At 48.0% G+C, this 48834-nt stretch carries 41 protein-coding genes, 1 tRNA gene and 1 pseudogene; 22 read left to right on the forward strand and 21 right to left on the reverse strand.

What is annotated here, in order from left to right:
- Positions 1-129: 129 nt before the first annotated feature.
- Positions 130-270 (forward strand): annotated as a pseudogene (locus ACIQZ3_RS06575) (cation:dicarboxylate symporter family transporter); the annotation flags it as partial.
- A gap of 10 nt (positions 271-280) precedes the next feature.
- Here the strand turns inward: ACIQZ3_RS06575 and dut are convergent.
- From dut to ACIQZ3_RS06600, 5 genes are read right to left on the reverse strand one after another with little or no spacing between them, the layout of a single operon-like run.
- Positions 281-730, reverse strand: coding sequence for a dUTP diphosphatase (gene dut / locus ACIQZ3_RS06580; RefSeq protein ID WP_397391481.1), 450 nt, complete (start codon positions 728-730; stop codon positions 281-283).
- 50 nt (positions 731-780) lie between these two features.
- Positions 781-1992 (reverse strand): bifunctional phosphopantothenoylcysteine decarboxylase/phosphopantothenate--cysteine ligase CoaBC, encoded by a 1212-nt coding sequence (coaBC, locus tag ACIQZ3_RS06585; protein ID WP_397391483.1) that lies wholly within the window; start codon positions 1990-1992, stop codon positions 781-783.
- Positions 1993-2001: 9 nt separating this feature from the next.
- On the reverse strand, positions 2002-2496 hold the full coding sequence (lspA, locus tag ACIQZ3_RS06590) for a signal peptidase II (RefSeq protein WP_397391485.1): 495 nt from the start codon (positions 2494-2496) through the stop codon (positions 2002-2004).
- Positions 2497-2505: 9 nt separating this feature from the next.
- Positions 2506-5385, reverse strand: coding sequence for an isoleucine--tRNA ligase (ileS, locus tag ACIQZ3_RS06595; RefSeq protein WP_397391550.1), 2880 nt, complete (start codon positions 5383-5385; stop codon positions 2506-2508).
- Positions 5360-6310 carry a bifunctional riboflavin kinase/FAD synthetase gene (locus ACIQZ3_RS06600; RefSeq protein WP_397391487.1) on the reverse strand — a complete coding sequence of 317 codons (951 nt, stop codon included), beginning with the start codon at positions 6308-6310 and terminating at the stop codon, positions 5360-5362. The genes ileS and ACIQZ3_RS06600 overlap by 26 nt, the downstream gene beginning before the upstream one ends.
- Positions 6311-6361: 51 nt before the next feature.
- On the opposite strand from ACIQZ3_RS06600, the gene purN reads away from it, so the two are divergent.
- From purN to ACIQZ3_RS06615, 3 genes are read left to right on the forward strand one after another with little or no spacing between them, the layout of a single operon-like run.
- Positions 6362-6991: a phosphoribosylglycinamide formyltransferase gene (gene purN, locus ACIQZ3_RS06605; protein ID WP_397391489.1), complete on the forward strand. Its 630-nt coding sequence runs from the start codon at positions 6362-6364 to the stop codon at positions 6989-6991.
- On the forward strand, positions 6988-8577 hold the full coding sequence (locus ACIQZ3_RS06610) for an RsmB/NOP family class I SAM-dependent RNA methyltransferase (RefSeq protein WP_397391491.1): 1590 nt from the start codon (positions 6988-6990) through the stop codon (positions 8575-8577). Before purN ends, ACIQZ3_RS06610 begins: the two co-directional genes overlap by 4 nt.
- Positions 8578-8605: 28 nt before the next feature.
- A complete protein-coding gene (locus ACIQZ3_RS06615) occupies positions 8606-9799 on the forward strand; it encodes a fatty acid desaturase (protein WP_397391493.1) in 1194 nt (397 codons plus the stop codon).
- 78 nt (positions 9800-9877) lie between these two features.
- Here ACIQZ3_RS06615 and rpmG read toward each other — a convergent pair whose 3' ends face one another.
- From rpmG to radC, 3 genes are all read right to left on the reverse strand, one after another.
- Positions 9878-10045, reverse strand: coding sequence for a 50S ribosomal protein L33 (gene rpmG, locus ACIQZ3_RS06620; RefSeq protein WP_015421876.1), 168 nt, complete (start codon positions 10043-10045; stop codon positions 9878-9880).
- Positions 10046-10056: 11 nt separating this feature from the next.
- Entirely contained in the window at positions 10057-10290 is a 234-nt protein-coding gene (rpmB, locus tag ACIQZ3_RS06625; protein WP_011903570.1) for a 50S ribosomal protein L28, read from the reverse strand.
- A 144-nt stretch (positions 10291-10434) separates the two neighbouring features.
- On the reverse strand, positions 10435-11130 hold the full coding sequence (gene radC / locus ACIQZ3_RS06630; protein ID WP_397391495.1) for a DNA repair protein RadC: 696 nt from the start codon (positions 11128-11130) through the stop codon (positions 10435-10437).
- Between the two features lie 30 nt (positions 11131-11160).
- Between radC and ACIQZ3_RS06635 the strand changes: the two genes are divergently transcribed.
- Both ACIQZ3_RS06635 and ispH read left to right on the forward strand, forming a co-directional pair.
- Positions 11161-11607: a peptidylprolyl isomerase gene (locus tag ACIQZ3_RS06635; RefSeq protein ID WP_397391497.1), complete on the forward strand. Its 447-nt coding sequence runs from the start codon at positions 11161-11163 to the stop codon at positions 11605-11607.
- Positions 11608-11610: 3 nt separating this feature from the next.
- Positions 11611-12552, forward strand: a complete 942-nt coding sequence (gene ispH / locus ACIQZ3_RS06640) for a 4-hydroxy-3-methylbut-2-enyl diphosphate reductase (protein WP_397391499.1) — start codon at positions 11611-11613, stop codon at positions 12550-12552.
- A gap of 54 nt (positions 12553-12606) precedes the next feature.
- On the opposite strand, the gene ACIQZ3_RS06645 is transcribed toward ispH, so the two are convergent.
- Both ACIQZ3_RS06645 and ACIQZ3_RS06650 read right to left on the reverse strand, forming a co-directional pair.
- Positions 12607-13800 (reverse strand): acetylornithine transaminase, encoded by a 1194-nt coding sequence (locus tag ACIQZ3_RS06645; protein ID WP_397391501.1) that lies wholly within the window; start codon positions 13798-13800, stop codon positions 12607-12609.
- A gap of 51 nt (positions 13801-13851) precedes the next feature.
- Positions 13852-14892: a CDP-6-deoxy-delta-3,4-glucoseen reductase gene (locus ACIQZ3_RS06650; RefSeq protein WP_397391552.1), complete on the reverse strand. Its 1041-nt coding sequence runs from the start codon at positions 14890-14892 to the stop codon at positions 13852-13854.
- 36 nt (positions 14893-14928) lie between these two features.
- Here ACIQZ3_RS06650 and ACIQZ3_RS06655 point away from each other — a divergent pair, with 36 nt between their 5' ends.
- Complete coding sequence (locus ACIQZ3_RS06655) at positions 14929-15816, forward strand: SDR family oxidoreductase (RefSeq protein WP_397391503.1); 888 nt, start codon at positions 14929-14931, stop codon at positions 15814-15816.
- On the opposite strand, the gene ACIQZ3_RS06660 is transcribed toward ACIQZ3_RS06655, so the two are convergent.
- The 3 genes from ACIQZ3_RS06660 to ACIQZ3_RS06670 all read right to left on the reverse strand — a co-directional run bounded on the left by ACIQZ3_RS06660 (position 15797) and on the right by ACIQZ3_RS06670 (position 19636).
- Positions 15797-17569 (reverse strand): glutamine--tRNA ligase/YqeY domain fusion protein, encoded by a 1773-nt coding sequence (locus tag ACIQZ3_RS06660; RefSeq protein ID WP_397391505.1) that lies wholly within the window; start codon positions 17567-17569, stop codon positions 15797-15799. The genes ACIQZ3_RS06655 and ACIQZ3_RS06660 overlap by 20 nt on opposite strands.
- 83 nt (positions 17570-17652) lie before the next feature.
- Positions 17653-19155 carry a tripartite tricarboxylate transporter permease gene (locus tag ACIQZ3_RS06665; protein WP_397391508.1) on the reverse strand — a complete coding sequence of 501 codons (1503 nt, stop codon included), beginning with the start codon at positions 19153-19155 and terminating at the stop codon, positions 17653-17655.
- Positions 19156-19174: 19 nt separating this feature from the next.
- The gene (locus ACIQZ3_RS06670) at positions 19175-19636 is read right to left on the reverse strand and encodes a tripartite tricarboxylate transporter TctB family protein (RefSeq protein ID WP_397391510.1); all 462 of its coding nucleotides are present in this window, start codon (positions 19634-19636) and stop codon (positions 19175-19177) included.
- A gap of 113 nt (positions 19637-19749) precedes the next feature.
- On the opposite strand from ACIQZ3_RS06670, the gene alaS reads away from it, so the two are divergent.
- Positions 19750-22374 carry an alanine--tRNA ligase gene (alaS, locus tag ACIQZ3_RS06675; protein ID WP_397391512.1) on the forward strand — a complete coding sequence of 875 codons (2625 nt, stop codon included), beginning with the start codon at positions 19750-19752 and terminating at the stop codon, positions 22372-22374.
- Positions 22375-22382: 8 nt separating this feature from the next.
- The gene (locus ACIQZ3_RS06680) at positions 22383-22610 is read left to right on the forward strand and encodes a sulfurtransferase TusA family protein (protein WP_041485182.1); all 228 of its coding nucleotides are present in this window, start codon (positions 22383-22385) and stop codon (positions 22608-22610) included.
- A gap of 90 nt (positions 22611-22700) precedes the next feature.
- Here the strand turns inward: ACIQZ3_RS06680 and galU are convergent, their stop codons facing one another.
- On the reverse strand, positions 22701-23591 hold the full coding sequence (gene galU, locus ACIQZ3_RS06685; protein ID WP_397391514.1) for a UTP--glucose-1-phosphate uridylyltransferase GalU: 891 nt from the start codon (positions 23589-23591) through the stop codon (positions 22701-22703).
- A 13-nt stretch (positions 23592-23604) separates the two neighbouring features.
- A complete protein-coding gene (locus tag ACIQZ3_RS06690) occupies positions 23605-26496 on the reverse strand; it encodes a valine--tRNA ligase (RefSeq protein WP_397391516.1) in 2892 nt (963 codons plus the stop codon).
- 24 nt (positions 26497-26520) lie between these two features.
- On the opposite strand from ACIQZ3_RS06690, the gene ACIQZ3_RS06695 reads away from it, so the two are divergent.
- Positions 26521-28908 carry a UvrD-helicase domain-containing protein gene (locus tag ACIQZ3_RS06695; RefSeq protein WP_397391554.1) on the forward strand — a complete coding sequence of 796 codons (2388 nt, stop codon included), beginning with the start codon at positions 26521-26523 and terminating at the stop codon, positions 28906-28908.
- 8 nt (positions 28909-28916) lie between these two features.
- Here the strand turns inward: ACIQZ3_RS06695 and ACIQZ3_RS06700 are convergent, their stop codons facing one another.
- Genes ACIQZ3_RS06700 through ACIQZ3_RS06710 form a run of 3 tightly spaced genes read right to left on the reverse strand, consistent with a single transcriptional unit; the run spans position 28917 to position 31090 of the window.
- Entirely contained in the window at positions 28917-29699 is a 783-nt protein-coding gene (locus ACIQZ3_RS06700; RefSeq protein WP_397391518.1) for a BPSS1780 family membrane protein, read from the reverse strand.
- Positions 29696-30673, reverse strand: a complete 978-nt coding sequence (locus ACIQZ3_RS06705; protein WP_397391520.1) for a homoserine kinase — start codon at positions 30671-30673, stop codon at positions 29696-29698. Before ACIQZ3_RS06705 ends, ACIQZ3_RS06700 begins: the two co-directional genes overlap by 4 nt.
- Positions 30674-30682: 9 nt before the next feature.
- The gene (locus ACIQZ3_RS06710) at positions 30683-31090 is read right to left on the reverse strand and encodes a hypothetical protein (protein ID WP_397391522.1); all 408 of its coding nucleotides are present in this window, start codon (positions 31088-31090) and stop codon (positions 30683-30685) included.
- Positions 31091-31172: 82 nt separating this feature from the next.
- Between ACIQZ3_RS06710 and polA the strand changes: the two genes are divergently transcribed.
- Genes polA through ACIQZ3_RS06725 form a run of 3 tightly spaced genes read left to right on the forward strand, consistent with a single transcriptional unit; the run spans position 31173 to position 35691 of the window.
- Positions 31173-34001 carry a DNA polymerase I gene (gene polA, locus ACIQZ3_RS06715; protein WP_397391524.1) on the forward strand — a complete coding sequence of 943 codons (2829 nt, stop codon included), beginning with the start codon at positions 31173-31175 and terminating at the stop codon, positions 33999-34001.
- Positions 34002-34015: 14 nt separating this feature from the next.
- The gene (locus tag ACIQZ3_RS06720; protein WP_397391526.1) at positions 34016-34912 is read left to right on the forward strand and encodes a dienelactone hydrolase family protein; all 897 of its coding nucleotides are present in this window, start codon (positions 34016-34018) and stop codon (positions 34910-34912) included.
- Positions 34913-34917: 5 nt separating this feature from the next.
- Positions 34918-35691, forward strand: coding sequence for a ZIP family metal transporter (locus ACIQZ3_RS06725; RefSeq protein WP_397391528.1), 774 nt, complete (start codon positions 34918-34920; stop codon positions 35689-35691).
- On the opposite strand, the gene ACIQZ3_RS06730 is transcribed toward ACIQZ3_RS06725, so the two are convergent.
- Both ACIQZ3_RS06730 and ACIQZ3_RS06735 read right to left on the reverse strand, forming a co-directional pair.
- The gene (locus ACIQZ3_RS06730) at positions 35688-36518 is read right to left on the reverse strand and encodes a sulfurtransferase (protein WP_397391530.1); all 831 of its coding nucleotides are present in this window, start codon (positions 36516-36518) and stop codon (positions 35688-35690) included. The two genes, ACIQZ3_RS06725 and ACIQZ3_RS06730, sit on opposite strands and share 4 nt — an antisense overlap.
- Positions 36519-36554: 36 nt before the next feature.
- Complete coding sequence (locus ACIQZ3_RS06735) at positions 36555-37661, reverse strand: aromatic ring-hydroxylating dioxygenase subunit alpha (RefSeq protein WP_397391532.1); 1107 nt, start codon at positions 37659-37661, stop codon at positions 36555-36557.
- 162 nt (positions 37662-37823) lie between these two features.
- Between ACIQZ3_RS06735 and xseB the strand changes: the two genes are divergently transcribed.
- From xseB to folE2, 4 genes are read left to right on the forward strand one after another with little or no spacing between them, the layout of a single operon-like run.
- Positions 37824-38057: an exodeoxyribonuclease VII small subunit gene (gene xseB, locus ACIQZ3_RS06740; RefSeq protein ID WP_397391534.1), complete on the forward strand. Its 234-nt coding sequence runs from the start codon at positions 37824-37826 to the stop codon at positions 38055-38057.
- A 22-nt stretch (positions 38058-38079) separates the two neighbouring features.
- Entirely contained in the window at positions 38080-38973 is an 894-nt protein-coding gene (locus ACIQZ3_RS06745; protein ID WP_397391536.1) for a polyprenyl synthetase family protein, read from the forward strand.
- Positions 38974-38989: 16 nt separating this feature from the next.
- The gene (gene dxs / locus ACIQZ3_RS06750) at positions 38990-40894 is read left to right on the forward strand and encodes a 1-deoxy-D-xylulose-5-phosphate synthase (protein ID WP_397391538.1); all 1905 of its coding nucleotides are present in this window, start codon (positions 38990-38992) and stop codon (positions 40892-40894) included.
- A gap of 25 nt (positions 40895-40919) precedes the next feature.
- The gene (gene folE2, locus ACIQZ3_RS06755; protein WP_397391540.1) at positions 40920-41747 is read left to right on the forward strand and encodes a GTP cyclohydrolase FolE2; all 828 of its coding nucleotides are present in this window, start codon (positions 40920-40922) and stop codon (positions 41745-41747) included.
- Between the two features lie 22 nt (positions 41748-41769).
- On the opposite strand, the gene tsaD is transcribed toward folE2, so the two are convergent.
- Positions 41770-42843: a tRNA (adenosine(37)-N6)-threonylcarbamoyltransferase complex transferase subunit TsaD gene (gene tsaD / locus ACIQZ3_RS06760; RefSeq protein WP_397391542.1), complete on the reverse strand. Its 1074-nt coding sequence runs from the start codon at positions 42841-42843 to the stop codon at positions 41770-41772.
- 77 nt (positions 42844-42920) lie between these two features.
- Between tsaD and rpsU the strand changes: the two genes are divergently transcribed.
- The 5 genes from rpsU (at position 42921) to ACIQZ3_RS06785 (ending at position 48537) form a co-directional block, all read left to right on the forward strand.
- Complete coding sequence (gene rpsU / locus ACIQZ3_RS06765) at positions 42921-43133, forward strand: 30S ribosomal protein S21 (protein ID WP_011903537.1); 213 nt, start codon at positions 42921-42923, stop codon at positions 43131-43133.
- A 119-nt stretch (positions 43134-43252) separates the two neighbouring features.
- A complete protein-coding gene (locus tag ACIQZ3_RS06770) occupies positions 43253-43699 on the forward strand; it encodes a GatB/YqeY domain-containing protein (protein WP_397391544.1) in 447 nt (148 codons plus the stop codon).
- A gap of 39 nt (positions 43700-43738) precedes the next feature.
- Positions 43739-45688, forward strand: a complete 1950-nt coding sequence (dnaG, locus tag ACIQZ3_RS06775; RefSeq protein ID WP_397391546.1) for a DNA primase — start codon at positions 43739-43741, stop codon at positions 45686-45688.
- 224 nt (positions 45689-45912) lie between these two features.
- Positions 45913-48447 carry an RNA polymerase sigma factor RpoD gene (gene rpoD / locus ACIQZ3_RS06780; RefSeq protein WP_397391548.1) on the forward strand — a complete coding sequence of 845 codons (2535 nt, stop codon included), beginning with the start codon at positions 45913-45915 and terminating at the stop codon, positions 48445-48447.
- A gap of 13 nt (positions 48448-48460) precedes the next feature.
- Positions 48461-48537, forward strand: a tRNA-Ile gene (locus tag ACIQZ3_RS06785).
- The last annotated feature ends 297 nt before the right edge of the window (positions 48538-48834 follow it).

The following is a 48834-nucleotide window of genomic DNA, read 5'->3' on the forward strand; positions in this document are numbered from 1 at the left end:
ACTTACCCGCTTAAGACCGCCAAATTTTAAAAACTCTTTAACTACCTTTAGCTTGAACTGCTTGCTGTACTTGCTCATAAAAACCCCCTTGGTTGGACATAACGTCCAACTTTTGGGGGTCAGTTCAAGGCGGGAGTTTTATTAATACTGGGGGTTGATCACTTCTTGGACATGGCACGCTCTGCAACCAATGTGTTGGGCAATGGATTGGCTACTGCGGTAATCTCTAAGTGGGAGGGCGAATTAGACCCTCACCAATCCAAGCAATAAAGTAAGGAATTTAACTTCTTCCGGTGCTTCCAAAGCCGCCTGCACCACGACTACTTTCTGTGAACTCCTCAACCACTTTGAGTTCTACTTGTTGGACAGGCATGACTACCAATTGAGCTAATCGCTCCATTGGTTCGAGTTTGAATGCTGTAGATCCGCGATTCCAGGTGCTGACCATCAGTTGGCCTTGGTAGTCAGAGTCAATTAATCCCACTAGATTTCCGAGAACGATTCCGTGTTTATGGCCTAGGCCAGAGCGCGGGAGGATGAATGCCGCATAGCGTGGGTCTTCTACATAAATTGCTAAACCTGTTGGCACGAGTACGGTTTGGCCAGGAGCAATTTCAATAGCCTCATCAATGCAGGCGCGCAGATCTAATCCAGCGCTACCAGGCGTTCCATATGAAGGTAATTGATCGCGCATGCGCTCATCGAGAATTTTTACTTGAAGTTCTTGCATAGAATTTCCTAAAGCGGGATAAAAATAATTGAAATGAGTTTTAGATGAGACTAGATTTTTTTAGCGACTATCTGAATTAGCTGACGTGCGAGTTGTAGCTTTTCAGCTTTAGCAATTTTCTTGCTACCACCCTCATCAATGATGAGGAGTTGGTTGAGATCGCTACCAAAAGTATCTGGGCCAATATTGCCCACTACCATCGGAATGCGCTTGCGCTTACGCTTCTCTTCAGCATGTTTTTGGAGGTCGGTGGATTCAGCTGCAAAGCCCACGCAATATGGATGCGCCTTACCATCTTTGGATTTGACCGTTTTAGCCATAGCGGCAAGTATGTCTGGGTTGGCCACAAACTCTAAGTTTGGAGCTTGCTTGCTATGGCGTTTAATCTTTTCTTTCGCTGGCTTGGAAATGCCCCAGTCAGCAACCGCAGCAACTGCAAAGAAAATATCGCAGTCGGAAGATTGCATTGTGGCTGCGTGCATTTCATTAGCGCTGACTACATCAGTGCGGGTAATTTTTCCAGTTGCAACTAGTGGGGTATCCAAATCGCAAGGCCCAGCGACGAGATGAACTTCTGCGCCAGCTTCAACAGCTGCACGTGCGATTGCAAAGCCCATCTTGCCTGAGCTACGGTTAGTGATGCCGCGTACGGGATCAATAGCTTCAAAGGTGGGGCCGGCAGTAATGAGTACGCGTTTACCTACTAATGGTTTTTTTTGAAAGAAGGCAATCAGTTGCTCTGTAATTTCAGCGGGCTCGAGCATACGTCCATAGCCCACTTCGCCACATGCCTGAAAGCCACTTGCTGGGCCGAGTAATGTAACTTTGTCCGCAATCAGTCGCTCTACACTTCTTTGTGTAGCCGCATGTTCCCACATTTGTTTATTCATGGCAGGAGCCAGTAACAGTGGGCAATCTCTTGCTAGGCAAAGGGTTGTCAGTAAATCATCTGCTAAGCCAAGAGAGAGCTTAGCCATGAGATCCGCGCTGGCCGGTGCAATCAAAATCGCATCTGCCGCTCTAGAAAGTTCAATATGAGCCATGTTGTTAGCAATGCTGCTATCCCATTGGCTGGTGTAAACAGGATTACCTGTGAGCGCCTGCATAGTGACTGGAGTCACGAATTGCTGTGCAGCTTCTGTCATCACCACTTGCACGCTCGCCCCTTCTTGCATCAACTGACGCGCTAGCTCGGCAGACTTATAGGCTGCAATGCCACCGGAGATACCAAGAAGAATTTTCTTATTTAAAAGTGATTGCATGGCGCCGGCTTAAAGGGGTTGGGAAGTTTTGCCAAATGACTTACTTAGCTCGCCCCAAATAATGAGGACTGCACCGATGCAAATAGCGCTATCAGCAATATTGAAGGCTGGCCAATGCCAGTTAGCGTAATGCAGGTCGATAAAGTCCACTACAGCGCCATACATGATGCGATCGAGGACATTGCCTAGTGCGCCACCCAGAATGAGGCTGAGGGCCCAACAGAGCATTTTGTCGGCTAGGCTCTTACGTAGTAACCAGAGAATATACGCGGAAGCTACTAAGCCAAGGCCGGTAAAGAACCAGCGCTGCCAACCAGAACCCTGCGCTAAAAATGAGAATGCTGCCCCTGGATTAAATAGTAAGAGCCAGTTCATAAATGGCAAAACAGGTTCAGGTACGCCTAACTGCAAATTACTTAAGGCGGACCATTTGCTCAACTGGTCTAGCAACAGCGTAACAATTGCAATCGCTAGATAACGGAGAAATGATAGGTTTGCGTTCATATATCTTTTTTACGCAAATAAGCGTGCTTCGCCATTACCAAAGAGATTGCCAATGCAGCGGCCACACAGCTCTGGATGTTCAGCATTCGCACCAATATCTTGAGTGTGGTGCCAGCAACGACCACATTTCTTATATTGGCTGCCGCGAACGAGCACTTCAAGGCCTGCATGACTGAGCTCTATAGTGGCGCTCGAGGTGATGGTTACAAAGCGCAAGTCATCTTTCAGGGAATGCAGAATTGCGAAATCAACGTCACCAACTTTGATGGTAAGTTCGGCTTGCAAGGATGAGCCTACATTACCCGCTTCCCGTTCAATCTCAATTGCTTTAGTTACTTCGGAACGAATTTCACGTACACGGTTCCATTTGGCAAGAAGTTCAGTGGCTTGAGCGATTTCTGGGAAAGCGCCGAATTCTTCCATGAAAATGGATTCACTTAACTTCTCATCCGCACCATGCGGGAATGACAACCAAGCTTCCTCAGCAGTAAAGGATAGGAACGGTGCTAGCCATTTAAGTAGATTGCGCGTGATGTGGAAGAGGGCGTTCTGTGCCGCACGACGCTCTTTCGAATCTGGCGCACTTGTATAGAGACGGTCTTTCAGAATATCTAAGTAGAAACCACCTAAATCTTCTGAGCAGAAAGTCAGCATGCGCGCTACAGCCGGCTGGAACTCATAAGCCTTGTAGTGTGCCTGCACATCTTGCTGTAACTGATTGGCGAGTGCAACAGCATAGCGATCAATCTCTAACCATTCATTGGCGGGTATCGCATGCTTGCTTGGGTCAAAGTCAGATAGATTGGCCAATAAGAAACGCAATGTATTACGAATACGGCGATAGCTTTCTACAACACGTTTTAGAATCTCATCAGAGATGGTCATCTCACCGGAGTAGTCAGTAGATGCAACCCAGAGACGAATAATCTCTGCACCCAACTTATCGGCAACTTGCTGTGGAGCAATCACGTTACCAACAGACTTACTCATCTTGCGGCCTTGGCCATCAACGGTAAAGCCATGCGTTAGGAGTGCTTTATATGGTGGCTTGCCATCAAGCATGGCGCCAGTGAGTAAAGAGGAGTGGAACCAGCCGCGGTGTTGGTCTGAACCTTCAAGATATAGATCGACTAAACGACCATCTGCGTTTTCAGCTTCAGGGCGATAGAGTTCATTGCGGTGTGAGCCACGAATCACGTGCCAGTGTGTAGTTCCGGAGTCAAACCAGACATCTAAGGTATCGCGATTCTTCTCGTATTGAGCGGCTTCTTCACCAAGCAATTCAGCTACGTCAAGTTTTTGCCAGGCTTCAATACCTTCTTTTTCAACATGCTTCGCAATTTCTTCAAGCAATTCGACTGTTCGAGGATGTGGCTCACCACTTTCTTTGTGAACAAAGAAAGCCATTGGTACGCCCCACTGACGCTGACGTGACAAAGTCCAATCAGGGCGGTTGGCAATCATGCTATTCAAACGTTGTTTACCCCAGGCCGGGAAGAACTCCGTGTTTTCAATACCAGCCAATGCAGTCTCGCGCAAACTTGCGCTGCCGTCAGATGGTTTTTTGTCCATGCTTGCAAACCACTGTGAGGTCGCGCGATAAATAATCGGCGACTTGTGACGCCAGCAGTGCATGTAGGAGTGGGTATAGGTCTTGTCTCGCAAGAGGCTTCCTGCCTCACGCATGGCTTCCACAATCTTCGGATTAGCTTTCCAGATATATTCATTGGCAAAGAGTGGCAACCAAGATGCGTAGACACCATTACCCATGACTGGGTTCAAGATATCTTTATCAGCTAGTTTATTTGCTTTGCAAGATTTAAAGTCTTCCTCACCATAGGCTGGTGCAGAGTGCACAACACCAGTGCCGGTATCGAGCGTGACGTACTCAGCGGGATAGATTGGTGAGAGGCGCTTGTATCCCTCATGCAATGGAGTGAGCGGATGCCAGAAAGAGATGTTGGCTAGCTGACTACCCAAGCAAGTGCCAATCACTTTGCCTTCAAGACCAAAATCTTCCAGGCAAGTTTCTACACGGTCTTCAGCCAAGATGAGTAACTTATCGCCAGTGTCTACAAGGGCGTAGCTGAGCTCGGGATGCACATTGAGCGCTTGGTTTGATGGAATGGTCCAAGGGGTTGTTGTCCAAATCACGATCATTCCAGGCTTAGCCGGAATCTCAGGCAGACCAAATGCTTTTGCGAGCTGTGGGCGCTGTGCATCATCAAAAGCAAAACCAACGTCAACTGTTGGATCGGTTTTATCTTGGTACTCCACTTCAGCTTCAGCTAATGCAGAGCCGCAATCAAAACACCAGTTAACAGGCTTTAGGCCGCGGAAGACATACCCCTTTTCCCAGATCTTCCCAAGCGCACGAATTTCATCGGCTTCATTACGAAAGTTCATGGTGAGGTAGGGGTTGTTCCAGTCACCCAAAACGCCTAAGCGCTCAAAGTCGATCTTTTGTTTATCTACCTGCACTTGCGCATAGGCACGCGCCTTGGCCTGTACTTCAGCCGTCGGTAGATTTTTACCAAACTGTTTTTCAATCTGAATCTCAATCGGCATGCCATGGCAATCCCAGCCCGGGACATATGCTGAGTCAAAGCCCATCAACCAGCGGGACTTCACGATCATGTCTTTAAGAATCTTATTTACTGCATGACCAATATGAATATCACCGTTTGCATATGGAGGGCCATCATGCAAGATGAACTTCGGTTGATTGGCATGAGCCGCACGAATTTTTTCGTAAAGTTTATTTTTCTGCCATTGGGCAACCCATTGAGGCTCACGCTTTGGGAGGTCTCCCCGCATCGGGAACGACGTCTCTAGAAGATTGACGGGATAAGAGTTTTCTTTTTCAGACATAAGATTTTTTCTGGAAATAATTTCTGGCATGCGCTGCATCAGATGCAATCGCTTTTGTAAGGGTTTCGAGGTCAGAGTACTTCACCTCATCGCGGATTTTTTCTAAGAGCTCTACAGTAATAATTTTTCCGTAAACATCTGCGTTGTAATCAAAGATGTGTGTCTCGAGGAGAACGCGACCTTCATCTTCGACTGTTGGTCTTACGCCAAGACTGGCTACGGCGGGAAGTGCTTTATCACCAAGCCCCAATACCTGTGCGGTGTAGATGCCGGAGCATGCAGGCTTGCGGTGGTGGAGATGATTAGCAACAGCGAGATTGAGTGTGGGGAAGCCTAAGGTGCGCCCCAGCTTTTGTCCATGAATGACGTGACCAGAAATTCCGTAAGGACGCCCCAATAATTTGGTAGCTTGATCCATATCCCCATTAGCCAAGGCATTGCGCAATGCTGAGCTGGAAATTCTTTCACCATCTTCTTGCACAGTGTGAATGCTGGAAACTTCAAAACCAAATTTTTCCCCAGCTGCTTTGAGGCTTGCAAAGTTGCCGGCGCGTTTTGCGCCATAGCAAAAATCATCCCCAATCAAAATCCATTTCGCGTTGAGTTGTTTGACAATGATTTCAGAAACAAATTCTTCTGGAGTCAGCTTGGCAAATGCTTTGTTGAAATGCTCCACCACTACGCGATCAATACCAATGTCTGCAAACGCAGCAAGCTTGTCACGCAAATTCAGAATCCGTGGGGGCGCTTGTTCTGGGGAGAAAAATTCTTTAGGGTGTGGCTCGAAAGTCATCACACAGCTAACTAAGCCACGCTCTTGGGCGCCATCCTTCAGTTGCTTGAGCAGGGCGCGATGACCCCTGTGCACGCCATCGAAATTTCCGATGGTTAAGGCACAAGCTGGTCCTGCAGAAAACTGGGTAGGGCCACGGAATACGTTCACAAAATCGCTTTCAGGGTCGCTTTCGGGGTAACCATCAATTATATTGTGGGCATGCCATCTATCGTCACCTTAATCTCAGGCCGCGGATCCAATTTCGAGGCCATCGTCAAAACAGCTCAAAAAGAGCAGTGGACCGTCACTTTTGCTGGGGTGATCGCTAATCACTCTGCAGCTAAGGGCCTTGATTTTGCTCGCTCCCAGGGCATTCCTGCCTTTGCTATTGAGCACAAAGAGCATGCCACGCGCGAGTCCTTTGATGCTGCCCTTATCGCAAAAATCGATGAATTGGGTGCGGATTTGGTCGTTCTAGCCGGTTTTATGCGCATTCTGACCCCGGGCTTTATTCGTCATTTTGAGGGCCGACTCATCAATATTCATCCCGCCTTGCTACCAGCTTTCCCGGGTTTACATACCCACGAGCGGGCTTTGGAGGCTGGCGTAGCCGAACATGGGGCCAGCGTGCACTTCGTGACCGAAGGTGTGGACGAGGGCCCCATCATCTGCCAAGCTTCAGTTCCAGTGCTTCCGGGCGATGACGCGGATAGTTTGGCGGCGCGAGTTTTAGCTGCTGAGCATCGGATTTACCCGCGGGCCGTAAAATGGTTCCTAGATGGACGATTGCGAATAGAAGGTAATCAAGTTCAGGTTCAACCACCGGAGTCGCAATTAATAAAATTATGAGTAAAGAACGTTCATCCCGCGGAGCTAGCGCTGGCAATAAATCTGGATCGAGATCTGGATCACGCTTAGGCCCACAAAAAAGTTACGCAACTAAATCTAAAGATCCATTGCGTCGCCCAGAGCGTCGTAATGCGAGTGGAAACATCATTGCGCCTGAAGGCCAAAAGAACTTTTCCAATGCCAAGGCTTTGCCTCAGCATGCAATTCATTTGGAGCGCTTGCTTCCAGAGTTGTTGAACTTTGAGCAGCCTGCTGATCGTGTTGTGAGTCGGTATTTCCGCTCAGAGCCGCAGCTGGGTAATCGCGATCGCGCTTTGATTGCTGAGAGTGCTTTTGCTATCTTGCGCCGTAAAAATGAGTTCTCACAGTTCGCTTCAAGTGGCGAGGGCTCGCAGGCTAGACGCTTAGCCCTATTGGGTTTGCTGTCTGCTTTATCTGAAGGCGGTTTAGGTTCTGCAAACCGTGCTGAGAGCGCGATTGCTGACTTGGCCCACGTATTGAAGACGGGTGAGTACGAGTGGTTGCAACGTTTTGCAACTGTCGATCCATCGGCGCTCAATCCTTTGGTTCGAAATAATTTACCTGAATGGTTGTGGGATGCTTTTGGAAAATATCCTGGCGAAGAATCTCGTGAAGAATTAGCTAAATCACTCATGCATCCAGCGCTTTTGGATTTGCGTGCGAACACCATGAAGACAACTCGCGAACAATTACTCGCAGAGATGAATGCTCTTGGTGGACGCTATCAAGCAATACCAACTCCATATGCACCAGATGGTGTGCGCATCATGGGTAAGCCCGCTTTGCAAAATACCGTTGGCTTTAAAGCGGGAATGTTTGAGGTTCAGGATGAAGGTAGTCAGTTACTGGCTTACTTACTCGCCCCTAAACGTGGCGAGATGGTAGTGGACTTTTGTGCAGGTGCGGGCGGCAAGACTTTGGCGATTGGGGCAATCATGCGCTCTACAGGCCGCTTGTATGCTCTAGATACATCTGAGCGTCGCTTGGCCAATTTGAAGCCACGACAAGCCCGTAGCGGCCTCTCTAACGTGCATCCTGTATGGATTGATAGCGAGAATGATTCTAAGATCAAGCGCTTAGCTGGCAAAATTGACCGTGTTTTAGTGGATGCTCCTTGTAGCGGTATGGGTACTTTGCGGCGTAATCCAGATCTCAAATGGCGTCAGACCCCAGAGGGTGTTCTGGAGCTCAATCAAAAGCAGATGAATATCTTGGCCTCCGCAAGCCGCTTGCTCAAACCAGGTGGTCGCTTGGTTTATGCCACCTGCAGCCTATTGCCACAAGAAAACCAGCAAATTGCAGAGGATTTCTTGGCAAAGCACCCTAATTTTGAGGCTGTTCCTGCAGCTGAAGTTCTTAAGCCATTGTTTCCAAAGGATAAAATTCCTTTAGGATGTAGCTCTGATAACCCTTGGTGGCAGTTGTGGCCCCATATTCATGGTACGGATGGCTTCTTTGGGGCTGTTTTTCAGAAAAAAGCGGCTGTTTCTGCAGTAACTGTCGATAAAGATGACGAAAAGTCGGTAAAAGTCAAAAGCAAGAAAGCCGCTAAAGAACTAAAATAAGGGTTTAGACCTCTTCGGGGATACCCTTTTGAATACAGTTTCAGGTTTTGATGCATTTCTCAGTTGGCTTGCTAATGGCTACTTAGATTGGACTTGGTGGCAGATCCTCGTTTTTACGCTGGTTGCTACTCACATCACTATTGCTAGTGTCACCATCTTTTTGCATCGCTGCCAGGCGCACCGCGCTTTGGAATTGCATCCCATCATGTCCCATTTTTTTCGCTTTTGGCTATGGCTGACAACGGGCATGGTGACTAAAGAGTGGGCAGCGATTCATCGCAAACACCACGCCAAGTGTGAGACTGTGGATGATCCACATAGTCCGCAAGTTCTCGGTATCAAGACCGTACTTTCTCGCGGCGCCGAGTTGTATAAAAAAGAATCACGCAATCAAGAAACCTTAGATAGGTTTGGTCATGGCACGCCAGATGATTGGCTCGAGCACAATATCTATTCCAAGTTTTCTTGGCAAGGGGTTGCTTTGATGTTGATCATCGACGTGTTCTTGTTCGGCGCAATTGGTTTAACGGTGTGGGCGGTGCAGATGCTGTGGATTCCGATTACTGCTGCTGGAATTATTAATGGCATTGGTCACTACTGGGGTTATCGTAATTACGACTTCGAGGATGCCTCAAGAAACATTTTCCCTTGGGGAATTTTGATTGGTGGTGAAGAGCTACATAACAACCACCATACTTTTGCTACAAGCGCTAAGCTCTCTAGTAAGTGGTACGAGTTTGATATTGGTTGGATGTACATTCAGATGATGAGTGCAGTGGGCTTGGCCAAAGTGAAGAAGACTTCTCCAAAGCCAGTTCTAAGCGACTTACGTCCTGCCGATCAAGGTACGCTCGAAGCCATCATTGCTAACCGTTATGAAATCATGGCTCGCTATAGCAAGACTCTGAGCACTTTCTTTAACAATGAAGTTCAGCATATGCAAGTCTTGGCTGCTCACTTAAAAGATGCACGTGCCTGGCTAGGTAAAGATGAATCTCGTTTGACTGAGGATGAAAAAATCAAACTGGAAGAGCTGATGGCAACGAATGCACAGCTGCGAAAGATGATTGAGATGCGTCGTGATTTGCAGGCGATCTGGAGTCGTTCCAATGCTACGGGTGATCAATTGGTTTCTCAGTTGCATGCCTGGTGCCAGCACGCCGAGGAAAGTGGTCTATCGAGTTTGCGCGACTTCTCATTGAGATTGCGTCGCTACGCTTAAGGGAAAAATCTAGACAATAAAAAACCCGCTGAAGTAGCGGGTTTTTTATTTGCTACAAATAAATATCGAATCGATAAATTACTTGAGCTTTGTTTCTTTGTAAGCAACGTGCTTGCGAATGGTTGGATCGAACTTCATGATCTCCATTTTCTCAGGCTTTGTACGCTTGTTTTTTGAAGTTGTATAGAAGTGACCAGTACCAGCTGATGACTCTAATTTGATTTTTTCTCTGCCGCCTTTAGCCATTTGTGCGCTCCTTAAATTTCGCCACGTGCGCGGAGATCAGACAACACAGCATCAATGCCGTTCTTGTCGATAACGCGCAAACCAGCATTGGTTAAGCGCAAGCTAATCCAACGGTTTTCAGATTCAACCCAGAAACGACGATTTTGCAAATTCGGCAAAAAGCGACGCTTCGTTTTATTGTTTGCATGGGATACATTGTTGCCAACCATCGGCTTCTTCCCAGTGACTTGGCAAACTTTTGCCATGACATAACTCCATTAATTGCGAAAAAAGAAGATTGTATCAGTCTCCGAGTACTTTGATCTACCCTTAATTAGGTTTAGTTTTGGGGAATTGGCTATCTAGCTAGTAATACTGGTCAAAAATGCTCAATAAGTTAGTGATTACTTCTAATTAAAGTCATTTTTCATAAGACCTGCATCTGAAAATGAGAAAAAACCGCTCTCACTGACAATGCAATGGTCCAAGAGGGGAATATCCACCATTTGTAAGGCTTTAGACAGCATTTTGGTTAATTCCTGGTCGGCTATGCTGGGAAGTGGGTTTCCGCTTGGGTGGTTATGGGCCACGATGAGGGCGCTGGCGTTCCTTGCAAGGGCTTCCTTAAGGATTTCTCGGGGGTAGACCGCGGTATGGGTCAGGGAGCCTCTAAAGAGCTCCTGGCACTCAATTAGGTGCAGACGGGAGTCAAGGTATAGGCAAAGAAAGACTTCATGTGGCAGGCGCCCAAATCGGGCTTGCAAGAACTCTTTGACATACCCAGGCGATGAGACAACAGACTCCTGGGAGAGAGTTTTCTCGAGACTGCGCTTTACGAGCTCATAAGCAGCTTGAATTTGTGACCACTTGGAAATACCCATGCCATGAATCTGGGTTAATTCTTCTGGGGTGCAGGACAGTAAGCGCGGCAAATTGCCGAAATGGTGGAGCAGATCCTCGGCCAAGGCCACCGCAGATTTGCCTTTCACGCCAACGCGTAGAAAGATCGCAAGCAGCTCAGCATCGCTCAGTGCTGCCGCCCCAAGGGCGCGGAGTTTCTCGCGAGGCTGATCGATTTTTGGCCAATCCGTAATGGGTGAGTGCACGCTGGGGTCGGGCCTAGATACAATTACCTTATGACTAAGCTTACGGTTTTGCCCAACTCCTTCTTGACTCTCAACTATCGGCTGACTTTGCCTAGTGGGGATGATTACATCAATACTTTTATCGATCGCCCTGCGACGGTGCTGATGGGTTCTGGACAATTTGCGCCTTGTTTTGAAAAGGTGTTGATTGGATTGGCTGTGGGTGAAAAGAAAAGCGCCTTGTTGCCGCCAGAAGAAAGTTTTGGCGAGCGCAAGGAAGAATTAATTCAGTGGGTTTCTTTGGGCGCGCTCAAAGAAGGTCGCGATGATGATGCGGAATTTAATCCCGGCGACGTGATTGAATTTAATGCGCCTGGTGGCGCGCAATATGCTGGTGTATTGCAATCGATTAACGAAGAGGGTGCTTGGTTTGACTTCAATCATCCGCTTGCTGGAAGGCCCGTTACCTTCGAAGCAGAAATCGTCGCGATTCTCTAACGAATGAGTAATCAAGCCCCAGCAGAAATTTTGATGGCACAACCCCGCGGCTTTTGCGCGGGAGTTGATCGGGCAATCAATATCGTTAATGAAGCTCTGACGCGCTTTGGCGCGCCGATTTATGTACGTCATGAAATTGTTCACAACGCCTATGTCGTAAATGGACTGCGTGAAAAAGGTGCCGTATTTGTCGATGAGCTGCATGAAGTGCCTAAGGGCGGCATCGTCGTGTTTAGCGCTCATGGCGTTTCTCAAGAGGTGCGTAAGGATGCTGAGGCGCGTGGACTGCAGGTGTATGACGCTACTTGCCCCTTGGTCACCAAGGTTCATCTTGAGGTTGTCAAGATGTGTAAGGATGGTTTTACGGTCTTGATGATTGGTCATGCTGGGCACCCTGAAGTTGAAGGCACGATGGGGCAGGCAACAGAAGGCGTGCATCTGATTGAAAAAGTAGCTGATGTTGCTAAGCTGCCTTTTGCTGAGAATGAAAAAATTGCTTTTGTAACGCAAACCACACTCTCCGTAGATGAGACAAAAGAAATCGTCGACGCCTTAACCCAAAAATTCCCAAATATTGTTCAGCCACGCAAGCAAGATATTTGTTACGCCACTCAAAACCGTCAAGATGCTGTGAAATTTATGGCACCTCAAGTTGAGGTAGTTATTGTGGTGGGAAGCAAAGCAAGTTCGAACTCGAATCGCTTGCGTGAATTAGCTGAAAAGTTGGGTGTACCTGCCTACATGGTGGATGCCCCCGAACAACTGCAAGCAGAATGGTTTACCGGCAAGAAGCGAGTGGGTCTTACTGCGGGTGCGTCGGCTCCAGAAAGTCTAGCGCTCTCGATTGTGGAAAAGATTCAGGAGTTTGGCCCGCGATCTATTCGCAATCTTGAGGGTGTGGTCGAAGACATCACCTTCTCGCTGCCAAAGAATTTAGTTGGCTAGTTATAAAAAATAAAGGAGCCTTAGGCTCCTTTATCGCATTTTATCGAGATGCTTTTAGGCAACTTGCTTGAGCAACTCTCTCAAGATATTGCACATCTGACGAATTTCATCATCAGATACATTCAGTGCGGGCATAAAGCGCAACAGATTAGGTCTTGGCGAGTTAATGAGCAATCCCTCTGGACCTCTGTCGCGAGCGAGTTCAACTAGCTTACCGCCAACATCACTGCTCAACATGAGGGCGCGTAACAAGCCTTCGCCGCGCTCACCTTCTAAATTAAATTCTGCGGAGATGGCTAGCAATTCTTTGCTCAGTAGCTCGCCTTTAGCGCGAACAGACTCCAGAAAACCTGGCGCTAATAGTTGTTCGATCACGCTGATACCAACAGCAGTCATGAGTGGGTTACCGTTATAGGTGCCACCTTGATCGCCTGGAACGAAGCAAGCAACTGCATCAGTTGCTAATAGCGCTGCCAGAGGAATGCCACCACCAATGCCCTTACCTAGGGTCATGATGTCTGGTTCGATACCGTAATGTTGATAGGCAAATAATTTTCCAGTACGACCACAGCCAGCCTGCACTTCATCCACGATTAACAAAATATTGTTTTCTTTAGTGAATTGACGCAGGCTTTGCATAAATTCTTTAGTGCTTGGGATTACGCCGCCTTCGCCTTGAACCGGCTCGAGCATGACTGCAACGGTTTTATCAGTCACCAGTTTTTTGACGGAATCTAAATCATTTAAATCCGCTTTTGGAAAGCCGGGAACTTGTGGAGCAAACATGGTGTCCCAGCCCGGCTTACCAGATGCGCTCATAGTGGCCAGGGTGCGGCCATGAAAGCTGTGGTCAAAGGTAATGATTTCAAAAGCGCCAGACTTATTGAGTTGACCCCATTTACGTGCCAGCTTGATAGCGCCTTCATTTGCCTCGGCGCCGCTATTAGCAAAAAACACTTTATTAAAGCAGCTGTTATCAGTTAGTAAATTAGATAAGCGAATCATCGGCTCGTTATAAAAAGCCGGACTTGGATTTATAAGCTTCTTAGCCTGTGCATTCAGCACTTCAATCATGCCTGGATTACTGTGACCGAGACAATTCACAGCCCAGCCTTGCAAGAAGTCTAAGTAACGCTTGCCATTGTTATCGGTGAGCCATGAGCCTTTACCCTCGACCATGACCAACTCTGGGCGCGGGGTAATAAACATCACTGAATGGGCATCTACGGATTGGGCTGGCTTATTCATATCGTGTGCAAAGTGAGATCAAATGAGGTTTCTATTATCGCGCTTAGTCAGTTAGTTTGTGGCGAGGTCTGCTGCGCTGGTAAAGGAGTCCGCAAAGAATTCGTCTTCAGGCAGCTTGCATTGAGATGAAAAGTCCTGGCGGGCTGCATTGACCATGACGGGGGCGCCACAGGCATAGACCTGGTAAGGGCTCATATCAGGATGGTCAGAGATCACAGCTTGATGCACAAAGCCTGTGCGCCGAGTCCATTGATCCTCGGGGAGGGCATCTGAAATGACTGGGATGTATTTGAAGTCTGGAATGTTTTTTGCCCATGACTGACAGAGTTCATCGAGGTAAAGGTCACTGGGACGACGTCCACCCCAATACAGATGAATAGGGCGATGAATCTTTTTGAGCTGCATTTGCTCAACGATAGACTTGATTGGTGCAAAACCAGTGCCTGCCGCAACCAAGATAATCGGCCTCTTGGAGTCTTCTCTGAGGAAGAAGCTGCCTAAAGGCCCTTCAAAACGCAGGATATCTTTTTCTTTCAGTACCGGATCTTTTGCACCAAAAACAAAATCGGTAAAGAGCCCGCCCGGTAAGTGGCGAATATGTAGCTCGAGAGGGCCCTCTTGATCGGGGGAATTGGCAATGGAATAAGCACGACGTTGCCCATCTTTGAGTAGGAACTCTAAATATTGCCCAGCCAGAAATTGAAAGCGCTCAGTAGCTGGTAATTGCAATTTCAGAATCGCTACGTCAGCACTGGGTTTGGTGATCGCATTTACGCGACAGGGAACCTTGCGGATGGCAATATCGCCAGCGCCTTGAACTTCACGAGCTTCAATGAGGAGGTCTGATTTAGGGTGGGCGCAGCAAAACAAGATGCCTCCAGCAGCTTCATCAGCAGGGCTTAATGCTGCAGCACTATGTTGGCCATGTTCTACCTGACCCTCTAGAATCTTGCCTTTGCAAGAACCGCAGGCACCGTTTTTACAGCCATAGGGAAGGGTGATGCCCTGCTGTAAGGCTGCTTCCAAAAGGGTCTCATCCTTTTGGACGGTAAATTGTTTGCCGCTCGCCTTGAGCGTGACTTGGTAAGACACTCTCATTCCTTTCAATAAATCGTTACGATGTGACCTATGCAATCTTTTGGTAAATCTCGAATCCTGATCGTTGGCTGCGGCGACATTGGCCTACGTGTTGCTAAGCAGCTTGCTCGAAGTCATCGCGTGTATGCCCTAACTTCCCAGAAAGCACGTTTTCAGGAGTTGAGAGCGGTTGGCGCGATTCCGATTTTGGGGGATTTGGATAAGCCCGATAGCTTGTGGCGCTTAAGTGGATTGGCACAAACCATAATCCACTTGGCACCACCCCAAAATACAGGTCATCGTGATTACCGAACTCGCAACCTCCTACGAATTTTATCCCAAGGCTTAGATACTGTTGGGCGCTTGATTTATGTGAGCACCACCGGTGTATATGGCGATCATGCGGGTGGCAGAGTGAGTGAAGTGACGCCCGTGAATCCCCAAAGCGAGCGAGCCAAGCGGCGGGTAGATGCAGAAAATTGCCTGGGTCTTTGGGCCCCTGCTCACGGCGTAGTGCTCACCATTCTGCGTGTGCCGGGCATCTATGCTGCCGACCGACTGCCAGTTGAGCGTATTCAGGCGGGCACGCCTGCCTTAATTGCATCTGAGGATGCCTACTCAAACCATATTCAGAGTGATGATTTAGCAAGGTTGATTTGTGCCGCCGTGTATCACGGTAAACCACAGCGTGTCATTAATGCCTGTGACGGTGGTGAAACCAAAATGGGTGATTACTTTGATGAAGTGGCTAATGCGTTTGGTTTGAATCGACCACCAAGATTGCCGGCTGAGCAGTTGGAGAAAATCGTATCCCCGATGCTGTGGTCTTTTATGCGGGAGTCGCGACGCGTTACAAATACACGACTAGCAGAATTAAAAACCCCGCTACGCTATCCCAGCGTCGCAGAGTTTCTGAAAACTATTTCCAAGAATCCTTAAGGCCAACCGTGCGGTTGAATACCGGTTGACCTGGTTTGGAATCGCTTTGGTCTGCAACAAAGTAACCGTGACGCTCAAACTGGAACCGATCTTCTGCTTTAGAGTCCTTCATGCAAGGCTCTAGGTAGGCAGTAATTGTTTGTTTGGAATTCGGGTTGATAGCATCAAGGAAATTCTTATCACCACCATCCGGATGCGGATCATTAAACAGGTGGTCATAAAGACGCACTTGTGCTGGCACAGCTTCTGCTGCGCTGACCCAATGAATATTGCCCTTCACCTTGTAATTATTGGAGCCGGGGGTGCCGCTCTTACTATCAGGGAAGTGAGTCGCGTTAATTTGAATCACATTGCCATTGGCATCTACTTCAAAGCCAGTGCACTCAATCACAAAGCCATGTCGTAAGCGTACGCGTCCACCGGCTTGATTACCAATCGGTGGATACAGTCTAAAGAATCCCTTAACAGGTTCTTTCATAAAGTCATCCTCTTCGATCCACAATTCTTTTGTGAAATGAAACTCGCGATTGCCCCACTCGGGATGTTGTGGATGACGCGGAGCTGAGCAAGTTTCGCTCGCAGATACATCAAAGTTTTCAATCACGAGTTTGAGTGGCTTAAGAACCGCTGTGGCACGCGGGGCCTTGGCTTCAAGGTCATCCCGTAGTGCTTGATCTAGGGTGCTCATATCGATCCAGCTATCCGCTTTGGAGACGCCAATGCGCTCACAGAACAATCGAATGCTCTCAGGCGTATAACCTCTACGACGAATACCTACAATCGTTGGCATCCGTGGATCATCCCAGCCATCAACCTGTTTTTCTTCTACCAATTGCAGTAACTTGCGCTTGCTGGTGATGGTGTAAGTTAAGTTGAGGCGGGCGAATTCATATTGATGTGGAACTGGAGTTTTGAAGATCCCTAGTTCTGCTAATGAGGCTACGATCCAGTCGTAGAGCGGACGATTATTTTCAAATTCCAATGTGCAGATAGAGTGTGAAACATTTTCCAGTGCATCAGAAATGCAGTGCGTGAAATCATACAAAGGATAGATGCACCACTTGCTACCGGTGCGGTGGTGATCAGTGTGACGAATGCGATAAACCACGGGGTCACGCATCACAATATTCGGATGCGCCATATCAATCTTCAGCCGCAGAACATGTTCACCGTCTTTAAATTTACCATCACGCATCTCGCGGAATAAAGCCAGGTTCTCATCGGGAGTGCGGTCACGGTAAAGACTATTTTTTCCAGCTTGGCCAAAGTTGCCGCGATTGGTATGAATGTCATCCGCACTTTGACTATCCACATACGCTTTGCCATTCTGAATCAGAATTTCTGCAAACTCATAGAGTTGGTCAAAGTAATCACTTGCGTGATAAAGGTGTGTACCCCAATCAAACCCGAGCCATTTAACGGCGTCCAAAATACTGTCGGCGTACTCAATATCTTCTTTAACTGGATTGGTGTCATCCAAGCGCATATTGCAACGTGCACCGCCCGCTTGATTGTTGTAATCAGCGGCTAAGCCAAAGTTCAGACAGATACTTTTAGCGTGACCAATATGGAGATAGCCATTAGGCTCTGGTGGAAAACGCGTAATGATGGAGGGGATAGCTTGACCGCTGCGATCGCTACGGTTCTGGTAGGCGCCACTCGCCAAGTCATGATCGATAATCTGGCGCAAAAAGTTGGAGGGCTCAGCAACTGTGCTGGCAGGCGATTTAGAGGGTTTGCTATCTTGGGACATGCGCCCATTGTAGAGAAAAGACCCGCCAATAAAGAAAAAGCCCGCAAACTGCTGCGGGCTCGTTTCTGGGAAGCATTCGAGAATTAATCTTCTACGAAAGCCTCTTCACGGGTTTTCTTAACCGCTGGTAGAGCCACGATCACAACCAAGAGGGCTGCTGCGATGAGCAATCCTAAGGAGAGTGGGCGGGTTACGAAGGTTGTGAAATCACCGCGTGACAACAATAGGGCGCGACGGAAGTTCTCTTCCATCATTGGCCCAAGCACGAAGCCGAGCAGCAATGGAGGCGGTTCGCAACCGAGTTTGAAGAATAAGTAACCAATCAAGCCAAAGCCTGCAGTTACATAGACATCAAATACGGTGTTGTTTACGGTGTAAACACCGATACAGCAGAACACCAGAATCGCTGGGTAGAGGAAGCGATAAGGAATCTTCAAGAGCTTTACCCAAATACCAATAAGTGGCAAGTTCAAGAGAATCAACATCACGTTACCAATCCACATGGATGCGATCAGACCCCAGAACAAAGCTGGGTTGCTGGTCATCACTTGTGGGCCTGGCTGAATGTTATGAATCGTCATTGCACCAACCATCAAAGCCATCACCGCATTTGGTGGAATACCCAAAGTGAGTAATGGGATGAAAGAGGTTTGGGCTGCAGCATTGTTTGCTGCTTCAGGGCCTGCTACACCCTCAATCGCACCTTTACCAAACTCATGGCTGTACTTAGAGGATTTCTTTTCAACTGAGTAAGCACCAAACGCTGCTAAAGCCGCACCACCGCCTGGCAGAATTCCCAGGATCGAACCGATAGTGGTGCCACGCAAGATTGAAGGAATCATTCGCTTCACATCAGTCTTGGTTGGGATCATGCTGGTAAGTTTATTGAGGAAGCCCTCGTCATCACCAGTTTTTTCAAGGTTGCCCATGATTTCTGCAAAACCAAACACGCCCATTGCAACGGCTACGAAGCCAATACCGTCACTCAATTCAGGGATGTCAAATGCATAGCGGGATACGCCTGAGTTCACGTCGGTACCAATCAAGCCCATCAAAAGGCCCAAGATGATCATGCCGATCGCCTTGATCAAAGAGCCTGAGGCCAGAACGACCGCACCAATTAACCCCAAAACCATTAGGGAGAAGTATTCGGCAGGACCAAACTTAAAGGCTAGCTGAGAGAGTGGGGCAGCAAAAGCAGCCAAAACCAATGTAGCAACGCAACCAGCAAAGAATGAGCCCATGCCGGCAGTAAAGAGGGCTACGCCCGCTCGACCATTTCTAGCCATTTGGTAGCCATCAATCGCCGTAACCACCGAGGACGTTTCCCCTGGGATATTGAGCAAAATTGCAGTTGTAGAGCCGCCGTACTGGGAGCCGTAATAAATACCAGCCAACATGATCAAAGCAGCGATTGGGGGCAATGCATAGGTCGCTGGCAACAACATCGCAATTGTTGCGATCGGGCCTAGGCCTGGCAAAACACCAATCAAGGTGCCTAAAATACAGCCGATAAGGCAATAGAGCAGGTTTTGTAAAGTAAAGGCGGTATCAAAACCGAGGGCTAAGTTAGCAAATAAATCCATCTTTCAGAGTCCCGGTTCGTTATTGTTGTAGGAATACAGGCAGGAGTGGGAACTGAAGCTTGAGACCCACAACAAACACTGAATAGGTAAAGATCACCAAGAAGCCTGCATTGAGCAAGGAGCCTTTCCATGTGAACTCTTTGCTGGCGCTGGCAGAAACTAGTACCAGGACCACCATAGCCACCAAGAAGCCCATGCGTGGCAATAAAAAACCGTAGAGCACTACAGAACCTGTAATTTGCGCAATGATCTTCCAGTTGAACTTGGGGATGGACTCAATTGCAGCTTTAGCGCCCATGGACTTAACGAGTACTAAAAGTCCTAACAAGGTCATCAGAATGCCGAGATAGAAGGGGAAGTAACCTGGCCCCATTTTGGCGGCAGTGCCCATTGGGTACTGCGTGGCTATCACTGTAAAGAATATGCCGATAACCATGTACATGATTCCAGCGCCAAAATCCCGTTGATTGCGAATTTTCAAGTTGAACTCCTTATATCGACGTAAGCGCCGATCTATTTATTGATGTTACAGGATTGTAAGGCAGTATTGAGGGGGGTTTGCCCCTGACTAGTGCCAATGCGATAATTATTCGCATGAAAGTCTCCCAAATTCGCCAGGCATACCTGGACTACTTCGCCCAAAAAGGCCACCAAATTGTCCCTTCCAGCCCTGTGGTGCCTGGAGACGACCCAACCCTGTTATTTACCAATGCAGGGATGAACCAGTTTAAGGACGTCTTTTTAGGTTTTGATAAGCGCCCCTATAACCGCGCTACAAGCGCCCAGAAATGTATTCGTGCTGGCGGCAAACACAATGACTTGGATAACGTCGGCTACACAGCCCGTCATCACACCTTCTTTGAAATGCTGGGTAACTTCTCCTTTGGGGATTACTTTAAGAAGGATGCTATTCAGTTTGCCTGGGGCTTATTGACAGAAGTATTCAAACTGCCGGAAGAAAAGCTGCTCGTTACCGTCTATGCGGAAGACGATGAGGCTTATGAGATTTGGAATAGGCAAATCGGCGTTCCAGCAGAGCGCATTATTCGCATCGGCGATAACAAGGGTGCTCGTTACGCTTCAGATAATTTCTGGATGATGGGTGATACGGGCCCATGCGGTCCTTGTACTGAAATCTTCTACGACCATGGTCCTCACATTGCGGGTGGCCCTCCGGGAAGTCCTGATGAAGATGGTGATCGCTATATCGAAATTTGGAATAACGTATTCATGCAGTTCAATCGCGATGAAGCGGGCAATATGCATCCATTGCCTAAGCCTAGCGTGGATACCGGCATGGGTCTTGAGCGTATCGCCGCAGTTCTGCAGCATGTGCACTCTAACTATGAGATCGATCTCTTTGTTAATTTACTCAAAGCAGCGAAAGAAGCTGTTGATGCGGCCGGTGGTGAGAATTGCGATCCAACAAGTCCGTCACTTAAAGTCATTGCAGACCATATTCGTGCATGTAGTTTTATTGTGGTGGACGGTGTCATTCCTGGTAATGCTGGTCGTGGATATGTCCTACGTCGCATCACACGCCGTGCAATTCGTCATGGCTATAAATTAGGTGCACGCAAATCGTTCTTCTATCAACTCGTGCCTGCTCTTGTAAAAGAGATGGGTCAAGCTTATCCAGAGTTGCAGGCAGCAAAAGATAAAGTCAGTGAAGTGATTAAGCGGGAAGAAGAACGCTTCTTTCAGACGATTGCCAATGGCATGGAAATTTTGGAGGGCGCGCTTGCTGGTGGCGCCAAGACGGTTGATGGTGAAACCGCTTTCCGTTTGCACGACACCTTTGGTTTCCCATTGGATTTGACTGCGGATGTGTGCCGCGAGCGCGATGTCACGGTTGATGCTGAAGGCTTTGATTTAGCTATGCAAAAGCAGCGCGATCAAGCAAGAGCTGCTGGTAAGTTCAAGGTGGCTCAAGGCTTAGAGTATTCCGACAAACCAACTCAGTTCCACGGCTACGACACCTTGAAACATGAAGGCGCCAAAGTAACCGCGCTCTATGTTGATGGCTCTGCTGTGCAGTCTGTCAAAGCTGGTGATGCTGCAGTGATCGTTTTAGATAACTCTCCTTTCTATGCCGAGTCTGGTGGGCAGGTTGGCGATAAGGGCGAGTTACGCAACGAAGCAGTGCGTTTTGCAGTTGAAGATACTTTCAAGATTCAGGCGGATGTTTTTGGGCATCAAGGTGAAGTGCAAGAGGGCGAACTCAAGGTAGGTGATGCAATCAGCGCCTTAGTGGATATCGAGCAAAGAACTGAAACGATGCGTAACCACAGTGCTACACATATTTTGCATAAGGCATTGCGTGAAGTATTGGGCGACCATGTGCAGCAAAAAGGATCTTTGGTTGATGCGAGCAAAACTCGCTTTGACTTTACTCACAACGCACCTATCACTGCACAAGAAATTCGTCGGATAGAAGATATTGTGAATGCCGAGATTTTGGCTAATACTGCTACTTCCGGAAAAGTCATGTCTTTGGATGACGCACAAAAAACTGGTGCCATGATGCTCTTTGGTGAGAAGTATGGTGACGAGGTGCGCGTGCTTGAAATCGGTAGCTCTAAAGAGTTATGCGGTGGAACCCACGTTGGACGTACGGGCGACATCGGTGGCTTGAAGATTGTTTCTGAGGGCGGTGTTGCAGCTGGGATCCGTCGCGTTGAGGCAGTCACTGGTAGAAACGCATTGAACTTCTTTCAAGGCTTAGAGGACAAGATTAACGAGGCAGCGACGATTCTCAAAACCCATCCAGGTGATTTGGTGAATCGTGTTGCCCAGTTGCAAGAGAGTTTGCGTCAGGCTGAGCGTGAGTTGGATAAAGTGAATTCCAAACTGGCTGCTAGCCAAGGTGATGAATTGGCTACACAAGCAATCGATGTCAACGGGCTAAAAGTATTGGCGGCGCGCTTAGATGGTGCTGATGCGCAAGTTCTACGCGAAACCATGGATGCCTTGAAAGCGAAGTTGAAAACAGCTGCCATTGTCTTGGCTTCTGTGCAGGGCGATAAGGTGAGTTTGATTGCTGGTGTGACTGCAGATTCGATTGCTAAAGTAAAGGCAGGCGACTTGGTGAACTTTGTGGCTCAGCAAGTGGGTGGTAAAGGTGGCGGCAAGCCAGAGATGGCGATGGCTGGCGGTACAGACCCAAGCAAGCTGGGCGCGGCCTTAGCTGGTGTGAAAGATTGGGTGGCCTCTAAGTGAGTGATGCTATCGAATTCAATCTCGAGGTAGATGCTATTGGCATGAACTGCCCACTCCCAATTTTGCGTACCAAGAAAGCTTTAGCCACAATGCAGTCTGGCGAAGTGCTGAAAGTGAAGGCAACGGATTCTGGTGCGGCACATGACTTTCCTGCGTTTGCAAAGCAGACTGGTAATGAACTGCTATCAAGCACTACAGAGGGTGATGTACTGGTTTTCTTCCTCAAGAGAAGATAAGTTGCGCTGGAACTCTCAGCACCAAAGAAAAAGGCAGAAAGTGATTTCTGCCTTTTTTGCTTTTCTCCTCTTGGAGATTCATTGTGAAGCCTAGGTTAAAGAGCGGCTCTTTAAATACGCTGCGAACTCAGCGCTCACCTCTGGGTGGCGCAAAGCAAATTCCACTGAAGCCTTGAGATAGCCTAGCTTGCTTCCGCAGTCATAGCGCACGCCATCGTATTCGTATGCAAATACAGGCTCTTCCTTGAGTAAGGCGGCAATAGCATCGGTGAGTTGGATCTCTCCACCGGCACCAGGCTTTACATTGCGAATATGATCAAAGATCTTAGATGAGAGTACATAGCGTCCTACCACCGCAAGATTGGAGGGGGCATCAGCTGGCTTTGGTTTTTCAACGATGCCATCGAGGCGGTAGATCCCTTTGCTGACCTCATTTCCTGAGACAACTCCATAGGAGCCGCTCCTGGAGGGATCAATTTTTTCAACAGCCAATACTGAGCCATCTTGCTCTTCATGAACTTTTAGCATTTGAGAAAGCACTGGAGGATATCCATCCAACAGATCGTCCGCCAAAATGATTGCAAAAGGTTCATCACCTACCAGCTTCTCGGCACATAAAACAGCATGCCCTAAGCCCAATGGTTCGGATTGTCGTATATATACGCAATCAACATTGTCTGGTTTGACGCTACGCACGAGATGCAGGAGTTCTTGCTTGTTTTTGGCTTCAAGGGCCGCCTCTAATTCGTAAGCCTTATCAAAGTGATCTTCAATTGCGCGTTTGCTGCGGCCGGTAACAAAAATTAATTCAGTAATGCCGGCGGCAATGGCTTCATCAACCGCATATTGGATGAGCGGTTTATCCACAACATTGAGCATCTCTTTCGGACTTGCTTTAGTGGCTGGCAAAAAACGTGTGCCAAATCCAGCAACCGGAAATACAGCCTTGGTTACCTTTTTGGATTTGAAATGTAATGTCATGGAGAATCCGTTCTTATTTAAGACGTTCTAATTGTGCAACAAGCTTCTCATGGTTTTGCTCAAAGCCGGCAAGACGCTGTTTCTCTTGGGCAACAACCTCTTCTGGAGCGCGAGCCACAAAGCTCTCATTGCCAAGCTTGCTGCGTGCTTTAGTGATTTCGTTGGCCAAACGTTCAATTTCTTTGCCCAGACGAATTCTCTCGGCTGCTATATCTACTTCAATTTTGAGTAATAGCTTGAGGTTGCCAACTAAGGCCATTGGTGCGCCTGGGGCGTCCCTCTCTAAAGCAGATTCGTCATCGTAGATTTTGACTTCAGATAACTTAGCCAATGCAGTTAAATATGGACTTGCCTTTTTCAAGAAGTCTTGCGGCCCACTAATCCAGAGGGGCACTTTGAGTGCGGGAGAGACTTGCATCTCGCCACGCAGATTACGGCAAGCGTCCACAATTGATTTAATTTGGGCAACCCAAGCTTCACTTTGCTCGTCAACCTTATCGAGTTGAGCAACAGGATATGGCTGCAGGGCAATCGTTTGCTTATCTTGCTTGGCCAACCCTTTACCTACTTTAGGTCCGACGGTTTGCCAGAGGGTTTCAGTGATGAACGGAATGAGCGGATGCGCCATGCGCAAGATAGTTTCTAAAACGCGAAGTAGCGTGCGACGAGTGGCGCGTTGCTGTGCAGGGGTACCAGTTTGCAACCGAACCTTTGCTAATTCCAGGTACCAATCGCAATACTCATCCCAAACAAATTGATAAATGCTGGTAGCGATATTGTCAAAGCGATAGTTCTGGAAGCCCTTGGCAACATCGGCCTCCGTTCTTTGTAATAAAGAAACAATCCATTTATCCGCCTCTGAAAAGTCGAGATAACCTTCTGGACCGCATTGGTTGTCACATGGCGCAAAGCCATTCTCTTCATCATTGCCGGGGCAGTTCATGAGAACAAAGCGGGTAGCGTTCCACAGCTTGTTGCAGAAGTTTCGATAGCCCTCGCAGCGTTTCTGGTCAAAGTTAATGTTGCGACCCAGTGATGCGAGTGAGGCAAAGGTAAAGCGCAGGGCATCCGTACCAAACGCAGGAATACCTTCCGGAAACTCTTTCTTGGTTTTCTTGCCAATACTTTCAGCTTGCTTTGGATTCATCAAGCCGGTAGTGCGCTTGGCAACTAAGTCTTCAATCTTGATGCCATCAATCAAATCAATTGGGTCCAAAGTATTTCCCTTGGACTTACTCATTTTCTGACCTTCCGCATCACGTACTAAACCGTGCACATACACGGTATTGAACGGAACCTTGCCGGTGAAGTGGCAAGTCATCATAACCATTCTGGCTACCCAAAAGAAAATAATGTCAAAGCCGGTTACCAGTACCGAGGATGGTAAGAAGTGATTGAGCGCAGGTGTTTCTTCTGGCCAACCTAATGAGCTAAATGGCACAAGTGCTGAGCTAAACCAAGTATCCAAGACGTCTGGATCGCGATTCAGTTGACCGTTGTAACCGGCAGCAACAGCCTTGGCTTTAGCTTCCCCTTCAGAGCGGGCTACAAAGATCTGACCATCATCGCCATACCAGGCTGGGATTTGATGGCCCCACCAGAGTTGACGAGAGATGCACCAGTCCTGAATGTTCTCTAGCCACTGCGTGTAAGTGCTAATCCAATTTTCTGGAACAAGCTTGATATCGCCTTTGGTAACGGCATCTAATGCAGCGCCAGCGATAGATGAGCCTGGTTGATATTTGTTATCAGGGCTTGGTTTGGATACTGCAACAAACCATTGGTCAGTGAGCATTGGCTCAATGATGGTTTGAGTGCGATCGCCGCGTGGCACCATCAATTTATGTGGCTGTACTTTTTCCAATAAACCGGCAGCATCTAAATCAGCAACGATTTGTTTGCGTGCAGCAAAACGCTCAAGTCCTTGATAAACAGCCGGTGCGTTTTCATTAATCTTGGCATCGAGTGTCAAAATATTAATGAGTGGCAATTGGTGGCGTTGTCCGACGGCATAGTCGTTGAAGTCGTGCGCAGGTGTCACTTTCACTACACCGGTACCAAAAGCTAAATCAACATAGTCGTCCCCAATAATCGGAATCTCGCGATTGCATAGCGGCAGTTGTACTGACTTACCAATGAGGTGTTTGTAGCGCTCGTCTTCTGGGTTGACCATGACGGCAACGTCACCCAATAAGGTCTCTGGGCGAGTGGTAGCAACGGTCAGGTGTCCGGAGCCATCTGCTAATGGATAGCGGATGTGCCACATTGAGCCATCTTCTTCTTCGCTCACTACTTCTAAATCGGAAACTGCAGTTCCTAAAACCGGATCCCAGTTCACTAAACGTTTGCCACGGTAAATTAAGCCTTGCTCATGTAAACGAACAAAAACTTCGACAACTGCTTTGGACATCTTGCTGTCCATTGTGAAATATTCTTTACCCCAATCAATCGAAGCGCCTAAGCGGCGAATCTGACGAGTGATGGTGTTGCCGGAAGTTTCTTTCCACTCCCAGACTTTTTCTAAGAACTTCTCGCGGCCTAAATCGTGACGAGAAACTTTCTGTGCATCGAGCTGGCGCTCAACAACAATTTGAGTGGCGATACCAGCATGGTCTGTGCCTGGAACCCATAGGGTATTTTTGCCAGACATGCGGGCATGACGCACCAAGCCATCCATGATGGTTTGGTTAAAGGCGTGACCCATGTGCAGGGTGCCGGTCACATTCGGTGGCGGCAACTGAATTGAGAAATCTCCCTTGCCCTCATCTAGGGTGGCGTCGGCAATGCCTCGGCGCTCCCATTCCGGACCCCAATAAGCTTCAATTGGGGCGGGTTCGTAGGATTTGGCTAGTTCGTCTAAGGAGCTAGCCGCTGATGAATTAGGGGTATTCGAAGCATTTGGCATATGAGGCAAATTATAATTGGGGCGATGTACTCAGACCTACTCGCAAACCTTAATCCAGAACAACGCGAGGCAGTGACCCTCCCGCCAGTAAATGAAAATGGCCAGGCCCAGTCAGCCCTGATTTTGGCTGGCGCTGGTAGCGGAAAGACCCGCGTCCTCACGACCCGTATAGCCTGGTTGATCCAAACGGGCCAGGTTTCGCCTATTGGTGTCTTGGCGGTGACCTTCACCAATAAGGCCGCTAAAGAGATGATGTTGCGCTTAAGTGCCATGTTGCCCATCAACACCCGGGGCATGTGGATTGGCACTTTCCATGGTCTTTGCAACCGTTTGCTGCGCGCACATCACAAAGAGGCGGGTTTACCGTCCACTTTTCAGATTCTGGACACCCAAGATCAGCTTTCTGCCATTAAGCGCCTTTTGAAGGGCTTAAAGGTCGATGACGAGAAGTACCCTCCTAAGCAGTTGCAATACTTTATTGCGCATGCCAAAGAGCGTGGTCAGCGCGCCAAAGAACTCTCTCTAGGGGACGACTTCCAGGCCAAGATGGCTCAGTTGTACGAAGCGTACGATGAGCAGTGCCAGCGTGAAGGTGTAGTCGACTTTGCCGAACTCTTGTTACGTAGCTATGAATTACTCAAACATAATGAAGCGATTCGCACGCACTACCAAGAACGCTTCCGCCATATCTTGATTGATGAGTTTCAAGATACCAATGCTTTGCAATACGCTTGGCTCAAATTACTCTCTGGCCATGATGCTAGTCGCGTTAATGTCAGCGGCATGGGAAGCAGTGCGGTATTCGCAGTGGGCGATGATGATCAAAGTATTTATGCTTTCCGTGGCGCAGATGTGGAGAATATGCGCCTCTATGAAAAGCAATATCACCCGTTGATGGTCAAGCTTGAGCAAAACTATCGCTCGCATGGCCACATCTTAGATACCGCAAACTATCTCATTTCCAACAACACGGATCGCCTTGGTAAAAACCTGCGCACCGATGCAGGTCATGGTGAGCCAGTCCGCATCTATGATGCACCGAGCGATCATGCAGAAGCCGCTTGGCTTGTAGATGAAATCAAAGCCTTGGTGAATAGCGGCATCAAGCGTACTGAAATTGCTTTGCTCTATAGAAGTAATGCCCAGTCACGCATCATTGAGCATGCCTTATTTTCTGCAGCGATTCCCTATCGTGTTTATGGTGGACTGCGCTTCTTCGAGCGCGCTGAAATTAAACACGCTTTAGCCTACCTCCGTCTTTTGGAAAATCCAAATGACGACACCTCTTTCTCACGCGTAGTGAATTTCCCAACACGCGGTATTGGGGCGAGATCGATTGAAGCTGTGCAGGATGCAGCGCGTGCGCAAAACGGTTCTTTGTATTTGGCCGCGTCCACATTGGATGGCAAAGCGGGCGCAGCTTTAGGTGGCTTTGTGCGCTTAGTAGATCACATGCGTGAAGCTACTCGCCACAATACTTTGCCGGAGACGGTGGAGTTCGTGATTCAACATAGCGGTTTGATTCAGCACTATCTCTCAGAGCGCGAAGGTCAAGACCGCGTAGAAAACTTACAAGAATTAATTAACGCGGCGACCGCATTTATTGCGGAAGAGGGTTATGGCCAAGATGCCACTGCAGCCACACTACCAGGCGAAAATGCCCCTGGTATAGTGGAGGTCTCACCATTGGCGGCATTCCTCTCGCACGCATCGCTTGAGGCTGGTGATAACCAGGCTCAGGCAGGTCAAGACGCCGTTCAGCTCATGACAGTGCACTCAGCTAAAGGCTTAGAGTTCACCTCCGTCTTTATTACAGGTTTGGAAGAGGGCTTGTTCCCACATGAGAACAGCATCAACGAACAGAATGGTTTAGAAGAAGAGCGACGTTTGATGTATGTTGCGATTACCCGCGCCAAGGAGCGTCTCTACCTCTCCCATACGCAATCACGGATGTTGCATGGCCAAGTGCGTTACAACATGCCATCTCGTTTCTTGGAAGAGTTGCCATCGGACTCGCTGAAATGGCTTACTCCAAAAGTAAAAGATGCTCGCTGGGGCGGTACTACTGGTGGAAATGGCGGGCGCTCAGGATCTACTTGGCAAGATGGTTACACCCGTCAGCGCGAGTTTGGATCGAATGACTTCTTTGATTCTGGCAATGAGCGTGAGCGACCTGCAAGACAAATTGGCCGCGTAGGCTCTGCCTCAACTTCCGTTACCCGAATGGCATCACCGCCACGCGGCAACTATCCATTTACTATCGGCCAGAATGTCTTTCATACCAAGTTTGGTGAGGGGCGCGTGACCGGCTTAGAGGGTAATGATGCGGATGCGCGTGCTCAAGTGAACTTCAAGCGCCATGGCGTCAAATGGTTACAGCTCAGTATTGCTAAGCTTGCAGCGATAGACTAAGCAACCGCCTAGGCAATTAAGGTTGCTGATTCTTTTTCAGCAAAGCAGGCTTTCCAAGTGGCAAAGAAGGAGCAATGCATTACTGTCAATCCCGCCATAGAAATGGGGGCGATGATGAATGAGGCAGCTTGACCTAAATCTAGTGCATCAAAAATAGAGCCAATCGTTAAGGGGATTGCAATTAATACCGCACCCCAAATGGCGATATACAAAAAGAATGCACCACGATTTGCCCAGCAAGCAATGGCGCTAGAAAAGAGCGCTTGCGCTACTGGCATATCAGCCCAAGCAACGAGTACGGGAGAGAACCACGTCAACATTGCTACCGGGATATATAGCAAGCCGCCAAAAAAAAGAATCAGATAAATCTGACGAACTACTTCTGGAGTGATGGGCTTATCGTTCGTCATGAGTGGAATGAGTAATTCAAAGTCCACTAACATGCTTAAGATAAAACTCAGGGCCAAAATGAGTGCCGCATATACCAAGCCTAATTGCAAAATGCGTTTACGAATTAATGGCGAGGATTGCAGGGCAATGACATATACCGACGGACGAATGCGTTCTTTTTGAATGGCTTGGCGGCACGCAGTCATAAAACCAACTGACAAAGTGGGCGTGAGTAATAAGACAGCAAAAACACCAATCACCGGTACGAGCACTGCTAGCTGCGCCACAAATACATACATGAATACCAACATCAAAAAACCCAGAGGGTTTTGTTTGAACAGCCAAATGCCTTGACGTATCCAGGTGTAACCTTCTTTTGGGGCGACAGAGTTTAGTTTCATATTGCTTTGCGGCTTAAGAGAATATTTTCAAAATGACGAGGATCATGTGGTGTGAGCATTTGCGCATCACGTGGCAAGTAAAAATCCCACAGACGTGAAATCCAGAAACGAAGGGCTGCAGCGCGAATCATGAGGGGCCAGCTCGCTTGTTCTTCCTTGCTGAGTGGGCGAACGGATTGATATGCATCCATTAGCGCTTTAAAGCAAGCGGGGTCTAAGTCTTGTTTGTTTTCAGCAAGGCACCAATCATTTGCGGTCACCGCCAAATCAAATAACCATTTATCTGTTCCGGCGAAATAAAAGTCGAAGAAGCCGCCAAGCTGGTCTTGAGAACTATCGCTCGCACCCTGGGGGTCAAACAGCACGTTATCTCTAAACAGGTCGCAATGGCTTGCCCCTTGTGGCAGTGATGCATAGGCTGCAGAGGCAAAGAATTGTTCTTGAGTGGCAAGCTCAGTTATGAGTAATTCTTTTTGCGCATCACTTAAATGCGACAAGACTTGCGGAACTGTTTTTTGCCACCAAGACAGGCTACGTAGATTTTCTTGAGTGCGTTTGAAGTCGCTACTGGCCAAATGCATCTTTGCCAAGTTTTCACCAACTAAGGCGCAATGCTTTGCTTCAGGCGCCAGTCTGGAAAGGCCTGGAAGCTTGCTCACAATCGCTGCGGGTTTGCCTTTGAGGGTAAATAGAATTTGCCCTTGTTTATTTTCAAGAGGCTTAGGTACTGCAATGCCTTTATCAGCCAAGTGGCGCATTAACTCTAAGTAGTAGGGAAGTTGCTCTGCTGATAGCCTTTCGAAAATAGTCATAACATATTCTTGTTTCTTGCCATCTTTTTCGGTATCAAGAAAGAAATTAGAGTTTTCAATACCACCATGAATTCCACGAATATCGCTAGCCTGCCCAATATCAAAATCATTTGAAATCCAAGCGGAGATATCGTTTAATTCAATGGGGGTGAAGACAGCCATGACTAAAGATTAAAAAGGAATGCTGATGCTCGGTATGCTGAGTAGTTCAGTTTCTTTTGGTACGCCAGGCATCACTGTTGCCGGCGGCGCCATTTCATAGCTGGTGTAGCGCGTCTTCACGTCCACTTGCGTTGGTGAATTGGCATCCTTGTATTCGGTAACTTCAGTACCAGTCACCTCTTTGTGCTGAAAGCTCGGTTTACGGCTTTCGGGCGCATTTGTCACTTGTGATGCGCTTACTGGGGGTGCTAAAGGCTGACTATTAATGCGCTGCAGCTCAGATGGGCTAAGCGCCTGAGAATTGCTCTGGGCGTGTACTGAATTTAGGCCAAAAGAGGCAAAAGCAAGCAAAAAGCTTGTTAGAACAAGGGCTTGGCTCACAGAAGAGTGGAGTAAGTTAGTTAGAGCATGCATCATTTTTCACCTTTTTAGGCCTCTTTTCAGGGGGGATTTGAACCTGATCTGTAGGCAGTTAACAACTAGATTGTACGATTGCGGTATGACTAAACATAGACTCTTGTTGGTAGACGGTTCTAGCTACCTTTATCGCGCCTTTCATGCCATGCCAGACCTCAGAAATGGGGCGGGTGACCCAACCGGGGCAATCTATGGGATGGTCAATATGATGCGCCGAGCTCGCTCAGAGCTCAAGGCCGACCATATTGCCTGTGTTTTTGATGCCAAAGGTAAGACTTTCCGGGATGAAATGTACTCTGAGTACAAGGCGCACCGCTCCCCCATGCCAGAGGATCTGGTTAAACAGATTGAGCCGATTCATGCCATGGTGAAGGCCTTGGGCTGGCCAGTATTGATGGTTTCCGGGGTTGAGGCTGATGACGTGATTGGAACCTTGGCTTGCCAAGCCACCCAAGCCGGCTGGGAAACCATTATTTCTACTGGTGACAAAGATCTGGCTCAGTTGGTGAATTCTTCCGTCACTTTGATTAATACGATGACCAATGAGAAGCTCGATATTGACGGTGTCATTGCAAAATTCGGCGTACCTCCCGAGCGCATCATAGATTACCTTTCGATTATTGGGGATACGGTTGATAACGTACCCGGTGTTCCGAAGGCTGGCCCTAAAACAGCAAATAAATGGTTGGCTGAGTTTGCTGATTTAGATAATTTGATGGCGAATGCTGATCAAGTAAAAGGCGTTGTCGGCGAGAATCTTCGCAATAGTTTGGAGTGGCTCCCACAAGCGCGTCAGCTCATTACCGTCAAAACGGATTGCGATTTATCTCCCCACCTTCCAGGCTTGGATGATCTTCATGCAAAACCTGAAGATGCGCCGCTCTTGCGCGAGTTATTTGAACGCTACGCATTTAAAACTTGGTTGCGTGATGTAGAGAAGCAAATGGGTGGAGCAGCTCCTGGAACCAATGGTGGCTTTGATTTAGCTGGCAGCCCGATTAAAAATACTACTGAAGAAAATATAAAATCTGCAGTCAAGAAGTTTGGTCCCACTGCCACAGAGGCGACAACTGCCTTATCGCAAGAAACGACTGATTTGCAGGGTGCGATTGAAAAACACTATGAGTGTGTTGTCGATGAAGCAGCATTAGATCGTTGGATTAAAAAAATTGAAGGCGCCGATCTTACGGCGGTGGATACAGAAACTACCAGCCTAGATGCGCTGGCTGCAGAACTTGTTGGCATCTCTCTTTGCGTCACTCCTGGAGAGGCTTGCTACATACCAGTGGCGCATCGTAACGGCGAGGCTCAGCTCAGTCGTGAATTAGTTTTAGCGCGCATGAAGCCTTGGCTAGAAAGCGCTTCGCATTTGAAGGTGGGTCAAAACCTCAAGTACGACAGCCACATCTTCGCGAACTACGACATTACTTTGCTGGGTATTGCGTTTGACACCATGCTGGAGTCTTATGTACTTGAATCGCATATGCCGCACAACATGGATAACTTGGCTGAACGACATCTCGGCATGAAGACCATTAAGTATGAAGAGGTGTGTGGCAAAGGTGTGCATCAGATTGGCTTTGATCAAGTTGATCTGAAGATTGCTACAGGCTACGCAGCAGAAGATGCGGACATTACCTTGCGTTTGCATTTAGCTTTGTGGCCGCAAATTCAGGAGAGCCCAGGCCTTCTATACGTTTATGAAAATATTGAGATGCCAGCAATGCGCGTCCTTGGCATCATGGAGCGTAATGGGATTCGGATTGATTCAGGGCTGCTGTCTAAGCAGGGCCAAGAGGTTGGTAAACGCTTGCTGGCCTTGGAGGGTGAGATTCATAAGTTAGCAGGGCAACCTTTCAATATTCAGTCTCCTAAACAGATTGCGGAAATTTTGTTTGGGCAGCTAGAACTTCCAGTAATTAAGAAGACGCCATCAGGCGCGCCATCAACCGATGAAGAGGTGTTGCAAAAACTGGCTGAAGACTACCCGCTGCCTGCCCGTATTTTGGATTACCGCAGTCTTGCTAAATTGATGTCAACATACATTGAGAAGCTGCCACGCATGGCTGACCCTAAGACAGGTCGAGTGCACACGAGTTTTTCTCAAGCGACTGCAGTGACGGGGCGCTTGGCTTCTAGTGATCCAAACTTGCAAAACATTCCCGTACGCACGGAAGAGGGCCGTCATATTCGGGAGGCGTTTATTCCAGCTGAAGGTTGTAAGTTGCTCTCAGCCGACTACTCTCAAATTGAATTGCGCATCATGGCGCACATTGCCGAAGATGAAAACTTGCTAGCTGCATTTGCTGCTGGTAAGGATGTCCACCAAGCCACAGCAGCTGAGATTTTTGGTGTGCCATTGGAGGCTGTTAATTCAGAGCAGCGCCGTTATGCCAAGGTGATTAACTTTGGCTTAATTTATGGCATGAGCGCTTTTGGTCTGGCTGGAAACTTGGGTATTGAGCGCTCTGCAGCCCAAAACTACATCGCGAAATACTTTGATCGCTATCCAGGCGTTGCTCAATACATGGAGCGCACCCGCTTGGAGGCAAGAGAGAATGGCTACGTCGAGACGGTGTTTGGCAGACGCCTATGGTTGCCTGAGATTAAGGGCTCGAATGGCCCTCGCCGCCAAGGTGCAGAGCGTGCGGCGATCAATGCACCAATGCAGGGGACTGCAGCAGATCTGATCAAATTGGCTATGGTTGCCGTCGAGAACTGGCTGGAAAAAGAGCAGCTCAAGACGCGTATGCTGCTCCAGGTGCATGATGAATTGGTATTTGACGTACCCATGGATGAGCTAGAGCTCTTGCAGGCAAGGCTGCCAGATTTGATGTGTAAGGTGGCCGATCTAAAGGTTCCTTTGGTGGTTGGTATTGGGATTGGCGATAATTGGGAAGAGGCACACTAAATCAGGGGGCAAAAATGACAATTAAAAAAGATCAAGATTCAAAAATGGTGTCTAGCTATAGAAGAGTTTTTATGAAGGCCTCCGCTATTACCGCAACATCTATAGGCATTGGCTTTGTTGCTGCCTCTGAGCCAGTTTTAGCTGCGGCGATTGAAACAGACTTTATCGGTATTAAAGCTGGCGAACAAATGATCCCTGTCGGCAGCTTTCAGTTGCCTGCTTATGTTTCTCGTCCAGAGAAGGCAAAAGGCAATTTGCCAATCGTGATTGTGGTTAGTGAAATCTTCGGTGTGCACGAATACATTGCTGACGTCACACGTCGTTTTGCAAAATTAGGCTACTTGGCGATTGCCCCGGAATTCTTTACTCGCGCTGGCGATCCGAATACTTACGGCACGATTGCTGAGATTCAGAAAAATATTGTTGCCCCAACTACGGACACACAAGTACTGAATGATTTGCAAGCAGCCTTAGTTTGGGCCGGCAAGAATGGCGGCGATCTGAAAAAAGTGGGCGTCACTGGATTTTGCTGGGGTGGCCGCATTACTTGGCTCTCAGCCACGCTGCCTCAGGTTAAGGCTGGTGTAGCTTGGTACGGCCGTGTCATTGGTGAAAAAACAGAAGGCAATCCGCGCCATCCAGTGGATATCGCTGCCGATCTGAAAGCCCCTGTGCTGGGCTTGTATGGCGGTGCTGATACTGGCATCTCTTTAGAGAGTGTTGAGCAAATGCGTGAAGCGCTGGCAAAAGCAGCTCCAAAAAATCCAGCGGCTAAAGCCTGTCGTTTTGAAATCTATCCTGATGCACCGCACGCCTTCCATGCTGACTACCGCGCCACTTATCGCGAAGGTCCTGCTAAAGATGGCTGGGAAAAGTGCATTGCCTGGTTTAAACAAAACGGAGTTGCATAATTTCTATGTCAGTACTGCAAAGCATCTTGTTGGTAACAGCGCTAGCGGGAACCGCCAGCGTTCTCGTTGCCGCAAGCTTCTCTTTGTCTTTTTTATCAAAGATGGTCCACGGCATGGTCAGTGTGTCAGTTGGTATTTTACTTGCTACTGCTTTGCTGCATTCTCTGCCTGAGGCATTTACGATGGCGGGCGCAAGCCCTCAGTTGCTATTTGCTACTTTGCTTGCGGGGCTCTTAGGCTTTTTCTTGTTAGAGAAAATTGCATTACTGCGCCATAGTCATCACCATGAAGGGGATGGCCATGATCATCACCGTGGCCATGATGCTGAAGTTGCGGGACGGAGTGGCTGGATGATTCTGGTCGGTGACGGATTGCATAACTTTGTTGATGGTGTTTTGATTGCTGCAGCATTTATGGCGGATTATCAGGTGGGTATCTTTACTGCGATTGCCATCATTGCGCATGAGATTCCTCAGGAGATTGGGGATTTCATCGTATTACTTAATGCGGGATTCTCTCGAACTCGCGCATTGATGTATAACTTCATTTGTGGTTTGTCTGCGGTAGTGGGCGGCGTACTGGCTTACTTCTTCTTAGAGAAGGCTCATGCAGCAATGCCATATTTACTCGTGATTGCATCAAGTAGCTTTATTTACATTGCTGTAAGTGATCTCATTCCGCAAATGCATCGACGCCCATATTGGGCTGAGTCTTTACGTCAAACGATTTTGATTGCTTGCGGCGTTGGCTTTGTAATCTTGCTCTCGCTGCTGCATTAAAGCGCCACTGGCCGGCTTGGATCGGCACACCATTCACTCCAGCTGCCTGCATATAGACGTGAACCCTTGAGCCCAGCGATTTCCATGGCAAGTAAGTTGTGGCAGGCCGTTACCCCAGAGCCGCACTGGTGAATCACTTCAGAGGCTTTGGTGGATCCTAAGAGGGCATGAAAATCTTTGTACAACTGCTCCGAGGTTTTGAAAGATTTGCCGGTGAGATTTTCTCTAAAGCAGGAATTGATTGCGTTGGGAATATGTCCGCCAACCGGATCTAATGTTTCATTCTGACCATGAAAGCGATCGTTTGCACGAGCATCAACGATGACACTTTCTTTGCTTTGTAGGTTCTGCATAACCCCGTCTACTAGAACTAGTCCAACGTAAGGCATGCTTGGTACTGGAGTGCTTGTAGCCTGAGGTTGGCTTGGCAGGGTGCTAATTGGGCCATTCCAAGCATCTAGGCCGCCATCCAACACTTGAACATTGGCATGACCAGTTGCCTTGAGCATCCACCACAAGCGACTGGCATATACGGAGCCTTGATTGTCGTAGGCGATCACCAAAGTTTTTGAATCCATTCCTAAGCGGGATTTTGTTAGCGCCCAGGCTTCAGGAGTTGGTAGTGGGTGACGACCATTTTTACCGGTCTTGGCGCCAGATAAATCGTGATCTAGATCGACATAGAGCGCGCCTGGAATATGACCCTCTAAATAAGACTTTCTGCCTGCTAGTGGGTCGACTAAATCAAAGCGGCAATCACATAGCAACACATTCTCGCCACTATTGAGGATTTCTTCTAACTGGTTTGCAGTAATGAGAGGCGTCATGATGGCTTCCTAATGTGTGCGATGGGTATTGCTGGATTATGCGCCTTGATAGTTCATGGCACGACGGTACCATTCATGGAAATGCTGCATGCCATCTTCCATCGGGCTTTGATATGGACCTACTTCATTTTGACCACGGGCTAACAGAGCGGCGCGACCAGCATCCATACGCTCTGCAATCTCATCATCCTCAATACAGGTTTCCATATAGGCTGCACGCTCTGCCTCTACAAACTCACGCTCAAAAAGGGCAATCTCCTCTGGGTAATAAAACTCAACCACATTACGTGTTTTATTCGGACCCATGGGGTGCAATGTCGAAACACATAAAACGCCTGGGTACCACTCCACCATCACATTGGGGTAGTAGGTCAGCCAGATAGCGCCATGTCGCGGCGTCTTACCCTCATGGTGGCGCAATACCGCTTCATGCCACTTTTGATAAATCGGAGAGCCAGGCTTCTCTAGATTTTTGTGAATGCCAACAGTTTGTACGCTGTGCCAGTCACCGAATTCCCAGCGCAAGTCTTCGCAAGAAACAAACTTACCTAAGCCTGGATGAAATGGAACGACGTGATAGTCCTCAAGATAGACTTCAATAAAAGTCTTCCAGTTGTAATTGCATTCATGGACTTCAACGTGATCCAGCACATAACCTTCAAAATTAAGATCATCAGCTACGCCGAGCTTGGCAAGATCAGTGCGCACGTCACGCGGACCTTCAAATAAGAGTCCTTGCCAATTTTGCAAAGGCGATTTGCCTAAATTGAGGCAAGGCTTATCTTCAAAATGGGGTGCGCCCATAAGTTGACCATTTAAATCGTAGGTCCAGCGATGCAATGGGCAAACGATGTTGTCTGCTTTACCTTTGCCATTGAGCATGAGTGCTTGGCGATGACGGCAGACATTGGAAAGGAGTTCAACACCCTGGGCATTGCGAACCAGCAGGCGACCTTCATTTTCTGAGGTCAAAGTTTGATAAGAACCAATCTCAGGAACCATGAGTTCGTGACCAACATAGCCTGGACCCTGCTTAAAAAGCAGTTCAATTTCACGCTGATAGAGATCAACGTGAAAATAGGCCGAAACCGGCAGTTGTAAGTTGGACGGCGCAAGTTGCTGCGCGGTAGCCAGATTAGCCATTCTCCCCACCCCCGAAAACGTCAGCCGAAGCTAAGCGGAATAACCAATCCAACCATCGACGGATCGATATTGGAAAGGAAGGAGGGAATTATACCCATCTGACCCCCGTCTCGCTTTAATATGTAGGGCTACATCTGTAAGAAATTTGAAGGAAATAAGCCAATGCCAGCAAAGAAATCTGAGGGTCAGAAACCCGGTCTTGAGGTTCAAATCGACCCCAACTTGCGTTACGAGCAGGCTGTAAAAGAGCTAGAAAAGCTGATTTCTGACATGGAGTCTGGCAAATTCTCTCTGGAGGAGACACTTTTAGCTTATCAACGAGGCGCTGCCCTCTTAAGGCATTGCCAAGCCATGCTTGCTCAAGTTGAGCAGCAGGTCCGGGTATTTGAAGCATAAGTCACGCGCAAATTAAACCCTCATGAACTGCGCACTTTCATTTGATGATTGGGTTCGCGCTCACGGGCAGCGAACTGAATCGGCTTTAGATAATTTGCTTGATGCTGCCGATGCCAATCCTCCGCGTTTGCATGAGGCTGTGCGCTACGCCGCTCAAGGTGGTGGTAAACGCATTCGCCCTCTCTTGGTTTATGCCGCTGGTGCATTGAGTGATGACACAAATCAAAGTGCATTGGATGCTGCTGCTGTGGCAATTGAATGCATTCATGCTTACTCTTTGGTGCACGATGATTTACCGTGCATGGATGATGATGATTTACGTCGTGGCCGACCTACAGTTCACAAGGCCTACGATGAGGCGACTGCTTTATTGGTTGGCGATGCATTGCAAACTCGCGCATTTGAGATTTTGGCAAATGCGCGGTGTGATGCTGATACACGATTGGCCATGATCAGTGCTTTAGCCAGTGCATCTGGTTCGCGCGGGATGGCTGGAGGTCAGGCGATTGATTTGGATAGTGTGGGCAAGAAATTAGATCTGGCCGGCTTAAAGCAAATGCACGCGATGAAAACAGGGTCTTTGCTTTCTTGTTCGGTGCAGATGGGCGGTATTGCTGCCAAATTGAATCCTGCCCAAATGCAGCTCCTCCAAACTTACTCCGAAGCTTTAGGTTTAGCCTTTCAAATTGTGGATGATGTTCTCGATGCTACTTCGGATAGTCAAACTTTGGGCAAAACCGCCGGGAAAGACGCTGCCAATCACAAGCCTACCTATGTGACCTTGATGGGTTTAGACTATGCACAGAAAGCAGCAAAAGATTTGCAAGAAACCGCAATTGCTAGCTTAGAGAGTTTTGGCCCCAAAGCCCAGGCTCTGAAAGATTTGGCTCTGTTGGTAGTTAGTAGAGGCAAATAAGATTACTGAAGATTTGATGACTTTAAATTCCATTCACTCCCCCGCAGACTTAAAAAAACTGCCTCGCGAGCAGCTTGCTACGCTTGCCGATGAGTTGCGCCAGTTTGTCTTGGATTCTGTTTCTAAAACGGGTGGACACCTTTCTTCGAATTTAGGAACGGTGGAGCTATCGATTGCGCTGCACTATGTCTTCGATACGCCGCAGGATCGCATCGTCTGGGATGTGGGTCATCAAAGCTACCCACACAAAATTTTGACTGGTCGTCGTGATCGCATGAATACCTTGCGTCAGTTCGACGGCTTGTCTGGCTTCCCCCGTCGCGCTGAAAGTGAATACGATGCCTTTGGCACCGGACACTCCTCAACGAGTATTTCTGCAGCGATGGGTATGGCACGCGCTTTCCAGACCAAAGGTGAAAAACAAGTTGCCGTTGCGGTGATTGGCGATAGCGCTATGACCGGTGGCATGGCATTTGAAGCCATGAACAATGCTGGTGTATATGACGACTTGCCGCTAGTAGTGATTCTGAATGACAACGATATGTCGATCTCGCCAGCAGTGGGCGCGCTCAATCGACACTTGGCTAGATTATTGAGTGGCAATATTTACTCTGCAACGAAGAAGGGTATTGATAGCGTCTTATCAATTGCCCCTCCATTGCGAGAGTTTGCAAAACGTTTAGAAGATCATGCCAAGGGCATGGTTTCGCCTTCAACCATTTTTCAAGAATTTGGTTTTAACTATTTCGGACCCATCGATGGCCACGATTTAAATGCATTGATACCGATGTTGCAAAACGTACGTCGCTTGGCGCTTGAGGGTCGCGGCCCACAGTTCTTGCATGTTGTGACACGCAAGGGTCGGGGTTATGAGTTAGCTGAAGCAGACCCAGTCCTGTATCACGGCCCCAGCAAGTTCAATCCAGAAGAGGGCGTTCAGAAATCTGCCACTCCTTCCTCTAAAACCTTTACTCAAGTATTTGGTGAGTGGCTCTGCGATATGGCGCATGCCGATCCATTGCTGATTGGCATCACACCAGCAATGCGCGAAGGATCTGGTCTTGTAGAGTTTGAGAAAAATTTCCCGAAGCGTTATTACGATGTTGGTATTGCAGAACAGCATGCAGTGACTTTTGCTGCTGGTATGGCATGTGAAGGGATGAAGCCAGTCGTGGCCATTTACTCGACCTTCTTGCAGCGCGCCTACGATCAGCTGATTCATGATGTGGCGATTCAGGATCTTCCGGTGTTGTTTGCATTGGACCGGGCTGGTTTGGTTGGCGCAGACGGCGCAACGCATGCTGGTGCATATGACATTCCGTTCTTACGTTGCATTCCGAATATGTTGGTATTGACGCCTGCTGACGAAGCTGAGTGTCGAGATTTACTAACGACAGCTTTCCATCAGTCACACCCAAGTGCAGTTCGTTATCCGCGTGGTGCTGGTGTTGGAACTATTCCTTCAAAAGAATTGCGTACTGTGCCATTAGGCAAAGGTGAATTGCGTCGCAAATCCAATGCACCCGCAGGCCAGCGCATAGCAATTTTGGCTTTCGGAACTTTGCTCTACCCAGCACTTGAAGTGGCTGAACAAATTGATGCCTCAGTTGCCAATATGCGCTTTGTAAAACCATTAGATTTTGAGCTTCTCAAATCCTTGGCGCAAGACCATGATTATTTTGTGACAATTGAAGATGGTGCGATTCAGGGTGGTGCTGGCAGCGCTTGCTTAGAAGCACTCTCTGCCATGGGTATCAATAAGCCCCTATTACAACTAGGTCTTCCAGATGAATTCGTGGAGCATGGCGATTACAAACTCTTAATGCGTAAGTGTGGCCTGAACTCTGAGGGGATTGCAAAGGCGATTTCACTGCGTTTCCCCCTGAAAACTGCTGTAAATCCTGTGGCTGCAGGCAAATAAGTCATTTTTGCTTGAAAATAGACCGATGAACGACATCAACACCGCCTTTCTCAAACCGCAAGCCATGCCGGATATTCAATCCTCGCATGATGAGCGTGCTTTACCAATTGAGCAGGTGGGCATTCGGGGATTGCGTCATCCATTAAGTATTCGTACTCAGACAGGCGTAATGCCTGCTGTTGGTAATTTTGAAATGGATGTAGCCTTGCCTGCGCATGTGAAGGGTACTCATATGTCCCGTTTCATTGCGCTCTTGCAAAAACACAATGAGCCCATTGATAGCGCATCTGTAGTTGCAATGGTGCGTGAGATGTTGCCGCTACTCAATGCAACAGAAGGTCGCATTCAATTTACTTATACACACTTCGTAAAAAAAGCCGCACCTGTATCTGGTGTTGAAAGCTTGATGGATTACGAAGTAACTTGGACTACGAAGGCTAAACAAAATGTGTCTGGCGCAATTGACGTTGAGTTAAACCTCCGCGCTTTAGTTCCAGTGATGAGTTTATGTCCCTGCTCGAAAGAGATTTCTGAGTATGGCGCACATAATCAACGCTCACATGTAACGATGTCTGTTGAGCTTGATCCGCAAACCAAGATGACAGTAGAAGATTTGGTTGCAGCCGCTGAGAGCCAAGCCTCTAGCGAGTTGTGGGGTTTACTCAAGCGCCCTGATGAGAAGTGGGTTACTGAGCGTGCGTATGACAATCCAAAGTTTGTAGAAGACTTGGTACGCGATGTTGCTGGTCAGCTTAAAGGTGATGATCGTATTTTGTCTTTAGTGGTTGAGGCTGAGAACTTTGAGTCGATTCACAATCACAGTGCCTACGCCAAAATTAGTCTGACTAAGTAAGCAGCACTAAAACGAGATTTACTTAAGCGAGATTATTACTCGCCAAATCCCAACGGGGTTTGATATCAAAAGCACCCGAAGTAGTTGAGCCATTATTTTCCGCCAACATGCGTAGTGCTCCAGCAAAAGCAATCATCACACCGTTATCGGTACACAGATCGACTGGTGGGTAGTGCACTTCAAACCGATTCTTTTTAGCGCTGGTATTCAGAGCTGAACGTAATTGCAAATTAGCACCCACACCACCGGCGAGCACCAAATGTTTGCAACCAGTTTGCTTCAGTGCCTTTTCTGATTTACTGACTAACACCGCCACCAAGGAATCGACAAAGCTGCGCGCGAGATCCGCATGAAATGTTGCAATTTCTTCGGAATCGGTAATGCCCAATACCTCAAATTTTTTCACCTGGTTCAGTACTGCCGTTTTGAGTCCGGAGAAAGAAAAATCCAAATCTCCTGAATGCAGCATCGGTTTTGGCAGGTCAAATCTTCCAGATTGACCTTTTTCTGCCAACTTGGAAATAGCGGCGCCACCCGGGTAGTCCAAACCCAACAACTTGGCCGTTTTATCGAAAGCTTCGCCAGCAGCGTCGTCTAAAGTTTCGCCTAGAAGTTGGTATTTACCAACTCCGCTCACCAGCATCAACTGGGTATGTCCACCTGAGACTAAAAGAGCAATAAAGGGGAATTCCGGTACTGAAACCCCTAAAAGCGGGGAAAGTAGGTGTCCTTCAAGGTGATGTACCCCAATGGAGGGTAAATTGAGGCCTTGAGCCAAGGATTTGGCAAAGGCGCTACCCACGAGTAGGGCGCCAGCTAAGCCGGGACCCTGGGTGTAGGCCACCGCATCCATATCCTTTAATTTGAGGCCAGCTTCATGCAAAGCATCGTCCAAAAGGGGTAAAACCCGTCTTATATGGTCTCTAGAGGCCAATTCTGGGACAACGCCCCCATAGTCCCGGTGCATGGCTATTTGGGAGTGCAAGGCCTGTCCTAGGATGCCCTGATGCGCTGGGGCGTGGTTTTCCCAGGGGGAGGTGTCATATACAGCCACTCCGGTCTCGTCACAAGAAGTTTCTATGCCTAAAACAATCATTTTTTTGCTTGGTCGTGCTAGAATTGCGTTTCAGTTAATTTTTCGATATTTTTCGAGCATATACGAGTTAAACAAGTATGACTACAGTCCGCCTCCGTGAGAACGAACCTTTTGAAGTGGCATTGCGCCGTTTCAAGCGCACCATTGAAAAGAATGGCCTTTTGACAGACTTGCGTGCCCGCGAGTTCTACGAGAAGCCAACGGCTGAACGTAAGCGCAAGAAGGCCGCTGCTGCTAAACGCCATTACAAGCGTATTCGCAGCCAGATGTTGCCTAAAAAGCTTTACTAATCGAATGTAAAAGCTCTCCTCACCGAGAGGCTTTGAAACCCGCTGACGGTGAAACGCAGCGGGTTTTTGCTTTTGAATCGCCAGAAATTTATTAGATACTGAATACCAGGAAAAATGCCATGAGTCTGAAAGATGAAATCACCGAAGATATGAAAAACGCAATGCGTGCAAAAGAAGTAGCGCGCCTTGGAACTATTCGTCTTTTGCTGGCAGCTATCAAGCAGCGTGAAGTAGATGATCGCATTGTGATGAATGATGCGAGTGTGATCGCTACCGTTGAGAAGATGATTAAGCAACGCAAAGATTCGATCTCTCAATTTGAAAAAGCCAATCGCGATGATTTGGTTGCGATTGAAGCGGCTGAGATGGTCATTCTGCAAGATTACTTACCCGCTCAGTTGTCTGGTGCTGAAGTCGAGGCAGCTGTAGCTGCAGCGGTTGCATCTACTGGGGCTGCTGGCCCACAAGATATGGGCAAAGTGATTGGCGTTCTTAAAGGTCAGTTGGCTGGTAAAGCTGATATGGGAAAAGTTTCCGGTTTGGTTAAAGCTGTGCTTGCTAAGTAAGTTGAAAGCAAACTAAACACTAAGCCTCATCCACTACTGATGGCTCTCATCCCCCAATCCTTCATTGCCGATTTATTAAATCGGGTTGACATCGTTGATGTGGTTGGGCAGCACGTGAAGTTAAAAAAAGCAGGCGCGAACTTTCAAGGTTTGTGCCCCTTTCATTCTGAAAAGTCTCCTTCATTTTCGGTATCACCGACTAAACAGTTCTATCACTGCTTTGGTTGTGGAGCGCACGGCTCTGCCATTAGTTTTCTCATGGAGTACTCCGGACTTGGTTATGTAGACGCCATTGAAGACTTAGCGCGTTCTGCAGGATTGGATGTACCGCGTGAAGAGCGCACTGCGAATGATGTTGCTCGCCAACAGCAAACCATGGCTTTAAGTGAGGTCATGAGTGCAGCTGCAGATTGGTATCGCCAACAACTTAAAGTAGCGCCTTGTGCAGTCGAATATCTCAAGGGGCGCGGCCTTACTGGTGAGATCGCTAAACGCTATGCCTTGGGTTATGCACCTGATGGCTGGCAAGGGCTTGAAGCAGTATTTGGTACTTATGCCAATGATGAAGTAGCAAAGACTTTACTTGAAGGCGGCTTACTCATTCAGAGTGAGCAAACCGATAACAACCAAACAGCGCGTCGCTACGATCGTTTTCGGGATCGCATCATGTTCCCGATTCGTAATCCCAAAGGTCAGACGATTGGCTTTGGTGGACGCATTCTCGATCAAGGTGAGCCTAAGTATTTAAATTCACCTGAGACGCCCCTATTCTCTAAGGGCAATACGCTCTACGGATTGTTTGAAGCAAGACAAGCAATTCGTTCTCAAGAATATGTTCTCGTATGTGAGGGCTACATGGACGTGGTGGCACTCGCGCAATTGGGTTTCCCTAATGCGGTAGCCACATTGGGTACAGCCTGTACCGCGAATCACGTACGCATGTTGTTGCGTCAAACTGATCGCATCGTATTTTCATTTGATGGTGACTCTGCTGGTCAGCGTGCTGCGCAACGCGCATTAGAGGTATGTTTGCCATTAATGTCAGATGACAAAGAGATTCGCTTCTTGTTTTTGCCGACAGAGCATGACCCTGATAGCTATGTCCGTGCTTATGGCGCACCTGCCTTTGAAAAAGTGATCAAGGAGGCAATGTCGATCTCAAGCTTCTTCTTCAAGATTGCTAGCCAAGACCATGAGTTGACTACGCCAGAGGGCAGAGCGCAAACACATCACGCAGCAAAACCTTTATTGTTATCGATGCCGCCAATCGCATTGCGTACGCAAATCTTGCGTGAGCTAGCTATTCGAACAAACTCAGCACCTGCAGAGTTAGAGTCTTTCTGTGGATTGATAGTGGCGCCTGCACCAGTGCAGCAGGGTTCTTATGCAACAACGAATCAACGCGCACCTAATTTCGTGCAAACGAATGGTGGCAATAGAACGCAGGGCGCACCTTGGCAAGCATCTAAGGGCTCAGCAAAAAGAGCCCCAATACAAAATATTCCACCTCCTCAAGCTCCTACCGATTTAGCGGAACAGATGTTGCGAGTCTTGATTCAGTTTCCGCATCTTGGAAAAGCTTTGGGTGCTAATAAAAGGGCGCTTGCTTTGCAGGCTTCTGAATTGCGTTCAGAAAAAGCCTTAGAGCTCATGAAAGATTTATTGAATCAGTGTGATCAGGTTGAATTGATTCCCGGTGAGAATGGCAAGCCACCAGCAGTAGGTGCCGGTGCATTCGCCCTATTCCAAGAGCAGCTATCCCGCAGTGAGCTTGCCCCCCTCTATGAAGTGTTGAGAAAACGCGTCATGGGCTCAGATTTGGAGATCGAGGGTGCGGTTGCGGACTTGGATGGTGCATTTAAAAAGCTCGAGCTAATCCATCTGAAAACAGAAATGACGGAAATCGCTCAAAAAATCGCTGGAAGCACTGCAACAGAGCAAGATCGGGCTCGATATCGCGAGTTGGGCGAAAGATTGAAATTCTCCTAAGAATTTTCTGATTTAACCCTAGAAAAACCCGAAATTTACCCCATATTTTGAGTATGGCATGGGGTAAAAAAGTCGCAATCGACTATAATGCTCTGTTCCCAGAAAAAAACCGATTTAATTCAGCCACTTGCGCTTTATTTTGAAGAAATTTGGGGCAAGTGGACAAAGTAGCTGCGCCTAAGCAGTCGAGAACAATCATCAGTAACGTGAGTAAGTGCTAATAAATGCCAAATATCAAGAAAAAACCAGCAGCTAAATCAGCCAAGCCAGTAGCGAAAGCTAAGGCACCAGCAAAGCCAGCAGCTAAAGCGAAGGCACCTGCTAAACCAGTTGCCAAGGCAAAAGCCCCAGCTAAGCCAGCTAAGGCACCCGCAAAGCCAGCACCGAAAGCAAAAGCTCCAGCTAAACCTGTAGCAAAAGCGAAGACACCAGCTAAGCCAGTGAAGGCTCCAGCTAAAGTGGCTAAGCCAGTAGCAAAAGCACCAGCCAAACCAGTAAAGGCTCCTGCAAAGGCAGTAGCTAAACCCGTTAAGACACCAGTTAAACCTGTAGCGAAGGCTCCAGCCAAACCAGTGAAGACTCCTGCAAAGGCACCGGCTAAAGTCGAAAAAATTGAGGCTGCTAAAAAAGGCAAAGTTGTCGCTCCTAAAGTTGAGGTAGTGAAGGAAGCTAGGCCGGTAAAAGAGGCTAAAGAGACTAAAGGTAAAAAGGCTAAGGAGGTTGAAGTTGAGGCAGCGGCCACTGAGGAAGTAAAGAAGGGTCGTAAACCAAAGGCGGATGCTCCTGCAGAAGGTGCTGAGCCAGTATTGACTGATCGTCAAAAAGCGCGCGAGCGTAAGGCAAAAGAAAAAGCACTATTAAAAGAATTCGCAGCACAACAGTTGGGCTCTGAAGAGCAACAAGAGTTACGTCGTACCCGCCTGAAGACGTTGATCAAGATGGGTAAGTCCAAGGGTTACTTAACTCATGGTGAAATGAATGACGTGATGTCAGATGAGTTGTCTGATGCCGATGCATTAGAAACATTGATCAGCCTCTTGAACGACATCAATATTACCGTTTACGAGCAAGCTCCAGATGCTGAAACACTCTTGCTGAATGAAAATGCTTCAGCAACCACTTCTGAAGAAGAGGCTGAAGAAGAGGCGGAAGCTGCTTTAGCTACCGTTGACTCCGAGTTTGGTCGTACAACTGACCCAGTGCGTATGTATATGCGCGAGATGGGCACTGTTGACCTCTTGACTCGTGAAGGCGAGATCGTCATTGCGAAGAAGATTGAAGCAGGCCTTAAAGACATGGTGATGGCTTTGGCCGCTTGCCCTGTCACGATTGGCGAGATCTTGGTTAACGTAGACAAGATTGCCAGTGGCGAGCTGGAGATTGATCAGTTCGTAGATGGATTGGTTGACCCTAATGCAGAAGATATTAAGCTTGGACCAGAAGAGCCAGAGGTTGACCCAGATGCTGAAGAGGGTGGCGAAGAGGGGGAGGATGAAGGTGGCGGCGGTGGCGGCGGTGTAGCTACAGCCAACGCTAAGCAATTAGAGGAATTGAAGCAAATCTCCTTAGAGAAGTTTGCGAATGTTCGTACACAAGCAGACAAGATGCGTCGTGCATTTGATAAAGAGGGTTACAACTGCCCAGCTTACATCAAGGCACAAGAAGCTATTCGTGGTGAGTTGCTTGGTTTCCGATTGACTGCAAAGAGTGTTGAGAAGTTATGTGACACGATGCGTTCACAAGTAGATCAAGTTTGGAAACTCGAGCGCGGTATTGTGAGCTTGTTGGTGGATAAGGTTGGCGTTAATCGTGGTGAAGTATTAAAAGACTTCCCTAAGATGTCAATGAACCTTGAGTGGACTACTAAGTTACTTAAAGAAAACAAGCCATACATAGCATTGCTTCAACGTAACGTTCCAGCGATTCAAGAACTTCAACAGAAGTTGATCGATATTCAGACCCGTGTTGTTTTGCCACTTCCAGAGTTAAAAGAAGTGAACAAGCAGATGATCGCGGGCGAAAAGCGTGCGCGTGAAGCGAAGCGTGAGATGACTGTTGCCAACTTACGTTTGGTAATCTCGATTGCTAAGAAATACACCAACCGTGGTTTGCAGTTCTTGGATTTGATCCAAGAGGGCAATATCGGTTTGATGAAGGCGGTAGATAAGTTTGAATACCGCCGTGGTTACAAGTTCTCTACCTATGCAACCTGGTGGATCCGTCAGGCGATTACTCGTTCTATTGCCGACCAAGCACGTACGATCCGTATTCCAGTTCATATGATTGAGACGATCAATAAGATGAACCGTATTAGCCGTCAAATCTTGCAAGAGACTGGTCATGAGCCAGATGCTGCAACCTTGGCACTCAAGATGGAAATTCCTGAGGACAAGATTCGCAAGATTATGAAGATCGCAAAAGAGCCAATCTCCATGGAAACACCAATCGGTGATGATGAAGATTCTCATTTAGGCGACTTCATTGAGGATGGCAATACATTGGCTCCAGCTGAAGCGGCATTGCATGACTCTATGCGTGGCGTAGTAAAGGATGTTCTCGATTCATTAACACCACGCGAAGCAAAAGTATTGCGTATGCGCTTTGGTGTTGAGATGAGCACGGACCATACTCTCGAGGAAGTGGGTAAGCAGTTTGACGTTACTCGTGAGCGTATCCGTCAGATTGAAGCCAAGGCTCTAAGAAAAATGCGTCATCCAAGCCGCAGCGACAAGCTCAAGACCTTCCTCGAAGAAGATTGATCCAAAGACTAACGGGCCTATAGCTCAGTTGGTTAGAGCAGAGGACTCATAATCCTTTGGTCCCAGGTTCAAGTCCTGGTGGGCCCACCAATGAAATCAACGACTTAGGGAGAAATTCCTAAGTCGTTTTTCTTTCTGTGCCACCAAGTGTGTAAGCAATCTCCACACAATTTCCAGCGCAACACCAGTAAACGTATAAGCCTCCTGTTGGAGCAATGAACTACTTGGTGGTTGCAAATGGACTGCTTTAAGCTAACGCCATAAAATCTAAATTGAATGGCGCGCTCGAAAAGTAAGTGCAATATTTTTTAATAGGAAAATATTGCATGACAAGTCATTACAAGCAGTTAAGTGGGGTAGAAAGAGCTTTTATTCAATTGGCTTTGA

The sequence above is a fragment of the Polynucleobacter sp. genome, assembly GCF_044342855.1.
Taxonomy (GTDB): domain Bacteria; phylum Pseudomonadota; class Gammaproteobacteria; order Burkholderiales; family Burkholderiaceae; genus Polynucleobacter.

Coding starts and splice junctions, on each gene's coding strand:
- ACIQZ3_RS06610 (WP_397391491.1), top strand. CDS start 6,988: ATGAGTAAAGAACGTTCATCCCGCGGAGCTAGCGCTGGCAATAAATCT.
- purN (WP_397391489.1), top strand. CDS start 6,362: ATGCCATCTATCGTCACCTTAATCTCAGGCCGCGGATCCAATTTCGAG.
- ACIQZ3_RS06735 (WP_397391532.1), bottom strand. CDS start 37,661: ATGGCTAATCTGGCTACCGCGCAGCAACTTGCGCCGTCCAACTTACAA.
- dxs (WP_397391538.1), top strand. CDS start 38,990: ATGACTTTAAATTCCATTCACTCCCCCGCAGACTTAAAAAAACTGCCT.
- dut (WP_397391481.1), bottom strand. CDS start 730: ATGCAAGAACTTCAAGTAAAAATTCTCGATGAGCGCATGCGCGATCAA.
- ACIQZ3_RS06700 (WP_397391518.1), bottom strand. CDS start 29,699: ATGAAACTAAACTCTGTCGCCCCAAAAGAAGGTTACACCTGGATACGT.
- ACIQZ3_RS06720 (WP_397391526.1), top strand. CDS start 34,016: ATGACAATTAAAAAAGATCAAGATTCAAAAATGGTGTCTAGCTATAGA.
- ACIQZ3_RS06745 (WP_397391536.1), top strand. CDS start 38,080: ATGAACTGCGCACTTTCATTTGATGATTGGGTTCGCGCTCACGGGCAG.
- ACIQZ3_RS06635 (WP_397391497.1), top strand. CDS start 11,161: ATGACTAAGCTTACGGTTTTGCCCAACTCCTTCTTGACTCTCAACTAT.
- ACIQZ3_RS06645 (WP_397391501.1), bottom strand. CDS start 13,800: ATGAATAAGCCAGCCCAATCCGTAGATGCCCATTCAGTGATGTTTATT.
- xseB (WP_397391534.1), top strand. CDS start 37,824: ATGCCAGCAAAGAAATCTGAGGGTCAGAAACCCGGTCTTGAGGTTCAA.
- ispH (WP_397391499.1), top strand. CDS start 11,611: ATGAGTAATCAAGCCCCAGCAGAAATTTTGATGGCACAACCCCGCGGC.
- ACIQZ3_RS06690 (WP_397391516.1), bottom strand. CDS start 26,496: ATGCCAAATGCTTCGAATACCCCTAATTCATCAGCGGCTAGCTCCTTA.
- coaBC (WP_397391483.1), bottom strand. CDS start 1,992: ATGCAATCACTTTTAAATAAGAAAATTCTTCTTGGTATCTCCGGTGGC.
- ACIQZ3_RS06725 (WP_397391528.1), top strand. CDS start 34,918: ATGTCAGTACTGCAAAGCATCTTGTTGGTAACAGCGCTAGCGGGAACC.
- alaS (WP_397391512.1), top strand. CDS start 19,750: ATGAAAGTCTCCCAAATTCGCCAGGCATACCTGGACTACTTCGCCCAA.
- rpmB (WP_011903570.1), bottom strand. CDS start 10,290: ATGGCAAAAGTTTGCCAAGTCACTGGGAAGAAGCCGATGGTTGGCAAC.
- ACIQZ3_RS06695 (WP_397391554.1), top strand. CDS start 26,521: ATGTACTCAGACCTACTCGCAAACCTTAATCCAGAACAACGCGAGGCA.
- lspA (WP_397391485.1), bottom strand. CDS start 2,496: ATGAACGCAAACCTATCATTTCTCCGTTATCTAGCGATTGCAATTGTT.
- rpmG (WP_015421876.1), bottom strand. CDS start 10,045: ATGGCTAAAGGCGGCAGAGAAAAAATCAAATTAGAGTCATCAGCTGGT.
- dnaG (WP_397391546.1), top strand. CDS start 43,739: ATGGCTCTCATCCCCCAATCCTTCATTGCCGATTTATTAAATCGGGTT.
- ACIQZ3_RS06705 (WP_397391520.1), bottom strand. CDS start 30,673: ATGGCTGTCTTCACCCCCATTGAATTAAACGATATCTCCGCTTGGATT.
- ACIQZ3_RS06730 (WP_397391530.1), bottom strand. CDS start 36,518: ATGACGCCTCTCATTACTGCAAACCAGTTAGAAGAAATCCTCAATAGT.
- polA (WP_397391524.1), top strand. CDS start 31,173: ATGACTAAACATAGACTCTTGTTGGTAGACGGTTCTAGCTACCTTTAT.
- rpoD (WP_397391548.1), top strand. CDS start 45,913: ATGCCAAATATCAAGAAAAAACCAGCAGCTAAATCAGCCAAGCCAGTA.
- ACIQZ3_RS06665 (WP_397391508.1), bottom strand. CDS start 19,155: ATGGATTTATTTGCTAACTTAGCCCTCGGTTTTGATACCGCCTTTACT.
- ACIQZ3_RS06770 (WP_397391544.1), top strand. CDS start 43,253: ATGAGTCTGAAAGATGAAATCACCGAAGATATGAAAAACGCAATGCGT.
- ACIQZ3_RS06655 (WP_397391503.1), top strand. CDS start 14,929: ATGCAATCTTTTGGTAAATCTCGAATCCTGATCGTTGGCTGCGGCGAC.
- tsaD (WP_397391542.1), bottom strand. CDS start 42,843: ATGATTGTTTTAGGCATAGAAACTTCTTGTGACGAGACCGGAGTGGCT.
- galU (WP_397391514.1), bottom strand. CDS start 23,591: ATGACATTACATTTCAAATCCAAAAAGGTAACCAAGGCTGTATTTCCG.
- ACIQZ3_RS06710 (WP_397391522.1), bottom strand. CDS start 31,090: ATGATGCATGCTCTAACTAACTTACTCCACTCTTCTGTGAGCCAAGCC.
- ACIQZ3_RS06660 (WP_397391505.1), bottom strand. CDS start 17,569: ATGTCCCAAGATAGCAAACCCTCTAAATCGCCTGCCAGCACAGTTGCT.
- folE2 (WP_397391540.1), top strand. CDS start 40,920: ATGAACGACATCAACACCGCCTTTCTCAAACCGCAAGCCATGCCGGAT.
- rpsU (WP_011903537.1), top strand. CDS start 42,921: ATGACTACAGTCCGCCTCCGTGAGAACGAACCTTTTGAAGTGGCATTG.